Source organism: Streptomyces sp. NPDC001135 (assembly GCF_053598395.1).
Genome location: NZ_JBSFKD010000003.1, coordinates 228242 through 285912, shown reverse-complemented (window position 1 = coordinate 285912; position 57671 = coordinate 228242). Strand labels below are relative to the sequence as shown.

Sequence of the window (57671 nt, the reverse complement as noted above, 5' to 3'; positions counted from 1 at the left end):
TGCCCCATGGGAGTCCTGAAGAAGTTCGAGCAGCGTCTCGAAGGTCTGGTGAACGGCACCTTCGCCAAGGTCTTCAAGTCCGAGGTGCAGCCCGTGGAGATCGCCGGCGCGCTCCAGCGCGAGTGCGACAACAACGCCACGATCTGGAACCGCGACCGGACCGTCGTACCCAACGACTTCATCGTGGAGCTGAGCGCGCCGGACTACGAGCGCCTCAGCCCGTACTCCGGGCAGCTCGGTGACGAGCTGGCCGGCATGGTGCGCGACTACGCCAAGCAGCAGCGTTACACCTTCATGGGCCCCATCAAGGTCAACCTGGAGAAGGCCGACGACCTGGACACCGGCCTGTACCGGGTGCGCTCGCGCACCCTCGCCTCCTCCAGCAGCCAGCAGGCCCCCGCGGCCCCGGCCCCCGGCCGCCCGGCGCAGGGCGGCCCGGCCGGCGGCCAGGGCTACCCGCCGGGTGCGCCCGCCGGCGCGCCCCCGATGCCGTCCGCGCCGCCGCCCGGCGCCCGCCCCGGCGGCTACGGCTACCCCCAGCCCGCCACCCAGCGGCCCGCGGCCGCCCCGATGAGCGGCGGGCACCCCCGCTACTGGATCGAGATCAACGGCACCCGCCACCAGATCTCCCGCGCGACACTGGTGATGGGCCGCAGCACCGACGCCGACGTGCGGATCGACGACCCCGGCGTCTCCCGCCGGCACTGCGAGATCCGGACCGGAACGCCCTCGACGATCCAGGATCTCGGCTCCACCAACGGCATCGTGGTGGACGGGCAGCACACCACCCGCGCTACGCTCCGCGACGGCTCGCGGATCGTCGTGGGCAGCACCACCGTTATCTATAGGCAAGCCGAAGGGTGAAGCGGGGGCAATGTCAGAGCTGACCCTCACGGTCATGCGGCTGGGTTTCCTGGCCGTACTGTGGCTGTTCGTGATCGTGGCCGTGCAGGTCATCCGGAGCGACCTGTTCGGTACGCGCGTCACCCAGCGCGGATCGCGTAGGGAGGCCGGGCGCCAGCAGCAGGCGCCCCGGCAGCAGGCCGCCGCGCCCCCGCAGCAGCGAGGCCAGCAGCGCGGCCAGCAGGGCGGCGGCCGGCGCGGTCGCAACGCCCCCAGCAAGCTGGTCGTGACGGAAGGCACACTGACCGGTACCACGGTCGCGTTGCAGGGCCAGACGATCACCCTGGGCCGGGCACACGACTCCACGATCGTGCTGGACGACGACTACGCCTCCAGCCGCCATGCCAGGATCTATCCGGACCGCGACGGTCAGTGGATCGTCGAGGATCTCGGCTCCACCAACGGCACCTACCTGGACCGGTCCCGGCTGACGACTCCCACGCCGATCCCGCTGGGCGCGCCGATCCGCATCGGCAAGACCGTCATCGAGCTGCGGAAGTAGTACGACAATGAGCGAGCGGAGCGAGCACGCAGCGGCAGGCCGCACCCTGGTCTCCGGCGCGCTCCCGACCGGAGGGTGGGCAGTGTGGCTCGACACGACCGGCTGCATTCGGAGCCGACGGGCGAGGTGCGCATGAGTCTGTCACTGCGCTTTGCCGCCGGATCGCACGAAGGCATGATCCGCGGGCACAACGAGGACTCCGGTTACGCCGGTCCGCGGCTGCTCGCGATCGCCGACGGCATGGGCGGCCAGGCCGCCGGCGAGGTCGCCTCCTCCGAGGTGATCTCCACCCTGGTCACGCTCGACGACGACGTGCCGGGCTCCGACATCCTCACCTCCCTCGGCACGGCCGTGCAGCACGCCAACGACCAGCTGCGCGCCATGGTCGCGGAGGACCCCCAGCTCGAAGGCATGGGGACGACCCTGACCGCGCTGCTGTGGACCGGGCAGCGGCTCGGTCTGGTGCACGTCGGTGACTCGCGGGCCTATCTGCTGCGGGACGGCGTCCTCACCCAGATCACCCAGGACCACACCTGGGTGCAGCGGCTCGTCGACGAGGGCCGGATCACCGAGGAGGAGGCGACCACCCATCCGCAGCGGTCGCTCCTCATGCGTGCCGTCGGCAGCAGCGACCACGTCGAGCCCGACCTGTCGATCCGCGAGGTCCGGGCCGGCGACCGCTATCTGATCTGCTCCGACGGGCTGTCCACCGTCGTCTCCCACCAGACGATCGAGGAGACCCTCGCCAGCTACCAGGGTCCGCAGGAGACCGTGCAGGAGCTGATCCAGCTCGCGCTGCGCGGCGGCGGCCCCGACAACATCACCGTCATCGTCGCCGACGTCCTCGACCTGGACACCGGCGACACCATGGCCGGGCAGCTGTCCGACCAGCCGGTCGTGGTCGGTGCGGTCGCCGAGAACCAGCACCACCTGCACGACAACGGCATCATGCAGACCCCGGCCGGCCGCGCCTCCCACCTGGGCCGGCAGCACCACGGGCACGGCGGCGGCGAGTTCGGCCCGCCCGGCTCCGGCGACACCACCGGGTACGTCCCGGACGGCGGCTTCGGCGACTACGCCGACGGCGACTTCACCAAGCCGCGCGGCGGGCGCAGGTGGCTGAAGAGATCCCTCTACGGCGTCCTGGCCCTCGCCGTCATCGGTGGTGGCCTCTACGGCGGTTACCGCTGGACGCAGACGCAGTACTACGTCGGCGCCAAGGGCGAGCACGTGGCGCTGTACCGGGGGATCAGCCAGGACCTGGCCTGGGTGTCGCTGTCGAAGGTGGAGAAGGACCATCCGGAGATCGAACTCAAGTACCTGCCGCCCTACCAGCAGAAGCAGGTGAAGGCCACGATCACCGCGGGCGGTCTGCAGCAGGCCCAGGCGAAGATCGAGGCACTGTCCGTGCAGGCCTCCGCGTGCAGGAAGCACGCGGAGCGCCAGGCCGCCGAGTCCGAGCGGAACGCGAAGACGGGTCAGGGCGAGGCCGGAGGCACCACGGGAACCACCCGTACCGCCTTCACGTCCAAGGCATCACCGACGCCGCACCCGTCGACGGGTACGGCGTCCAAGACGCCCCAGGCATCGCCGACGAAGCCCCCGTCCACGTCCCCCACTCCGAATCCCGGCCCCAGCCTCTCCGAGGATGAGAAGAAGGTCGTCGATCAGTGCGGCAAGCAGTAGCCGAGCCGCGAGAGGCCCCATCACACGATGAGCAGTACGACTAACTCACCGACGCACCACACGTCCACGATCGGCGCCATCGGTGCGCCGAGCCGCCGCAACACCGAGCTGGCCCTGCTGGTCTTCGCCGTGGCCATCCCGGTGTTCGCCTACGCCAACGTGGGCCTGGCCATCAGCAGCAAGGTGCCCGCCGGGCTGCTGGAGTACGGCCTCGGCCTCGGCCTGCTGGCCGGCGTCGCCCATCTCGCCGTGCGCAAGTTCGCGCCGTACGCCGACCCGCTGCTGCTGCCGCTGGCGACCCTGCTCAACGGGCTCGGGCTCGTCGTGATCTGGCGGCTGGACCAGTCGAAGCTGCTGCAGTCGCTGAAGGGCTACGCCCCGGCGGCGCCCCGCCAGCTGCTGTACAGCGCCCTGGGCATTGCCCTGTTCGCCGCGGTGCTGATCTTCCTGAAGGACCACCGGGTCCTGCAGCGGTACACCTACATCTCGATGTTCTGCGCCCTGGTCCTGCTGATCCTGCCGCTGGTGCCGGGCCTCGGGGCCGACATCTACGGCGCCAAGATCTGGATCCGGGTTCCCGGTCTGGGCTCCCTCCAGCCCGGTGAGTTCGCCAAGATCGTCCTCGCGGTCTTCTTCGCCGGCTACCTGATGGTCAAGCGCGACGCGCTGGCCCTCGCCAGCCGCCGCTTCATGGGCCTGTACCTGCCGCGAGGCCGCGACCTCGGCCCGATCCTGGTCGTCTGGGCGATCTCGATCCTCATCCTGGTCTTCGAGACCGACCTCGGCACCTCGCTGCTGTTCTTCGGCATGTTCGTGATCATGCTGTACGTCGCCACCGAGCGGACCAGCTGGATCGTCTTCGGTCTGCTGATGTCCGCGGTCGGCGCGGTCGGCGTGGCGAGCTTCGAGTCGCACATCAAGACGCGTGTGCAGGCCTGGCTCGACCCGATGCGCGAGTACCAGCTCAGCCGCCAGATCACCCACGACGGCTTCATCCACTCCGACCAGCTGCAGCAGTCCCTGTGGGCGTTCGGCTCCGGCGGCACCCTGGGTACCGGCTGGGGCCAGGGCCACTCGGACCTGATCAAGTTCGCCGCGAACTCCGACTTCGTCTTCGCGACCTTCGGTGAGGAACTGGGCCTGGCGGGCATCATGGCGATGCTGCTGATCTACGGCCTGATCGTGGAGCGCGGTCTGCGCACCGCCCTCGCCGCCCGCGACCCGTTCGGCAAGCTGCTCGCGGTCGGCCTGTCCGGCGCCTTCGCCCTGCAGGTGTTCGTCGTGGCCGGTGGTGTGATGGGCCTCATCCCGCTGACCGGTATGACGATGCCGTTCGTCGCCTACGGCGGTTCCTCCGTGCTGGCCAACTGGGCGCTGATCGGAATCCTGATCCGGATCAGCGACACGGCCCGCCGCCCGGCGCCCACCCCCGCGACGAACCCCGACGCCGAGATGACCCAGGTGGTCCGCCCCGGCGGCGCCGGTCCCGTCGAGTGATCCTGATCACCCCCATCAAGATCGTTGTGCTGCGGGTCACCCACTAGAGTGACGGTCGACCATCCCCGTCCCGTGATCACGGGACGAGACGACCGACACATTGGGGGATCTCATGCTTCGCATGGGTACGCGCGGCAAGCGCGTCGCGGTGGGCGCAGCCGCCGCGCTCGGCGCCGCGCTGTTCACGGTGACCAGCGCCACGAGCGCGCAGGCCGCCGGGGCGTACGGGGGCAGCTGGAACACGGACAACGTCAAGATCCGCAAGGGACCGAGCACGGACATGCCGGTCGTGGACCACGCCTACAAGGGCGACGGCGCCTTCGTGAAGTGCTGGGTCCGCGGTGAGGGCGTCTACGGCGACAACATCTGGTGGTACGTGAAGGACAACAGCTCCAGCGCGAACGTCTGGGGCTACACGTCCGACTACTACTTCAACGTGGCCAGCGGCAACCCGCCGAAGTGCTGAACGGCCCCTCGGCGCGTTCCTGACGGACGGCTTCCGGGACCGGCACCTGCCGGAACCGGAAGCCGTCCGTCGTTTCCGGAACCCGTCACGCCGCCGGTGCGTCTCCTGATCAGTCGATGGGGAAGGGCCGCCCGGGACACACAGCCGCTGCCTCTAAACTGTGGGCGGCCAAGGATGAGCGCCAGGACCATCGGCACCGAGAGACTGAAGCAACAGGCGCACCTGTTAGCTTGTGGAAAGGCCGGATGTGAACAAGCCACTGCGCCGAATCGCGATCTTCTGCGGACTCCTCGTCCTGGCGTTGTTGATCCGCGACAACTGGCTTCAGTACGTCCAGGCCGACAAACTGCGCGCCGACCCGGACAACCGCCGCGTGAACATCGAGCGATACGCCCATCAGCGGGGCGACATCATCGTCGACGGCGACCCCATAACCGGCTCGGTCGAGACCAAGCACGGCGACTTCAAGTACAAGCGCACCTACAAGGACGGGCCCATGTGGGCCCCGGTCACCGGTTACTCCTCGCAGGCCTTCCAAAGCAGCTTCCTCGAGGGCGTCGAGGACGGCATCCTCACCGGCAACGACGACCGGCTCTTCTTCCGCAAGACGCTGGACATGGTCACCGGCAAGCAGCAGCAGGGCGGCAACGTCGTCACCACGCTGAACGCGGCCGCGCAGAAGGCGGCGTTCGACGGGCTGTCCCGGCAGGGCGGCAAGGGCGCGGTCGTCGCCCTGGAGCCCTCCACCGGCAAGATCCTGGCGCTGGCCTCCTACCCGTCGTACGACCCCTCGTCCTTCGCGGGCTACTCGGACAGCGACGCCAAGGCCTGGAACAAGCTCCAGAAGAAGAACAACCCGGCCGACCCGATGCTGAACCGGGCGCTGCGCGAGACCTACCCGCCGGGCTCCACCTTCAAGGTGGTCACCGCGGCGGCGGCGCTGGAGAACGGGCTGTACAAGTCGGACACCGAGCAGACGAACTCGCCGCTGCCGTGGATCATGCCGGGCACCACCACCCCGCTGAAGAACGAGGGCAACATCCCCTGCAGGAACGCCTCGCTGAAGGAGGCGCTGCGCTGGTCCTGCAACTCGGTCTTCGGCAAGATCGGCTCCGACCTCGGCAACGACAAGATGCTGGAGGAGGCGAAGAAGTTCGGCTTCGACTCCGAGCAGTTCATCCCGGTCCGCGCCTACGCGTCGACGTTCTCCGACAACATGAACCAGTCGCAGACCGCGCTGTCCTCCATCGGCCAGTACAACACCGCCGCGACCCCGCTGCAGATGGCCATGGTCGCCTCGGCGGTCGCCAACGACGGCAAGCTGATGAAGCCGTACATGGTCGACTCGCTGCAGTCCAACCTCGAACCGGTCGAGAAGACCGAGCCGAAGGAGATGAGCCGGCCGCTGTCGCCGGCCAACGCGCAGATCCTGCAGGACATGATGGAGACGGTCGTCAAGCAGGGCACCGGTACGAGGGCGCAGATCCCGAACGTCACCGTGGGCGGCAAGACCGGTACCGCGCAGCACGGTGTGGCGAACAGCGCCAACCCGTACGCGTGGTTCATCTCCTACGCCAAGCTGCCCGACGGCAGCTCGCCGGTCGCCGTGGCCGTGGTCGTCGAGGACGAGAGCGCCAACCGCGACGACATCTCCGGTGGCGGTCTGGCGGCCCCGATCGCGAAGAACGTCATGCAGGCGGTCATCAACTCCAAGAAGTGACGCCGCCTGCCCCAGGGAGTGACACCCGTCACGTCTCCTTCACATCGCCGCACGTTGTGATACCGGTCCTGTATCGGGTTGCGGGCTTGGCCAGGTCACACAAAGCGAGCCGGGTACGGTAGGCCCGGACGGCAGCCTCCGGCCGCACACGACACGTGGGCGGCCGAGACCGACGGAGAGGGCTGGTAGGGAACTATGGAAGAGCCGCGTCGCCTCGGCGGCCGGTACGAGCTGGGCCAGGTGCTCGGCCGTGGTGGCATGGCGGAGGTCTACCTCGCGCATGACACCCGGCTCGGCCGCACCGTGGCGGTGAAGACGCTGCGCGCGGACCTCGCGCGTGATCCGTCCTTCCAGGCCCGGTTCCGCCGGGAGGCCCAGTCGGCCGCCTCGCTCAACCATCCCGCGATCGTCGCGGTCTACGACACGGGCGAGGACTACATCGACGGGGTCTCGATCCCGTACATCGTCATGGAGTACGTAGACGGCTCCACGCTCCGCGAGCTGCTCCACTCCGGCCGCAAGCTCCTGCCCGAGCGCGCGATGGAAATGACCATCGGCATCCTCCAGGGCCTGGAGTACGCCCACCGCAACGGCATCGTCCACCGCGACATCAAGCCGGCCAACGTCATGCTGACCCGCAACGGCCAGGTCAAGGTGATGGACTTCGGCATCGCCCGCGCCATGGGCGACGCCGGCATGACCATGACCCAGACGGCGGCGGTCATCGGTACGGCCCAGTACCTGTCGCCGGAGCAGGCGAAGGGCGAGCAGGTCGACGCGAGGTCGGACCTGTACTCGACCGGCTGCCTGCTCTACGAGCTGCTGACGGTACGGCCCCCCTTCGTGGGCGACTCCCCGGTGGCGGTGGCCTACCAGCACGTGCGGGAAGAGCCCCAGCCCCCGTCGGTCTTCGACCCCGAGATCACCCCCGAGATGGACGCCATCGTCCTGAAGGCGCTGGTCAAGGACCCGAACTACCGCTATCAGTCGGCCGACGAGATGCGCGCCGACATCGAGGCCTGCCTGGACGGCCAGCCGGTCGCGGCGACGGCCGCGCTGGGCGCGGTGGGCTACGGCGGCTACCCCGACGACCAGCCGACGACGGCCCTGCGCTCCGACGCCGGCGCGGGCGCCACGAGCATGCTCCCGCCGATGAATCCGGACGACGGCGGCTACGGCTACGACGACGGCTCCGGCCGCCGTGGCCGGCAGCAGAAGAAGTCCCACACCTCCACGGTCCTCCTGGTGGTCGCGGGCATCCTCGTCCTGATCGGCGCGATCCTGATCGGGAAGTGGGTGGCCACCGGCCACAACAACGGGGACGGCAAGGTGCCGGTACCGAACTTCGTCGGTGTGTCCGCGGCCACGGCCGGCAAGATGGCCGAGAACGTCGACCTGAAGGTCGACACGTCCGACAAGAAGCCCTGCAGCAACCAGCCCAAGGGCAACGTCTGCTCGCAGACCCCCGACAAGGGCACCAAGGTCGCCAAGGGCACCACCATCAACCTGGTGATCTCGACGGGCGCCCCCAAGGTCCTCGTGCCGGACGTCCGCGGCGCCTCGTTCTCCGACGCTGAGTCCCAGCTGAAGGAGAAGGGGTTCAACGTCGTGAAGCAGACCCAGGAGTCGGACCGGACGCCCGACGTGGTCATCGAACAGGACCCGAAGGGCGGCACCAGCAAGCAGAAGGGCACCACGATCACCCTCACGGTCGCCAAGCCCGTGGAGAAGGTCACCATCCCCCCCGACCTCGTCGGCAAGTCCTGCGACGACGCGAAGACCGAGCTGCAGAACCTGGGCCTGTCCGCCAACTGCACCGACACCCCCACCCCCAACCAGGGCGACGACGGCAAGGTCCTTTCGACCAGCCCGCAGGCGAACCAGCAGGTGCCCAAGAACTCGGCGGTCACCCTCAACGTCGGCAAGTTCCAGGGCGGCCAGCAGACACAGGGCCAGGTGCCGAACGTCACGGGGAAGACCCTGAAGGAGGCCACGCAGATCCTCCAGCAGAGCGGCTACACGAACATCCAGGTCAACGGACCGAACGACGACAAGGCCCGGGTCCTCCAGCAGAACCCGCCGGCGGGAACCCAGGCCGATCCGAGCAACACCCAGATCGTCCTGAACACCTTCGACTTCGGCGGCGGCGGGAACGACAACGGCGGCATCCTCGGCGGCCCCAACGGCTGACCGGCACCGCGCTCCGCTGTCACGACGGCCCCGGGATTCTTGGGAATCCCGGGGCCGTCGTCGGCTCCGTACCATGCCCGTGCGAAGTCCGGGTCATGGGATCGCCGCACCGCGCTAACGCAGTTCCTTCGGCAACGTCCGCTTGCCGTCCACCTTCTCCACCCGGACCAGCTCCCCCCACACCACGTACCGGTACTCCGAGGTGTACACCGGCGTGCACGTCGTCAGGGTGATGTAGTGGCCCGGTTTCCTCTTGCCGGACTCCTTCGGGACCGGGGAGAGGACCTTGACGTTGTACTTCGAGGTCTCCGACAGGACCGAGTAGACCTTGTAGACGTACCAGTCGTCCCGCGTCTCGAAGACGATCGGGTCGCCCTTCTCGATCTTGTCGATGTTGTGGAACTTCGCGCCGTGGCCGTCGCGGTGGGCGGCGAGGGCGAAGTTGCCGGTCTTGCCGGTCATGGGGAGGGTCGCCTTGACCGGGTCCGTGTAGTAGCCGGCCACGCCGTCGTTGAGGACGTCTGTGCCCGTGCCCTTCTCGACCAGGACCTCGCCGTTGTGCATCGACGGCACGTGCAGGAAGCCGATGCCGTCCTTGGTGTCCAGCGCACCCGGAGTGGAGTCCGTCGCGTGGGCCCAGTGGTCGCGGACCTGGTCGGCCCGCTTGTCCGCCTTGCGATCCGCTATCACGTTCGTCCACCACAGGGAGTAGACGACGAACAGGGCCAGCAACAGGCCTGCTGTGATGAGGAGTTCACCGAGGACGCTGACCGCCGTGGCGAAACGGCCGGGACGCCGGCCGCGCGGGGCGGGATTCGGATCGGACGCGTCCGTGTGTTCTTCGGTGTCGTCGGCGGTCGCTGCCACAGTGTTCTTGCCCTTACTCGCTTCGGCCCTACGATGCCCTGCTCGATGCCCTACTCGATGAGCGCGTCCGGCTTGCCCTTGCTGCGCGGGCGTTCCTCGACCATCTTGCCCCAGACGATCAGCCGGTACTTGCTCGTGAACTCCGGCGTGCAGGTGGTGAGGGTGATGTAGCGGCCCGGTTCGGTGAAACCCGAACCCCTGGGAACGGGGTTCAGCACGCTGGTGTTGGACGGCGCCGTCACCGGCAGCATCGAGGTCACCTTGTACACGAAGTACGTGTCCTGTGTCTCGACCACGACCGCGTCGCCGGCCTGGAGCTTGTTGATGTACCGGAACGGCTCACCGTGCGTGTTGCGGTGGGCCGCGAGTCCGAAGTTGCCGGTCTTGTCACCGGGCATCGCCGTCTTCAGCGGGGGCTCGCCGTAGTGCCCCACCATCCCCTTGTCGAGGACCTTCCGGTTGCTGACGCCCTCGGCTATCGGCGCGACCACGTCCAGCTTGGGGATGTGCAGGATGGCGAATCCCTGCCCGGGCGCGAAGACACCCGGACTGCGCTTGCCGCTGGCCCAGTCGTCCTGGAGCTGGTGCGTCTCGCTGCCCGCCTGCGCGTGGGCGCGGACATTGGTCCACCACAGCTGGTAGGTGACGAACAGCAGCATCAGCACGCCGGTGGTGATGAACACCTCGCCGATCGCCCGGCTCACGACGACGGCCGGGCCCGGCTTGCGCAGCCGTGCCTGCCGCCGCGCCTCCACCCGGGACAGCGGTCTGCCGGACTTCGGGGTCTCGGCGGGCGCGGCCTCCCGGCCGCCGCCATGGCGCCCACCACGCCGCTTGGCGGCCCTTCTGCGGGCCGCTCGCCCGCCCACCGCGGTTCCGGTGGCGGAGGAGCCGGCAAGGGCCGCAGAGGCGCGTATGGACCCGGTCTCCGGAGCCGGCGGCGGATCGGTGATCCGCAGCGCCATCGTCTCGTCGTCCAGGGGCGGCCGGTAAGGCTGCTCCTGCGGCTCCTCCTGCCGTTCCCCGTACGACCCCTGGTACGCCGCGCCCGCCGCGTCCCAGTCCCCAAGCGCACCGGAAGCCTCGTACGACTGATCCCCGTACGAGGCATCGGTCTCCCGCTCCGGGCGCAGTGCGGTCACGCCGTGGCCCTGCCCACCACCGGGGCCAGCCCCGTCGACCTCGCCACGGCACCCTGGTCGCCGCATTCCACCAGCCAGTTGGCCAGCATCCGGTGACCGTGTTCGGTCAGCACCGACTCGGGATGGAACTGCACGCCCTCGACCGGGAGTTCCCGGTGCCGCAGGCCCATGATGATGCCGTCGTGCGTGCGGGCGGTCACCTCCAGCTCGGCCGGGACCGTCGCCGGCTCGGCGGCCAGGGAGTGGTAGCGGGTCGCGGTGAAGGGGGAGGGCAGGCCCGCGAAGACGCCCTTGCCCTCGTGCTCCACCGGCGAGGTCTTGCCGTGCAGCAGCTCGGGCGCCCGGTCCACCACACCGCCGTAGGCCACCTGCATCGACTGCATGCCCAGGCACACCCCGAAGACCGGCACCCCGGTCGAGGCGCAGTGGCGGACCATGTCCACACACACCCCCGCCTCCTCGGGCGTCCCCGGTCCGGGCGAGAGCAGCACCCCGTCGAAGCCGTCCTGGGCGTGCGCCGTCGACACCTCGTCGTTGCGCAGCACCTCGCACTCGGCACCCAGCTGGTACAGGTACTGCACGAGGTTGAAGACGAAGCTGTCGTAGTTGTCGACGACGAGAATCCGCGCGCTCACTGGTTGTCCACCGTCACATCGTTGAAGGGCAGGAGCGGTTCGGCCCACGGGAAGACGTACTGGAAGAGGATGTAGATCACGGCCAGGACCAGTACGAGTGAGATCAGCGCCCTCACCCACACGTTCCCCGGCAGATGCCGCCAGATCCAGCCGTACATGCCGTTCCTTCCATCTCCCCACGGCACCGGACTCACGCCGTACGCCACCAGACTAACGGCGCAGCGCCCTCGGTTCGCCTGCCTCCACGGACTGTGTGGAGTCAAGGTGCGCCCAGACGATCAGCCGGTGACTGTGCCCCCATTCGGGATCGCACGTGGTCAGTGTCAGATAGCGGCCCGGACGCGTGTACCCGGACGTACGTGGCACAGGGTCGATCACCTCAACGTCCGTCGGCACGGTTTTGTAGGGGCCTTTGTCGATCCGATACGTGAACCAGGTCGTCCCGTCCGTGAGGACGACGGCGTCCCCGGGCCGCAGCTTCGGGAAGTCCAGGAACGGGTCGCCGTACGTCCGCCGGTGACCGGCCACCGCGAAGTTGCCCTCCTGGCCGAGCGGCGCGGTGCCCGTGTAGTGGGCGAGGCCCTTCGCCAGCACGTCCCGGCCGGTGCCCTCCAGGACCGGCTTGTTCCACGTGAAACCGAGCCGCGGGATGTACATGATCGCGAAGGGCTTGCCGTAGCGGTACGGCGCCGGCTTCGCCCCGGAGACCGTCCGCCTGCCCGTCCTCCCGCCCGGGGCGGCCGTCGGCACGGTCTCCTTCGACCACTGCCGGTGCAGCTGGTCCACCTGGTCGTTCATGGCGCCCTCGGCCCGCACACCGGTCCAGAACAGCAGGTAGGCGACGAAGAGCACGATCAGGGCGCCGACGGTGATGCACAGCTCGCTGACGGTCCGGACGATCACGCGCACCGGCGGCTCCTGACAGGGGACCTGCTACTCCACTGGCTTCGCGTAGTGCAGATCCACTGTGCCCGAGTACCCCGGAAGAGTCACCGTCCCGTCGTCGGTGACTTTCCAGCCGAGGCCGTAGACGTTGACGTACACCATGTAGGTCTGGATCGCCTTGCTCGCCGCGAGCGCCTGCTGCAGCCTGTCCGGATCCCCGACCGCCGTGATCTTGTACGGCGGGGAGTAGACGCGGCCCTGGAGGATCAGCGTGTTGCCGACGCAGCGCACCGCGCTGGTGGAGATCAGCCGCTGGTCCATGACCTTGATCCCCTGGGCGCCGCCCTGCCAGAGCGCGTTCACCACGGCCTGCAGGTCCTGCTGGTGGATGACCAGGTAGTCGGGCTGCGGCTCGGGATAGCCGGGGAGCTTGGCCGTGGCGTTGGGCGGGGCGTCGTTGAGGGTGACGGTGACGGCCCGGCCGGTGAGTTTCTGGGTGCCGGTGCTCTTCTCCAGCCCGCTGAGCCTGCGGTCCTGCGCCCTGGTGCTGCCGTCGTCGCTCTCGGCGAGGGATTCCACGCTCCCGCGCAGGGCCGCGTTGGACTCGTCCAGGTCCTTGTTCTTACGGCTGCGCTGCTGGATCAGGTCCGACAGCTTCAGCAAGGAGCCGTCCTGCCGGATGTCCGTGCCCTTGGCCGTGTTGAAGCTGGTGAAGAAGATGAGCCCGGCCAGCGCGAACACAGCCGCGGTGAGGACGCGCACCGGCCGTACGCGCAGCCCGCGGCCGGGACCGGGGCCGGAACCCGTTGATCCCGTCCCGGGGGAGTCGGCAGAATTGCTCAACGTACCCTTATCTCTTTCGGCGCCACGGAAGCACTACGCTAACGGACGCGCCCGACCCAGTTCCCTGCGCGGCCACGCAGCGCATCGACAGGAGAGACCCTCGTGCCGAAGTCACGTATCCGCAAGAAGGCCGACTACACGCCGCCGCCGGCGAAGCAGGCGCAGGCGATCAAGCTGAACAGCCACGCCTGGGTCGCCCCTGTCATGCTGGCCATGTTCGTCATCGGCCTGGCCTGGATCGTCGTCTTCTACGTGACCGACGGCTCGTTGCCCATCGACTCGTGGGACAACTGGAACATCGTGGTCGGCTTCGGCTTCATCGCCGCCGGTTTCGGCGTCTCCACGCAGTGGAAGTAGCCGTCGTCAGCACTGCCGTGGCACCTCTGCCCAGGGCTCTCCACTGAGTTATCCACAGGTTTTCCACTTGGGGAAAAAGAAAGACCATCTGTGGATAACCCATCGGGCGTTGACGCCGGTGTGACTGGCCCAGTGTTCCCTATACATCTGTTCGCCCCCTGCCTGACCTGCGGAAACACATCCGAGCGACAGGGGGCGCAGCTGTGTCCGCACTCCGTGCACAAGATTCGCCACGCCCTGTGGACAACGGTTCGGTATCAGGTGAGCTGTGCGGTCCTGACCAGCGCGAGAACCACCACGGCGGCGAGTACGACGGCACAGGTGCCGTACTGGACCAGCGTCCGCCTCTCGCGCGGCGCGTGCACCATGGCGTATCCGGTGACGACACCGGCGACCAGGCCGCCGATGTGAGCCTGCCAGGCGATGTTCGCCCAGGTGAAGGTGATGATCAGGTTGATCACCAGCAGGGCGACGAGCGGGCGCAGGTCGTAGTTGAGCCGGCGCATCAGCACGCCGGTCGCGCCGAACAGGCCGAAGATCGCTCCCGAGGCGCCGAGGGAGGGCTGGTTGGGTGCGGCGATCAGATAGGTGAGGGCGCTGCCGGCGAGGCCCGAGACGAGGTAGAGGGTGAGGTAGCGGGCGCGGCCGAGGGCCGCTTCCAGGGGGCCGCCGATCCACCACAGGCTGAGCATGTTGAAGAGGATGTGGGCGTAGCCGCCGTGCAGGAACATCGCGGTCAGCAGGCGGTAGTACTGGCCCTCGGCGATGCCCTGGACCCCGGGGAGCAGGGGGGTGTAGGCCTGTCCGATCAGTTCGAACCGGTTGGTGAAGCGGTCGCCGAGGGCGATCTGCGCCAGGAAGACCGCGAGGTTGACGCCGATCAGGATCTTGGTGAGCAGTCGCGGGTCGGCCGTGAGCGTGCCGCCGGCGATCGTGCGCGGCTGGGCGGCGGTCGAGGGGTGTCCGGTGCCGCTGCCGCCGCGCACGCACTCGGGGCACTGGAAGCCGACCGAGGCGCTGATCATGCACTCGGGGCAGATGGGGCGCTCGCAGCGGGTGCAGCGCACGCCGGTCTCGCGGTCCGGGTGGCGGTAGCACCCGGGCGCGTGGTGGGCGCTCTGCGCGCGGGCTGCGGCCTCGTCCATCTGTTCCGTTCCCCTTGCTCGTCGTGGGACTGCCCCCGGCAATGCCCCGCCCCGCTCATCCTTGGTACGGACGAGCGGGGCGATTGGTTCCCTGCGGGATGTACCGGCCGGGGTGCGGTGGGGCGCTCAGCCCTCGCGCTTCTCGACGACGACCGACTCGATGACGACGTCGTTGACCGGACGGTCGTTGCGGCCGGTGGGGACGGCGACGATGGCGTCGACGACCTTCTGGCTGGCCGGGTCGGTGACCTCGCCGAAGATGGTGTGCTTGCGGTTCAGCCACGTCGTCGGGGCGACGGTGATGAAGAACTGCGAGCCGTTGGTGCCCGGGCCGGCGTTGGCCATGGCGAGCAGGTACGGCTTGTTGAAGGACAGGTCGGGGTGGAACTCGTCCCCGAACTTGTAGCCGGGGCCGCCGATGCCGGTGCCCAGCGGGTCGCCGCCCTGGATCATGAAGCCGCTGATGACACGGTGGAAGATCGTGCCGTTGTAGAGCGGCGTCTTGCTCTTCTCACCCGTGCCGGGGTGCGTCCACTCGCGCTCGCCCTGAGCCAGCTCGACGAAGTTCTTGACCGTCTCGGGCGCGTGGTTCGGGAAAAGCTGGACCACGATGTCGCCGTGGTTGGTCTTCAGGGTGGCGTAAAGCTGCTCGGCCACGATCTGCCTTCCGTTGTCTTCCTGTGACTCCCCGATCCTCGCACGGCCGGGCCCGTACGTCGTCCTGCGGCCACGGGTTCCGCCCGCAGGGCAGCGCTGGGCGGTGTTTCGTGGCAGGGTCGAGGCAGGCCCGTGTTGCCCGGGTATCGCCCGGATCGAGCCGATGGGAGCGATCGGCACCCATATGCCCGCCCTCGCATGCCGCGCTGACCGCGGACAGGCATGATCCGTAAAAGGGTGGAAAGTCGAAATACCGTACGCCACCGAGGAGGAGGAACCCGTGACCCGCATCGACAGCGTGCGCGCCGCGACCGGCTCGGCAAAGGACAGCGTGCTGCACGCCGCGGAAGTGGTGGCGCCCTACGCCGACACGGCCAAGGAGCGTGCCGCGCTCTACGCGCACGAGGCACGCGTACGGCTGGCGCCCGTGGTATCGCAGGCCGCCGAACAGGCCCGCGAGCAGTACGACGCCCGGCTCGCCCCGCGTCTGGAACAAGCCCGTACACATGTGCCGCCCAAGGTGGACCTGGCGGCGCACGAGGCCGCCGTGCGCGCCCGGAAGGCGGCCCGGCAGGCCGCCGAGTACTCGCGTCCGAGGATCGAGCAGGCCGTGGCCGCGACCGGTCCGGTCCGCGACGAGGCCGCCGCGCGCGGTGCCGCCGCCCTGGCCGCGCTGCGTGGCCAGGTCACGGCGGAGGACATCCACAAGCTGGCCCGCAGGAAAGAGCGCCGGTCCAGGGCCGGCCGGGTGGCGAAGGTGCTGGCGCTGCTGACCGCGGTGGCCGGTGGTGCCTTCGCGGCCTGGAAGTGGTGGGACAGGCAGGCCAACCCCGACTGGCTGGTGGAACCGCCCGCCGCGACCGAGGTGCCCGAGTCGGGCGGCCGGCTCAGCTCGGTGGACGGCAGCGGTGCCTCCGGACTGGATCCCGAGGTGCAGGCGAAGCAGGCGGAGGAGGATGCCGCGGACCGGGACGACCAGTAGCGGTCCGGTCCGCTTCGTACGGGCTGCTCAGCAGCGGTCCTGGGCCCCTCCGGTCACTTCACGGTGACCGGAGGGGCCCCGTGGGGTGTGGGTGCGCCGGTCACGGCGTTCGCCGCCCGGGCGGGCCCGGGGCGAAGACCGGGCGGGGCCCGGGCGTGGGGTTCCCCGCGGGGGTACGGCACCGGTTCGCTGGAGGGGGACGGCGATACGGGGGTGCGGGCGATGGACGTCAATGACGCGGGTGCGCCGCTCGTGGCGGTCGTCGGGGTGGTCGGGACCCTGCTGTCGGCGCTGCTCACCCAGCACGCGGCCGAGCGCAGCCGGCAGCGTGAGCGGGAGCGCAGCGAGCGGGTGCGGGCACGGGCGCGGGAGGCCGAGGAGCGGCGTACCTGTTACGTCGCCCTCAACACCGCCTCCCGGCAGTACCTGGCCGCCCTCACCGACCAGCTGCACGCCCTGAGCCGCACGGAGGATCCGCGCGCGGTACGGCAGCGCCTCACCGAGGCCCGGGATCTGCACCGGGACGTGTACGCGGAGGCCCAGATGCGGCTGCCCGACCCGGTACTCGCCCTGGCCGGCGAGGTCACCCACGCGCTCGGCACCCTCTACGGCCGGCTCCGGCGCCTGGACGACGGTGTTCCCCGCCCGGGGGACTCGCTCGACGCCGCCCAGGAGGAGATCGACGCCCTGTGGGACCGGCTGCGGGCGTTGCGGCGCGGGATGCGTGCGGACCTGGGGGCTTCGGGGGTGTTCCGGCCGAGCCTGTCCGGCCCCGGTCCACGGGGCCACCGGACCGGTCCGGGTGTGTCCCGGGCGGATTCCGGGTGTTGATCGGGCGAGAGCCGGAAAAGCTCGGCGATCGGGCCTCGTTGTGACCCACATCTCGTCATCATGGAGATCGGGACGGACGGTTGATGTTCTCGGGACGTGAGGAGTGCCGGTGGGGGAAGCGGAGGAGAGCGGTGGCGTTCAGGGATTGCGAACCTGGGCCGCTGAGGCCGTCGGGCGGGCGAAGGCGTTGCTGCCGGCGCCGGGCAAGGTCGCCGGAGCCTCGCGGGCCCATGACGACTCGGTCGCCGAACTCACCGCTCTCTCCAGGCTGTTGGACCACGATCCGGAGCTGCTCAGCTCGGTGACGTTATGGCTCGGCGGTGCCCTCACCCTGCGCCACGCCGCCGGAGGCGGGACGCCCGGGGACCGGGAGCGGGCGCACGGTCTGCTGCGGGACGTGCGGGACCCGGCGACAAGGACCGGGGCGGTGGCCGGCGTCGAGGACCGGCGGTGGGCCGCGCTGTTCCTGCTGACGCACGCCATGCCGCTGCAGGAGATGCTGGGCGGGCTCGCACCGGAGCCGGACGCGACCGCCATGTTCGACATGATCATGCGCAAGGGGCCGGGCGGGATGGCCGCCTTCGCAGCCGAACTGCGGGAGCTGGTGACGGACGCGGCCGAACTCCCGTTACCCCCGGAGGACCTGCGGCACCTGCGGCGGCTGCGCGACTTCTATGCCCGTCCGTCGGCCGACGGGATCGCAGGCCTGTTCGACGGCCTCATACCCGACGACGGTCTGCCGGGCACCCGGCAGATGCGGCAGATGATGGGGACCTGGCTGTCGACGATGACCGGGGGCACGGGCCCGAAGAGCGAGGCGAGCCCGAAGGACGACCCGCGTGCGAACGACCCGCGTGCGAAGGACGACTCGGGCACGGCGCCCGGAACCGGCCCGCGCACCCGCGGCACCCACCCCGCCGCCCCGGGCCCCGCCGGCAAGGCCCCCGCCGGCGCCGGCACCCCGGCCGGGCCCCGTACCCCCGAGGACTTCCGTCGGCTCATCGCCGCCTGGCAGGCCGTCCACAGCACGTCCGTGGACTTCCTGAACCACGCCGGCGGCGGGGACCCCGCCGCCCTCAACCAGCAGCTCGGGCGGCTGCGCGACGCGCTGGACGGGCTGCCGGACGGCATGCCGGGCAAGGACGCCCTCGAGGGGCAGATGGCCATGCTGCTCCACTTGAGCGACGGCGCCGGCGGCACCCTCCAGGACCAGGCGCTCGGTTTCGCGCACACCCCGGCGGTCACCGACTACCTGCGGCGCCAGTCGGACCGTGCGATCCCCATGGCGGACGGCTTCGCGATCATGGCGGACGTGCTGGGCCTGATGACCGACGTCCGTACCGCCGGGCAGGCCGAGGACGTGGAGCGGCTGCGCACCCTGCTGCCCCGCGCCGAGGCCCTGGCCGACACCGTCCCCGAGGACCACGACTTCCGCGCCATGGCCCTCGTCACCCGCGCCATGGCCCGCCTCATGCTCGGCCGGTTCACCGGGGACCGGGAGCTGCTCCTGCGCGGCCTCACGGACTTCGAGGACGTCAGGACCGCGGCGGGGAACAGCAGCCTGCCGATCGGGGAGCGGGAGCTGGACGCCATGGTCCCCGACCTCGCGGCCCTGCGTGCCTACCTCACCGACGACGCGGCGTTCATCCCTGACGGGGACGTACCACCACCGAACGCCCCCGCCGACCAGCTGCACTCCGCCGCGAACCGCCTCGGCATGCGCTTCGGCCTCACCGAGGACCCGGCGGACCTCAGCGCCGCCATCACCACCCTGGAGCGGCTGCGCGAGCACGTCCGCCAGGGCAGGGCCCCGCGCATCGCCGCCCAGTCCCTGTGGTCGCTCGCCGAGTCCTACCGGGCCCGATGGCGCCGGGAGGGGAGCGAGTCCGACGCGGACGCCTCCGTCGAGGCGGCCAACGAGGCCCTGGCCACCCTCGCCGCCGACGTCGTCCTCCAGCACGGCGCCGAACACCGCCTGGCGACCGCCCGCAACGGCGCCTCCCTCGGTGTGCGGGCCGCGCTGTGGGCCGCCGCGCGCGACAAGGTGGACGACGCCGTCGCCGCCCTGGAGCTGGGCCGGGCGCTGGTGCTGCAGGCGGCGGCCACCTCCCGGGCCGTACCGGACCTGCTGGAGGAGCGCGGGCATCCCCGGCTCGCCGCCGCCTGGCGGGAGTCGGGTGCCGCGGAGGGCGACGAGCTGCCCGCCGAGCTCCCCAGCACCCTGCGCCGGCAGGCCCTGGAGGCCCTCGGCTACCGGGAGCGGGGAGGCCTGCTCGCCACCCCCACCCTGCGCGAGCTGGCGGACGGCGTCGGCGAGGCCGGCGCGGACGCCCTGATCTACCTGGTCCCCGGCAGCGGCGGCGAGGCCCCGGGGATGGTGCTGGCCGTGGGCCCCGAGATCGGCATCGGTGTGGGCGGCCTGCCCATGCTGGCCGAAACGGAGAGCGGGCCCCTGGAGCGGTACCTGGACGCGGCCTCGGCCCGCTCCCGGGACCACGGCGACGCCCAGGCGGAGGCGGCCTGGGAGGAGGCCCTGTCCGAGCTGTGCGACTGGGCGTACGAGGTGTTCGACCATGTGCTGGCCGGGTTGCGCGCGCACCTGCCGGACGAGCCCGGCCGCCGTACCCCCCGGGTCGTCCTGGTCCCCTGCGGCCGCCTCGGGATCGTCCCCTGGCACGCGGCCCGCTTTCCCGCGGACGCTCCGTACGACTACCTCTGCCAGGCCCTGGTGATCAGTTACGCGGCCTCCGGCGGCCAGTTCCTGCGGACGATCGAGCGCGCGCCGCGCGATCCGGTCTCCGCCCCCGCCCTGGTGGCCGACTGGAGCCTCGACCTGACGTATGCCGAGCTGGAGGTCCTGGAGCTGCGCAACGCCTTCTATCCGGGGGCTCGGCTGTACGGCGGCTTCGTCTCCCTCCCGGAGGGCTCCGTGCCGGACGGGACCCCCGACCAGCTGCTGGCCCTGCTCGCCCAGGACCACTCGATGGTCCACCTGGCCACGCACGGCATGGCGGGGGTACGGCCGACGGAGTCGGCCCTGCACCTCGCCCCCGCCAGCCCGGACGAGGAGTTCGGCCCGCTCACCGTGACCCGGCTCCTCGACCGGCCGCAGCCCGCCGGACCGGCGGCGCCGGACGGCCCGCTGATCGTCCTGAGCGCCTGCGAGACCGACCTGAGCACCCGCGACCACGACGAGGCCCTGACCCTCACCACGGCGTTCGTCTCGGGCGGCGCACGCGATGTCGTGGGATCGCGGTGGACCGTCCGGGACGACGCGTCGGCCCTGCTGATGGCGGTCTTCCACCACCATCTGCGGGCCGGGCTCAGCCCCGTCGACGCACTGCGGGCCGCGCAGCTGTGGATGCTCGACCCCGACCGGAGGGATCCGGGCCGGCTGAGTGACCAGCTGCGGCCGGACATCGGCCGCCCCGACCTCGGGCGGCCCGCGATCTGGGCCGCGTTCATCCATCAGGGCCACCCCGGCCGGGGAGAGGAGACCGTATGACCCCGGGTGAGGACAGTGGGACGAGGGTGCTCGGCGTCATCGACGAACACCACGACAGCATCCGTGCCCAGCTGACCGACGAGCAGTACCAGCTCCTGCTCACCCGTCTGCGCGCGCTCGCCGACACCCCGCCGGACGACTTGAGGGCCGTACGGCGGGCCTTCCAGGCCGTACGCCACTGCCTGGTGCCGCTGCCGTTCGGCCATCCGGCCCGGAAGGCACTGGAGGCGGTGCGGCTCGTCGGTACGGCCCCCGTCGGCCCACCGGCGGTCCTGCGGACGCGGGACCTGCTGGCCCGGCTCGCGGCCGGTCCGCCCCCGCCCCCCGACACCGCGGCCGTCATCGCCGCCGTGGAGCGCAGGCTGCTGCACGCGCCCGCCCTCTCGGCCGACGAGGTGCGCACCCGGTACCGCGGTTCGGCGCCGCCGCCGGAGCTGATCCGGCTCGCCGACCCCGACCTCGGCGACCGCTACCCGGAGTTCCAGTTCAGGCCCGGGGGCGGAGCACCCTACGAGGTCGTCCTGGAGGTCAACCGGGTGCTGCTCGCCGACGCGGATCCGTGGGGAGCCGCCGACTGGTGGCTGAGCGGCAACGCGTGGCTGGGCGGCGGGCCGCCCGCCGCGCTCCTCGGCATCCGGCCGGACCGCGAACTGGTGGGCGCGGCCGTCGCGCTGGTGGAGGGGGACTGATGCACGAGGAAACCGTGTCGCCCTCCGCGTTCCGTTTCCGGCCGCACTGGGAGGTGCTGCCCGCCGGTACGCAGCTGTGGCGGATGCACTCGTCCCGGTACGCGGCCGAGGAGTTCAAGCCGTTCGTCCCGGGCAACCGCACGTACGGCCGCTTCGACGCCACGCCGGAGGATCCGTACCCCTGTCTGTACGCGGCGACGGACCCGGAGACCGCGCTCGCCGAGACCCTGCTGCGCTCGGTCCCCTACGACCCGGAGACCAGTATGCGACTGGTTCTCTGGGCGCAGGTGCGGGGCAACTCGCTGAGCGTGGTGCGGACCCGGTGCGAGCTGAGACTGGTCTCGCTGTGCTCCGGAGCGGCCCTCGCCGCCGTCTGCCAGGACAACCGCCTGCTGGAGAACGAGGGGCCGGACCACTACCGGCGCACGCGGCGGTGGGCACGGGAGATCCGGGCCCAGGCACCCGAGGCCGCGGGGATGGTCTGGGGTTCGAAACGCAACCCGTCACGGCGGGTCCTGGTGCTGTTCGGGGACCGCCTGGCGGAGCGCGCGGACGGACCGCTCGAGGCACTGCCGTACCGCAGCATCCCGGACCTCGGCTCCCCGGACGGCGTCAAGGAGGCCAACCAGCTGCTGGAACCCCTCCGCTCGGCGATCAAGGAGCCGCTGTACCGCTGAGCCCGGCCTTCCGCCCGCCGCCCGCTTGTTCACGTGTCACACGGGGTGCCATCGTGGACGGCATGGCCCCACCGTCCCTTGACCATGCGTCACTTCTCGTGGACTTACAGGCGGTTCGGCGGGCGGGACTGCTGAGGCTGCGCGGCCGTGCACTGCCCGCCCTGGAGTCGGCCGCGGCCTCGCTGGCGCCCGCGCGCACCCGCGAGGGCGCCGTGGAGGCGCTGCTGCGCCGCGCGGTGGAGCGGCTCGACGCGGGCACGCTGCGCACCGCCGCCGAGTACACGCTGGGCCTGGCCCAGGGCACCCGGGACTGGCCGGCGTCCTCCCGCCGGGCCCGCGCGGCCGAGGTGTACCGGGTGAGCGAGGAGCGTTTCCGCAAGCACCACGAGGTGATGGTGCTCGGGCAGGTGGCCGAGCACATCGTGGAACTGGTGGAGGGCGGCGGCGAGCCGGGCGGGGACGACTGGGCGGGTGAGACCCACCGGAGCGTGGACGTCCTGGCGGGCGAGCGGACCGTACGCCTCACCCTGCACATCCACCCCGTCGACCTGCTGCGGGACGTCGACGTGGTGGTCTCCCCGGCCAACACCTACTTCGCGCTGCCCGAGCCGTACAAGTCCTCGGTCTCCGCCTCGCTGCGCCGGGCCGCCTCCGTGCGCGGGGTGACCGGCGACCTGCTGGACGACCCGGTCCACGACGAGCTGCGCACCTGGGCGGCCCGGCACGGCACGTCGGGGCGTCCGGTGGTGCCGGGCACGGTGGCGGCGACCGGTTCGGGAGCCCTGGCCGCGTACGGCGTACGGCGGATCTACCACGCGGCGGTGGCCGTACCCCGGGCCGGCACCAATGACTACGACGTGCTGCCCGCCGACATCACCCGCGCCACCTCGCGCGCGCTCGCGCTGCTGGCCGAGGAGCACGACCGGCACACCCCGCCCCTGCGCTCGGTCTGCTTCCCGCTGCTAGGTTCCGGGCGCGGCGGGCTCGCGTACCCGGTGAGCGCCTCCGCGGTGTGGAGCGCCGTCGAGGCGGAACTCGCGCGCGGGGCGCGCTGGGAGGTGCACTTCGTGGTGCGGGACGCGGAGGCGGCGCGCGTGGTGGAGCGGATCCCGGCCAGGACCCGCCCGGCGCGCGACCAGTCGGCGCCCGGCCGGTCCGTTTGACTTGAGGGGCGGGTCGCTCGGGCGGGGTGCAGTGGGGGAGCCTCCCCCCTGGGCGGCTCGCGTCACCCGCCGGGCCTCCCCCGGTGTTGTCGACAGTGTGTCAATTCACGCAAACGGAAGGCCGGTTGATACCCATGTCCCCTACCGTGGCCGCATGACCAGGGGGATGGTTGAGTGGGCGCACGGCTGCACGGGTCGCACGGTGACCTGGCCCGCCCCGGATACGTACGTACTCGTCGAAGGTGTCCTGCTGCGCATGGTCCCCGAGCCGCCCGGACTGCCTCCGGGTACGGCCGTCACCGTGCGCCACGATCCGGAACGGCAGCGGCTGGTGGCCCGCGCCGACGGCACCGGGGCGGTGGCCGGATGAGCGTGCACGACATCGGGTTCGGGGCCGGCTTCGAGGAGCGGCAGCCCGTCGTCCTCCTCCTCGACACCTCCGCGTCCATGGGCCGCCCCGCGGAACACCCGCGGATCGACGAGCTGAACGACGCCCTGACCCGCTGGTTCGGTGAGGTGCGCACACAGGAGCGGCTGCGCACCCGGGTGGAGGTCTGTCTCGTCACCTTCGACTCGGCCGTACGGGTCCACGACCCCGGCCCGGGCCGCCTGGTACCGGTCGAGGAAGCCGACACCGACCGGCTCTTCGTCCCGGTGGACAGCATGCACCCGCCCACGCTGCGCGCCGAAGGCCTGACCCGGCTGACGGACGCCGTGGACACGGCCCTCGGCCTGGCCCGCGCCCGCTACCGCACCCTGCAGCGGGAGCGGGTGCCGGTCCGGCGCCCCTTCCTGTGGGTCCTGACGGACGGCGCACCGAGCGACGCCCAGGGCCGCCCCCTGGACGCGGCGGCCCTGGCGGGGACGGCGGGACGGGTGCGCCGGGGCGAGGAGCAGGGGGAGTGGGTCTTCCAGGTGATCGGGGTGCGCGGGGCCGACCTGCCGATGCTGCGGGTACTGGCGCCCAAGGCCACGTCCCCGCTGGAGAACCTGGACTTCGGCCGGATCCTCGACCTGCTCTTCCAGAGCACGGACGACAGCAGCCCGGACCAGGACGCGGACCTCATCCACCAGCAGGTGAACGACCGCGCCGCCCGGCTCGCGCGCATGGACAGGCTGGAGAGGGACCTTCGGTGATCATCGCGGGCGCCTCCGTCCAGGGCACCGCCCATCTCGCCACCGGGCAGGGCTGCCAGGACGCGTTCAAGGCGGTGGACCTGGGCGACACGGCGGTCCTGGCGGTGTCCGACGGCGCGAGCAGCCGCGACCGCAGCGCCCTGGGCGCCCACATAGCGGTCGACGCGGCCTGCCGCCTCCTGGCACAGGACATACCGGACGCCGACGCGTCACCGGAGGCGTGGACGGCGTGGGCCGCCGGGCGGGGCAAGCGGGTGGTCGAGGAGTACCTGAGGGCGGTGACAGGGGTGCTGGGCACCTCGGGCACACCGGATCCCGGCACGTTGGCAGCCACCCTCGCCGCGGCGGTCGTACGCCCACCGTGGGTGGCTCTCCTCTCCCTGGGCGACTGCTTCGGCACGCTGGTGACCCGCGACGACCGCTGCCACCTGGTCCTCCCCCCGCCCGCCGTCCCACCCCCCTTCCTCTCCTCCCCCGGCGCGGCACTGCGCTTACGCTCCTTCGCCGTCTGGGAACCGGAACTGAGCGCCGTGGTCCTGGCCACCGACGGCTGCGCCGCCCTCACCCTCGACCATCCCTCCGTCCACCGCCTCCCCCCGGAGGCGGGCCCCTTACCGGCCGGGCGCTTCTTCCTCGGCCTCGCCGCCACGCTCCGCGCGAACCACGGAGACGCCGAGCCCCTTCGACGCCGGCTCTCCGGGCCGGAGGCCGGCCGGACAGGTGACGATCTGACCGTCCTGTGCGCGCTGGTGGAAGGCGGTGGAGCGTGGGACTGACCGTGGTGTCCGGCACCGGACACACCTGGCGGCTCACCGAGCAGATCGGCAGCGGCTCGGAGGGATTCGTGTACGGCGTCGACGACGCCCGCCCCCTCGTCGCGAAGCTCGTCCCCGACCCGCCCGACCCCGAGGCCTACCGGCGCCGTGTGGCCCGCCTGGTGCGCCAGCGCCGCGAACCCCGCACCGTCGGCCTGCTCTCCGGCACACCCGTCCGGCTGGCCTGGCCGCTGGTCCCCGTGCACGCGGCCCACGGCAGCGGGAGCGACCGCGTCGACGGGTACGTGATGACCGACATGCGGCACGCCTACCAGCCGTTCAGCCACCTCCTCACCCCCTCCGCCCGGCGTACCTTCCCGCCCCGGGCGACCTGGGCGACCGCCCTGCGCGCCGCCCTCGCCCTCGCCCGGCTGCTGGGCGAGCTGCACGCCGAGGGCTATGTGGTGGGCGACCTCAAGCCCGACAACCTCTGGGTCGACGACACCGGCCGGATCGGCATGACGGACGTCGACTCCTGGCAGTTCACGGACGGCCGGGAGGTGTTCCCGGGCCGGATGCGCACCCCCGGCTACACGGCCCCCGAGCGGATCGGCGCCCCCGCCGGCACGCCACCGGACCCCGCATCCGACGACTTCGCCCTGGCCGTCCTGGCCCACCAGCTCCTGATGGCCGGCCTGCACCCGTTCGCCGGCCACCCGGCGGACGGCGGCGACTACCTCTCGTACGACGACAACGTGCTGCACGGCCGCTGCCGGATCGTCGACCGTACGTCGGTACTGCTGCCCCGCACCGCGCCGCCCGCCGACCTGCTGCCGAGGCGGCTCGCGGAACTGTTCCGGTCGGCGTTCGGGACCGCGCGCCGCCGGCCGACGGCGGCCGAGTGGGCCGAGGCCCTCGCGGCCGAACTGGCACCGGGCCGGCTGAAGGTGTGCGCGGTGAACACCCGCCACCTCCACACCGTGGAACGGCCGTGGTGCCCGTGGTGCGACCAGGCCGAACGGAACGCCGACAGCTACCCCGGCCCGCCACAGGAGCAGGCATGACGACCCCCCTGTCCACGACCCGTCTCTCCGTCGCCCGGACCCTGGACCGCTGCACGGTCCTCGGCCCCGGCACCCGCGCGGTCCTCTGGGTCCAGGGCTGCCCGCTGCGCTGCCGGGGCTGCGTGGCCGCCGAGACCCTGCCCTTCGAGGGCGGCACCAGCCGGACGGTCGCCGACCTCGCCGACTGGCTGTGCCGGCTGGACGGCATCGAGGGCGTCACGTTCTCCGGCGGTGAGCCGTTCAGCCAGGCCGGGGCGCTGGCCGAGCTGCTCGACACGGTGCGGGAGCGGCGCCCGGACTTCGGCGCGATGGCCTACTCCGGCTTCCGCCACGAGGCGCTGCGGCGCGGCGGCCCGGACCGGCTCGCCCTGCTCCAGCGGCTGGACCTGCTCGTCGACGGGCCCTACCGCGCGGCACGCCACGGCGGCCTGCGCTGGCGCGGCTCGGACAACCAGCGGCTGGTCCCGCTCACCGACCGGTACCTCAGGGCCCTGGCCGAGCCGGACACGACCGCCGGGATCGAAGTGTCGGTGGACGCCGACGGAACCCTCTCCTGGGCCGGGGTGCCGCCCACCCCCGGATTCCGGGAGGGACTCGAGGAACAGCTCGCGGCGCGGGGGTTCGTGCTGCACACCGAGGCACGGAGGGAACGATGAGCGGATCACCGAAGTACAGCAGCGTCCGCGTCGGCGCGCTGTACGCCCAGCGGGAGGCGGCGGAACGCCGGCGCCGGGCCGAGGAGCGCCGGGCCCGGGAGCGCCGACGGGCCGCCGAGCGGGCCCGGCTGGCCCAGGAGGCGGCCGCCCGACGGGACCGCGCCCGCGCCGAGATCGCCCGCAGGGACGCGGAGTTGGCGGCCCGGCGGACGGCCGAGCACAACGCCCGGCTGGCCCGTGCGCGGGCGGAGCAGACCCGGGCCGACGAGCGTGGTCTCGAGGAGGTACGGGAGCTGATCGCCGAGGCCCAGCGGTCCGGGGCCCCGTCCGGTATCGGCGCCCTGGAACGGGAGCTGGCCGGACTGCGGGCGCGGGCCGCCCGCGGGGAGCGGCTCGGGGACGCGGTGGAGGAGCTGCGCGGCCGGGTCGTGAGCCTGCGCCCGGGAGCGTCCGGAGGCCGTACGGACGACCGTGCCGCCGCCCTGGCCGGCCTGGAGCACCGGTTCCGCACCGCCGGCCCCGACGGCGCCGCCCTCGACGCGGACGGCCACCGGCGCTGCGCGGATCTGCTCGGCCGGCTGCGCTCGGCCACCGGACCGGACCAGGAGGTCCGTTTCGAGGCCCTGCTCGGCACGGTCGAACACGCCCTCGCCCGGCATGCGGCGACGGTCGCGGACGCGCGGGAGGCAGCCGAGCGGCAGGCCCTCGCGGAACAGGAGCGCGAGGCGGCCGAGGCGGCCGAGCGCGAGCGCGCCGAGGCGGCCGAGGCGGCCGTGGAGCTGGCCCTCGCGGAGGCCGCCGAACGGCTCGGCGTCGTACGCCCTGCCGCCGAGGGTGTCGTGGACACCGCCGCCGATCTCGGCGACCCGGGCCTCGCCGACGAGATCGGGGACGCCCTGCGCGCCGTCACCGACGCGCTGACCGCCCGCTCGGCGGCCGAGGCCCTGGAGGCGGTCGCCGGTCTGGAGGGCCGGCTCCCCGACGCCGAGCGCCGGCTCGACGAACTGGAGCTGGCCTACCGGCGGCGCCGGGACCTGGTGGAAGCCCTCCGGGACGCGATGACCGGCGAGGGGTTCGCCTTCGAGGGCGGCGAGGACCGGGGCGGCAGCTTCCGGCTGCACTTCACGCGGCCGACCGGGGCGGCGTACGAGACCACGGTCGCCACCGAGGACGACGGCACACCCGTCCTCGTCTACCACGTTCAGGGCGAGCCGGACGTGACGCTGTACGCCCCGCAGGACGAGGCGGTGTGCGACACCACCGAGGCGCTGCTGGAGCGGGTGCACGAGGCGCTGGGCGGCGACGACGGCTTCGTGGCGGGTGAGCTCACCTGGGACGGCAAACCGCCGGGCCGGCGCGCCGAGCCGCTGCCCCGCGACACCTCCTGGCGGTGGACGACCCCATGAGCACGGCCGATCTCACCAAGGGCGAGGACGGTACGGGGCCCGTCACCGCCGACGGCATGATGCCCCTGTGGGCGGTGTCGCTCGGCTGGGAGCTGCGGCGCGGCCGGCAGGTGATCCTCAACGGGCAGATCCGGGACCGCTGGTGGTTCGAGGACCGGCCCGCCTCCTTCCGGGAGCTGGTCGCCGGGGTCCTGGAAGCGCGCGGCGCCGATGTGGTGGGCTGGTGGGACCCGGTGGCCGGGCTCACCTTCCCGCTGCCGGGCCACGCGGAGCGCTTCGCCGAACTGGAGGCGAACCGGCCGCGCACGGCCCCCGGGAACCATGCCGGAAACAGTGACCGAAGAGAGCCCCGCCCCTGGGAGAACCAGGGCGGGGACAGAGGCGGGAACCGGGGCGAGAACCGGGGTGGGAACGGGAGCGGCGACCGGGGGGCAGACCGGTCCCACCCGCGCGCCCAGCGCGCCGCCGAACGCGACCGGGACCGGTCGAGCCTGCTCTCCCCCCGCGCGGCCGGCCCCCCGCGCGCCTTCGACGACGTGGTCGCCACCGCGCACCGGCTCGCCGCCTCGCCCGACGCGGCCACCGCCTTCGTCTTCCAGGACGTCGACCACCACCTCCCACCCGGCCAGCCGGAGTCGAACGCCGGCTATCTGCGCCTTCGCGCCGCGATGACGGACGCCGTGACCCCTCGCTCGGCCCTGTCGGGCAGGCCGCCGCACGCCCGCAACGCCGTCCTGTGCGCGGTGGGCGACGTCGGCCGGCTGCCCGGCTGGTTCCACCTGGAGGACCCCCGGATCGCCACCCTGCACATCGGCCCGCCGGACCCCAGCGAGCGCCGTCTCTGGCTGACCTGGCTGCGCGGCGACTTCAACGGCGCCCCGGACGCCGCACGCCACGACCTGGAGGCCCTGGTCGGCGCGACCGACGGCATGTCCGGCTGGGACATCGACGCGCTCGCCCGGACCTCCTGGCTGCGCGACGCACCCCTGCAGAAACCGGACAAACTCCTGGAACTGCACCGGCTCAACGTGAGCGTCGACCCGTGGACCCAGCTGGACCGGGAGACCGTCGCCCGCGCCGCCGGCGTCCTGGGCGCCCGGGTGGTCGGCCAGTCCAAGGCCGTCGACGCGGTGGCCGCCGCGCTGCAGGCGGCGTTCGTGGGCGTCGACTTCGGCGGCTCCGGCACCGCCCGCCCCCGCGGCGCGTTCTTCTTCGTCGGCCCGACCGGTGTCGGCAAGACCGAACTCGCCAAGGCCGTCGCCGAGTTGATGTTCGGCGACCAGAGCGCGTACGCCCGTTTCGACATGAGCGAGTACCAGCAGGAACACGCGGCCGAGCGGCTCGCGGGCGCGCCGCCCGGCTACATCGGCCACGAACAGGGCGGCGAGCTGACCCGCCGGGTCCAGGAGCGGCCGTTCAGCGTCCTCCTCTTCGACGAGATCGAGAAGGCGCACCCCCGGGTGCTGGACAAGTTCCTCCAGATCCTGGAGGACGGCCGGCTCACCGACGGCCGCGGCCAGACCGCGTACTTCTCCCAGTGCCTGATCATCTTCACCTCCAACACGGGCGCGGAGGCCGTCCAGGGTCTGCTGTCGGAAGGCGGCGAGGACGTGCCGTACTCCGCCCTGGAGGCGCACTTCACCCGGGCCGTGGAGGAGAAGTTCCGGGTGATCGGCCGACCGGAGATCTACGGCCGCCTCAAGCCGGGTGTGGTCGTCTTCGACATGCTGCGCCGCGAGCACATCGTGAAGATCGCCGACCGGCTGCTGGGCCAGCTCGCCGAGTCCGTCCGCGAACGCCACCAGATCGAGCTGGTCCCCGACACGGACACCCTGCACCCCTGGATCACCGCGCGGATGAGCGACCCGGAGCACCAGGCCTACGGCGGCCGTCAGATCCGCAACGAACTGGAACGGCTGCGGGCGGCCGTGGTCGCCCACTTCCTGGCCCGCCGCCCGGCCCCGGGGAGCCGGATCCGGCTCGGCACCGCCGCCGACGGCACACCGTGGGTCAGGACCGAGGAAGGGAACGGCTGAACGCATGCTCGGCATCGCTCTGGGCCACCGCCACGCCCGCCTGGGCCGGTCCGCCCCCGACGGCCACCCGTCCCTCACCCTCACGGACCTCCCCGGGGACACGGACGGGGTCACCGACCCCGCCACCGCCCTGGCCCTCCTCCTGGCCGGAACCACCGGCGAGGAGGCCGTCCTCGGTCTCCCCGCGTCCGCCGACCGGGAGGCCGAGGCCCGCCTCCGCCGCGCCGCCGAGGACGCCGGCCTGCGCGTCCACAGAATCGTCCCGCACCCGGTCGCGGTGGCCCTGCACTACGGCGCGATCGACGAGGGTGTGCACCGCACCGTCCTGGTGGCCGACCAGACCGGGGCGACCGTGGACCTGACGGTCCTGGCCATCACCCCGGACCTGACGGTACGCATCGTCACGACAGGCACCGAGGAACTGGCCGACGACCACGCCCTCGCGGCGATGGCCCGGTACCTGACCGAGGCGGCCCCGGACGCCGTCCTCCTCTCCGGCGACCTGTACGCCACGCCGGCCCACCGCACGGACATCGAAGCCCTCCCCGAGGCCCAGGGCCTGACGGTCCGCTGCACAGACCCCGAACTGGCCGTCGTCCACGGCCTCCTGCTCCTGGAGGACTTCGGCCTCCTGCGCACAGCCACCGGTCCGGCACCGGCGAGGACCGACTTCCCGCCGCCCTTGGAGGACCCGGAACCGCAGCCCTGGCTGCCACCTTTGGAGGACCCCGAACCACAAGGCGGCCCGAAGGAGCGCGAGACCGCGACAACCGCGGTTTTGCCCCCCAGCGAACCACCCACCGCCACCACCCCGAAGAAGCGCGGGGAACCGCGCGAGGAACCCCCGCCGCCCCGCGGCGAACCCACCTCCACCACCCCAAAGGAGCGCGGGGAACTACGCGAGGAACCCCCACCGCCCCCCGGCGAACCACCCACCGCCACCACCCCGCCCGTCCCAGGACCCGCGCCAGAACCGGACGGGGAACCGGAACCGGGGCGGCCCCACACCCTCCGCGCCGTCCCCGTGACCCAACTCCAGTACATCCGCCGGGACGACCACCTCCTCGTCCTGTGGGCCTGGCCCGACTCCGCCCTCACCGCTCGCGTCCGCTGGCGCCGTGAGGACGCGACCGCGGCCGGCGACGGCCCCCGCGACGGAGACCTCCACTGCCGGCGCCGGGTCTACGAACACGACGGCGGCCTGGACCTCCCCGTCGGCCGGGGCGCGATCACCCTCACCGTCGAGGCCCTGGTCCCCGACCGCACCGCCGACACCGAGGGCGCCGCCTGTCTCCGTATCCCGGCCGAACCCCCGATCGTCGAATACGAACCCTCCGTACGCCGCCGCCTCACCGGCGCCCGCGTCGCCACCGTCACCTTCACCGCCCGGACCGGCTGTGACCTCCCCGCCCTCCGGATCGTCCACGGCCTCGGCCGCTACCGCCCCACCAGCACGGCCGACGGCACCGTCCTGCACGAGGTCCCCGCCCAGCGCCTGCCCGCCGGCACCCCCCTCACCGTGGAGTTCCCGCTCCCCGGCACCAAAGGCCCCTCCTGGCTGGTCTGCTTCCCGGCGGACGGCCCCGACTCCGACCAGGACCGCGACATCGACATCCGCCCCACGGCGCTGCACCGGCTGCGAGTGACCTGAATGGCCAGACGACTCACCTGCCCCTACTGCTACGAGACCTTCGCCCCGCGCGAGATCCGGTTCCGCTGCAACAGCCGGCTCAGCCGCACCCGCAAGCAGTGCCCGCGCCGCCGCGACCCCGTCCTCGACGAACGCTTCGGCAGGCGCCCCAGCCACGACGTGGGCCCGGACTTCCCCGCCGACGGCCGCAGGTCGACGGCGGTGTGCCCGGACTGCGACGGCGAGACGACGTACCGCATCTGCCCGGTCTGCCACGTCGAACTGCCGGTGCAGTTCGGGATGGTGGAGAACCGGCTGATCGCGATGGTGGGCGCGCGCTCCTCCGGCAAGACGATCTACATGACGGTGCTGCTGCACGAGATGCGCAACCAGGTCGGCGAGGCCTACGGCGCCTCGCTGATGGGCCTGGACGACACCACCATGCGCCGCTACAGCTCGGAGTACGAGGACCGTCTCTACCGCGACCGGCAGATGTTCCCGCCCACGCAGACCGCGACGACCAACGCCAACCGGGTGGAACCACTGGTGTTCCGGTTCGGGCTGCGCCGCAGGGGGCTGTTCGGGGAACGGCCGCAGCACACGGTGCTGTCCTTCTTCGACACGGCCGGCGAGGACTTCAACAGCCGGGAGAGCGTGGAGCTCAACACCCGCTACCTGACCAACGCCGACGGCATCATCCTGCTGCTCGACCCGCTGCAGATGCCGGGCGCCCGGGACAACGCGGCGCCCGGCACGGCACTGCCCCACGCGGACGGCATCGACCCGCCGATCAACGTGCTGAGCCGGGTGAGCAGCATGCTGCTGGCCGCGCAGGGCGGCAAGGCGGCGAAGGTCCAGACCCCGATCGCGGTGGTCTTCTCCAAGATGGACGCCTTCTGGCATCTGGTGGACAACGGCAGCCCGCTGCGGTCGCACGCACCCGCGCGCGGCCGTTTCGACGTCGGCGACAGCCTCAGCGTGCACGAGGAGGTGCGCCAGCTGCTCAAGGAATGGGACGGCGTGCCGATCGACCAGTCCCTGGAGAACACCTTCGCCCGCTACCGCTACTTCGGGGTCTCCGCGCTGGGCCGCAGCGCCACGCCCGAGGCCCGGGTAGCCGCCACCGGTATCCAGCCCTACCGGGTCGCGGACCCGCTGCTGTGGCTGCTGAGCGAGTTCGGTTCGGTGCCGAGGGCGGGTCGCGGACGATGACCTTCCAGCAGCTCTACTACACCTCCTGCGAGCACGGACTCAGCGGTTCCTCCGGCTTCCAGTTCAACGCGGTCAGCGAGCAGGTCTCGGCCGAGACCCGGCACCGGGTGGAGGGCCTGGCCGGGTACGAACCACCGCGCTCCCTGGCCGAGTCGGACACCCCGGAGCTGCTGGCCCGCTGCCCGGTGAACCTCTGCCACACCCCGGACCCGCAGGGCGGCGCCACCACGCTGTGCGTGCGCTACGTCGGCCGGGACTCGGCGCGCCGCTTCGGCAACTACTTCGCCCACGCCCTGTACACCGGGGGCGAGTTCACGCCGGACAGCGGCGGGCTGCTCGCGATCGAGCTGTGGGACTCCCCGCTGTGGACCACACAGGTCGCCGGCACGACCGAGCTTCCGGAGCTGCCCGCGCCCCTGCCCCGCGGCCCGCTGTCCCCCCGCTCGGCGCGGGCCTTCCTGCGCGCGCACCCGCACGCCGAGCAGCTGCCGGCCCTGCTGGCGGCGGTGTTCGCGGCGCTCGCGGAGGACGGCTCGGTGGTGGTGATCGACGACACGACCGACCGGATCGCCCACTGGTTCGCGACCGTCTCCTACCTCCTGCCACCCCCGCTGGCCCGCACCCTCTCCTTCGCCACCTACCTCTTCCGTCCCACCCGCAGCCGGCTGCACCTGATCGGCACGGTGCCCGGGGCGCACCCCGACTTCGGCCCCGACGACGAGGAGTCGTACACCGTCTTCGACTTCTCCGCCGGCCGCTTCCCCGAGGTGGTGCCCACCCACCACCTGGTACGGCTGCTGACCCGGATCGGCGTCGGGTCCGTCCGCTCGGTGTGGTCCTGGACGGCCGAGTACACGCACGGCCAGGAGCGGGCGCCGGGCGACTGGCACGCCCCGGTGGCGGCGGCCGCGGCGGCGGGCGGCATAGAACTGACCGACGCCGACGTCCGCGCGGTGATCGACTGGCTGCCCGGCGCCGGACATCTCGGACCCCGCCGGGCGGCGGTGGCGGCCGACCTCCACCACAAGCACCGGGGGCTGGACGACGACCAGCTCGCGACGCTGAGCGCGGCCGCCGAGGCGGGCGGTGACACGGCCCTGCACCAGGAGCTGGAGGGCAAGCTCCACCAGTCCCGGATCCGCGCCTACGCGCAGTGCGTGCAGGACGCGCCCGGCCCGGTGCCGATCACGCACCCCGCCGAGCGGGAGCGAGCCACCGTCCTGTGGCAGCGGCTGCTCGGTGAGGCCACCGCCACCCGTCAGCGGGTGCGGCTGCTGCTGTGGGCGGTGGGCGCGCGGCTCGCCCCCTCCCCTCAGGTGGTCGCGGCCCAGAGCCTGGAGGCGGCCCGCGCCCTGCTCGGCCCCTGCGGCGCCGGCCCCGGCCTCCGTGAGGAGGTCGCCCGGCTCCTTCGCACCCTTCCGGAGTTCAGGGCCGCCCTGACGACAGCGGTGCAGGAGGTGCTGGACGAGCGGGGCGGCGGCCAGGAGCAGCTGTTCGCCCAGTTCCCGGCCCGGTTGCTGGACGAGCGGGACCTCGACGGGCGGCCCCGGCTCCTTGAGTACTACTGGCGGGCCCAGGCCGAACGGGAGCCCGCCCGCACGGTCGACCTGCTGTTCAGGATCCTCCGGGTGCGCGGCCAGGCCTCGCCGGACGCGGAGCTGCTGCGGGGACTGTGGCGGCAGCCGTCGCCGGCCTGGACGTACGAGGAGGCGACCGAGATCGCCCGCCGGCTGCCGCCGGAGGGGCCGGTGGACGAGGCGGTCGGCGAGTGGTTCGACCGCGCGGTGAAGCAGGAGGTCCGGGACGAGCAGGGGCTGCGGGCCTGCCTGGTGCTGTGCGACACCCTCACCGCGCCCGGCCGCGACGCCTGGCTGCGGCCGGTCACCCAGGAGTGCGTGCGGACCACCCTCGGGCTGGACGCGGCCCTGCGCGAGGCCACCGAGGCCACCGCGCTCGCCCGCGCGTTCAGGATCCCGCAGGTCGACGCCTGGGCGGCACCCCGCGCCCTGAAGCACCACCGGCTGCTCCCGGCCCTGCTCCGGCTGCCCGCCGACCCGGCCCGGCTGCGCACGGAGATCGGCGCGTTCGGCTTTTCCCTGGCCGACGGCTATCTGCGGGCCGTCCAGCGGGCCGCGGTGACCTCCGGCCGTATCGACGAGGTGCTGTTCAGCCACGTCACCGGGGTGATCGCGGTCAACGGCGAACGCGTCGCCCTGCCGCAGGCACACCTGGAGATCGTCGAAACGCTGCGCCTGCACACCGCCCAGCACTGGCGGCCGGAGGACCTGGACCGTCTGGCCCGCGCGCTCCGCCCCTACGACACGCGGCTCGCCGACGCCTATCAGGAGTACGCCGAGAACCGTCTGGGCCGCATGAAGAAGTGGGGCCGCAAGCTCAGCCAGCGGCGGTCCCCGGACGGCCCCCGACCGGACGGGGGGTGAGCCGGCGATGGACGACATCCTGCTCTTCGTCATCATCCCGGCGGCCTGCCTGGTCCTGCTCCTGCTCTACCTGTTCGTCGCCCCGGCGATCGCGGCCCTGCGCGGGGCCGCGCTGGTCAGCGAACTGCTGTGGCGCTACTGCCGGCTGCTCGACGGCGTACTGCGCCTGCGCACCCCCGAGTTCGTGACCGTCCCGCCGTACCGCCCCGCCGACGAACTGGCCCACCGCAACTACTTCTTCGGTCCCGCCACCCGCGATCTGCGCCAACTCCTCACCCAGGGGCGACGGTTGTACGTCCGTACGGTCACCGACGCCTACCGCCGTGTGACCGCCCGCCAGTTCACCGCCCCCTCCGTGCACCGGGCCGCCTCGGTCCCCTACGGCCTGACCCTCTACGTGGGCCTCGGCATCGGCGCCGGCGCCGCGGTACCGGTGCTGGGGGTGCTCCTCGGCGTGCAGGCGCTCGGTGTGGCCCTGCTGACGGGCGGTGCCCGGCTGACCGCCCTCACCCTGCGGGCCACCGACCGCGCGGTGATGATCCTGCGCGGGCTGCCCCGGGGCATGCTGTGCCCGAGCTGCTTCGAACGCGTCCCCTACCCGGCGTACGACTGCCCCCGCGCGACCTGCCGACGCCGGCACGCCGACATCCGCCCGGGCACCTTCGGCCTCTTCCGGCGCCGGTGCGCCTGCGGCGAGCGGATACCGACCCTGCTGATGCTGATGAGCAGGGACGCCCGGCTGAGCGGCCACTGCGTGCACGAACACTGCGGCAAGCCGATGAACCCGGACGCCGGGCACATGCCCGAGCTGGTCCTGCCGCTGGTCGGCGGCCGGGCCGCGGGCAAGACACAGCTGATGGCGGCGATGGTGAAGTCGCTGGAGAGGACGGCGGAGAACGGCGGGCCGGCGATCCGGCTCGCGGACCCGGAGTCGACCGCCAACCAGCGGGTGCTGAACGAGGTCCTGGAGATCCAGGGCCACACCCGCCCCACCCAGAAGACGCTGCCCCGGGCCCATTCGTTCGTGCTCGGCAGTGGCCGCGCCGAGCGGCTGGTGCATGTTTTCGACACGGCCGGCGAACGGTTCGTCAACCGCGAGGAGACCGACGCGCTGCGCTACATCCGCGAGGCCCGCACCTTCCTCTTCGTCCTCGACCCGATGGCCGTCGACGCCTTCTGGACCCGCCTCGACCCGTCGGTCCCGGCGGTGGACCGCACCCTGGCCTCGACGGTCGACCCGGAGGACGTCTTCTCACGCTCGGTCCAGACCGTACGCACCATGGGCACCCGCCTCGACAAGTCCCGCCTGGCCGTCGCCGTCAGCAAGCGGGACCTGCTGTCCGGCCGGCCCGCCCTGCTGCCCGACCGCCCGGACGACAGCGACACGACCCGGGAGTGGCTGTGCGAGCGACTGGGACTGCGGAACCTGGTGAAGACGATGGAGCTGGAGTTCGGTGAGGTCCGCTTCTTCTGCACGGCGGCGGTCGCGGACGAGGAGGGCCGGGTGGACCCCAGCATCGGGGCTTTCGTCGAGTGGTGCCTGCGCGCATGAGGGACGACGTGAGGAGCCCCTGAAACGCGGCCGGGCGTGCGGCGGGCCGGAAGTCAGTGGCCGAGGCGGGCCATGCCCTGCTCCGGATAGCGCTCGCCGGCCACCGCGCCGTCCGGCACCGCGTTGCGCAGCAGCTCGCACTGCTCCTTCGTCAGGGTCACGTCGGCGGCCGCCGCGTTCTCCTCCAGGTAGCGCCGCTTCTTCGTGCCGGGGATGGGGACGATGTCGTCGCCCTGCGCCAGCAGCCAGGCGAGGGCCGCCTGCGCGGGCGTGCAGCCGATCTGGTCGGCGGCCCGGTGCGCGGCCTCCACCAGCGTCAGGTTGTGCTCCAGGTTCTCCCCGGCGAACCGGGGCCAGCGCCTGCGGTTGTCCCCGCTGCCCAGCTCGTCCACGGACCTGATGCTCCCGGTCAGCATGGCGCGCCCGAGCGGCGCGTACGCCACCACCGAGATGCCGAGCTCCCGGCAGGTGTCCAGCATGCCGCCCTCCACCACGTCCCTGGTGAAGAGCGAGTACTCCAGCTGGACGGCGCTGATGGGATGGACGGCGTGGGCCCGGCGCAGGGTGCCGGCGCCGACCTCGCTCAGGGCGAGGTACCGGATGTCACCCGCTTCCACCAGCTCGGCCATCGCGCCGACCGTCTCCTCGATGGGTGTCGCGGGATCGCGGCGGTGCACACAGTAGAGGTCGATGTGGTCGACGCCCAGCCGCCGCAGCGAGGCGTGGCAGGCGGTCCGCACGTACCCCGCCGACGTGTCCACGCCATCCACACGGCCCGACTCCGGGTCGTGGCGCAGCCCGAACTTCGTGGCCAGCACCACGCGGCTCCGCTCCGAGGCCCGGCGCCGCAGCCAGGCGCCCAGGAGTTCCTCGTTGGCGCCGCGCCCGTACGCGTCCGCCGTGTCGAGGAAGTCGACCCCGAGGTCGAGGGCGCGGTCCAGGGTGCGCTCGGACTCGGCGGTGTCCGGGACCCCGTAGGCGACGGACATTCCCATGCAGCCGAGTCCCACGGCTGACACCCGCGGTCCGTGGGCGCCGAGCGTGCGGTGTCTCACGGAGAACTCCTTCGCAAAAATGCCCCCTGAAACTGCGTTTGGGCAGATCAGGGGGCATTTACCGGGGTGGAGCCTAGGGGAGTCGAACCCCTGACATCCGCCATGCAAAGACGGCGCTCTACCAACTGAGCTAAGGCCCCGGAAAGCGGCGGCCTGCCGGAGGAACTGCGTTCCGGCGGGTGCCGCAGACCAGAGTACCGGGTCACCCCGGGTATCCCGCAAAAAGATTGGGGGTCCCCGCAGATGACCACTCTCCGTAAGATGCTCGACGTGGTTCGCTACAGCGAACCGCGGTTTTTCAGGGGAAGCGATGGGGAGACGCAATGGACGCCGCACAGCAGGAAGCCACCGCGAGAGCGCGGGAGCTGCAGCGGAACTGGTACGGGGAGCCGTTGGGGGCGCTCTTCCGTAAGCTCATCGACGATCTCGGGCTCAATCAGGCCCGTCTCGCCGCGGTCCTGGGGCTGTCCGCCCCGATGCTCTCGCAGCTGATGAGCGGCCAGCGCGCGAAGATCGGCAATCCCGCGGTGGTCCAGCGGGTGCAGCTGCTGCAGGAGCTGGCGGCCCAGGTCGCGGACGGCAGTGTCAGCGCCGCCGAGGCGACCGAGCGCATGGACGAGATCAAGAAGTCGCAGGGGGGCTCCGTGCTCAGCAACACCACCCAGACCACGAGCGGTTCGGGTGCGCCGACCGTCAAGCGCGTGGTCCGTGAGATCCAGTCGCTGCTGCGCTCGGTGGCCGCCGCGGGCGACATCATCGACGCCGCGGACAGCCTCGCCCCGGCCCATCCCGAACTGGCGGAGTTCCTCCGGGTCTATGGCGCCGGACGCACCTCCGACGCCGTCGCGCACTACCAGTCCCACCAGAACTGAGGCACGCGGCCCGGTGCACCGGAGGGGGTCCGGTCCGCACAGGGGGCGCCGGGCCGGGGGACGCCCGTCCGTGAGATCCGGGGACCTGTTCGTGGACTCGGGGGACCCGCGTGACAGGGGGGAAACGCGGGGTAGGGGGAGTACGGGGCAGGGGACGATCCGCGGGTTCAGGGGGAGGAGCGATGGGCTGCCATGGGTGAGGTGTTCGCCGGACGCTACGAGCTGGCCGATCCGATCGGACGCGGGGGCGTGGGCGCCGTATGGCGGGCCTGGGACCACCGCCGACGGCGCTATGTGGCGGCCAAGGTGCTCCAGCAGCGCGACGCCCACTCCCTGCTCCGCTTCGTACGGGAGCAGGCCCTGCGGATCGATCACCCCCATGTCCTCGCCCCGGCCAGCTGGGCCGCCGACGACGACCAGGTCCTGTTCACCATGGACCTGGTCGCCGGCGGTTCGCTGGTCCACCTCGTGGGCGACTACGGCCCGCTGCCGCCGGCGTTCGTGTGCACCCTGCTCGATCAGCTCCTGTCCGGTCTCGCCGCCGTCCACGCCGAAGGCGTCATCCACCGGGACGTCAAGCCCGCCAACGTCCTGCTCGAAGCCACCGGAACCGGCAGGCCGCGGCTGCGGCTGTCCGACTTCGGGATCGCCATGCGGCTCGGGGAACCCCGCCTGACGGAGACCAACCTCGTCGTGGGCACACCCGGTTACCTGGCGCCCGAGCAGATGCTCGGCGCGGAACCCGACTTCCCCGCGGACCTGTTCGCCGTGGGTCTGGTGGCGCTGTATCTGCTCGAAGGCGCCAAGCCCGACGCCAAGGCGCTCCTGCAGTACTTCGCGGAGCAGGGGACGCCCGGCCCGCCCAAGGGTGTACCGGAACCGCTCTGGCAGGTCGTCGCCACACTGCTCCAGCCCGACCCGTCCGCGCGTTTCCGCACCGCCACGGGGGCGCGCAAGGCCCTCGCCTGTGCCGCGGAGCTCCTGCCGGAGCCGGAGCCCGACGACGAGTCGATCGAGATCTTCGACCAACTCCCGCCCCTTCCGCCCGGGTTCGCCCCGGAGGGACCGCTCAAGAAGGCGTCCGGAGTGGCCTTGGGACGGGCCGGGGACGGGGATCCGGACGCCGGCACGGATGCCGGTTCAGGTGCTGCGGCCGACGGGTGGGGAGACACCGGCACCCCGAGCACCGCCGGTACCCCGAGCACCACCGGTACCTCTGACACCACCGGCTCCCTCTCGGACACCGGCAGCTTCCGGCTGCCGCCGCCCCGGGAACCCTCGGTCCCGGAGCCGTACCCCCCGCGGGCACACGCGTACCCGCCGTACGTCCAGCAGCCCCCCTTCCCCCCGCAACGCCCGCTCCACCAGCCGTACTTCTCCCCCCACGCTCCCTCCCCGGCCCCGGTGCAGACACAACGTGCCGACGCCTCCACCGCTTCGTACACCGCTCAGGACGTGCGGGTCCCCTCTCCGGCCCAGCCGGTCCACGGCGTACCCGCATCGCCCCCGGGGCACAGGGCGCGCCGTGCGCGCCGGAGCCGGCGGCCCGGACCGCCGGCCAAGGCCGCCATCCCGATCCTGCTGCTGGCGCTGGCGTGCTACGCGGTGGGTTTCTGGGCGCTGACCCGCGTCTGAGCCCGCCGGGCCGCCACCGTCCAGCCGGCCAGCACCGCCAGCAGCACCGTCCCCAGACCGATCCCGCCGACCGCGACCAGTTTCATCACCCGGCCGCCGCCCCCGTGCCCGGGGCTCCCGGTGAGCGCCGCCTCCCGGTCCCGCCGCGTGACCGTGAACACGTCACCCGGCACGGTCCGCCCGGCGTACCGCGGCCCCGCGTGCGCCTGCCCGGCCACCCGGACCCGCAGCGTCACCCCGAACGGCCCCTGCCCGAACAGACCGGTCATCTGCTCGCTGAGGTGCAGGACCAGGTAGTAGTCGCCGGCGAAACGGACGGAGGTCACGGCGGCGGGCGCGGCGTAGCGGTTGGCGTACTCCACCGGCGGCAGCGGGGCGAGCACGGCGGGTTTCCGGGTGCCGGTGTAGCCGACGGCGGTGTCCTCGACGTAGCCGCGGACGGGGTTGTGGACGGACAGGTTCAGGGCGCCGCCGACATAGCCGTGGCCCTGGGCCGCGTCCAGTTCGACGGAGGCGTGCAGTTGGCGGCCCCAGTCGACCGGCACCTTGTAGAACCGCGTCTCGCCGGGCACCAGCGCGGTCCGCCAGACCCCTTGGTCCAGCGGGCGGGCCGAGGCGAAACCGGTGCCGCCGGAACGCTCCCGGGGCTCACCGGTGGGCGGCTCGGGCGTGGCGGAGTCCCAGTTCCGCGGCGCGGAGGTGGCCCCGGCCCGCGCCGGGCGCGGTTCCGTGACGGGCGCGATCTCCAGGTCCCAGCGCTGCGCCGGGGCCGCCGTACCGGGGCCCTCGGTGTCCAGGCGCTGGACGAGCACGTAGTACGTCCCCCCGCCCCGGCACACCGTCCTGTCCGCCTCCCGCTGCCCCAGTGCGGTGACCGGGCGCGCGCTGAGCCCGGCGCCGAAGCGGGCGGAGGCGAAGGAGCAGGGCGTGCCGTGCGCGTCCCGGAGGGACACCTTGATGCCGTCGGTGGCGGAAACGGCGGTGTCCGGTGGGGGTACGGCGGTCACGGGGACGTACGCCGTGTCGGCGGCCGTGAGGTCGATGCGGTAGTAGAGCCTGCCGTTCCTCGGCAGGGAGCTGCGGTAGGTACGGCCGGGGTCCAGCCGTTCGGCCGTGCCGGTGCTCGCCGCGCCCGCGACGGTCCGGGCGCCGGGCGCGAAGGCGTACGGCTGCGTGGGGTCGGCGGCGGTCGCGGTGCCGGCCGGCAGGAAGAGCAGCGCGCACAGCACCGGAACCAGGGCCGTCCGCACCGTGCGGGGGACCGCCCGGCGGCCGTACCGCCACCACCACGCCGTACGCCGCCCTCGCCCCCGCACCTGCCGCCCTCCCCTGTCGTCGCCGTGCGGCCGGCGCGCTCGCCGTACCGGACCGCGTCCCATCCTGCCCCGAGGACCCTTGCCCCATCCGGGCAACGCGTACGGCCGTCCGAAACGCCCGGCAACGCCCCGCACGGGATCCACGCGACGGCCGGGCGCTCCCCGAACGCCTACCGCACCCGGCGAACCCCCGCAACACGGGGAGGCCGCGGCGCGCGGGGCCGCGGGGCAACACAAAACCCCGACCGCTCAGGGGCGGTCGGGGTCTGTTCAGACTCTGATATCGGCACTCAGGAACCCGTGGGCACGGAGTCAGTCGCCTCCGTCCACAGATCCTGCTCGGCGCGATCCGCCTGGATCTGGCGGTACACGAGGAGCCCGCCGATGGCGGCCAGTGCGACCAGGAGCAGCTTCTTCACCGCGCGACCTCGTCTTTCCTTGACGTAGGGGACCTCTGGCGCCCGACTATACACACCGACCGATATCGATCGGTGACCTGCGTCGGGCCCCAACTCCCGCCCCCGGCAGAGCAATAGGCCAGGTCCGGCGCCGTTGCGATCGGAGGGTGATCACACCTCCACGGACGGTTACTTTGCTCCCTTTTCGCTCGTCCTCACGAGGTTTTGGGGGTTTTCCGGTCCCCTTGCGTCCATCCGGGTGGTGTTCATCGGAACATCAACGCGCCACGGGCGTCGGTCCACCACTTCGAGACCCACATACACATCATGAGGAAAGTACGCAAATCGCCCAACCCGAAAGTGAGGGGCCATGACCGAGAACAAGGTCATGAAGCTGTGGACCGCCATCGTCGCCGCCTTCTTCGCGCTCTGCACGGCGCTCGGACTCGTCGCCGCCTCGTCCGCCGCCACCGCGGCGGCCGCACCGCGCAGCGAGAACCCCCGTACCGGCACCGCGCACCGCACCATCCCCGCGGTCCCGACGATCCCGGCGACACATCAATGGGCCTGGTCCCACGGCAGGGCCCTGCCCCCCACGATGAAGCAGCGCATCCGGGCCGAGGCCCACGGAAAGTCCCCGAGGTGCCGGCACCGGCCCCTCGCCGACGGCCAGGCGGAGACCGTGACCATCCCCGAACAGGCCTCGGCGGCCAGACTCGACTGCTGACCCTCCCGCCCCTCGCGGTACCGCAACGTCTCGACACCACGGCGACTTGCGTACGCACCAGTCGAAACGGAAAGACCCCCGGCCCCCTGGGCCGGGGGTCTCGCGCTGTTCCCGCCCATGAGCGAGCTGTTGTTACCTGGGACCATGAGCGAGCAGTTGTTACCTGGGACCATGAGCGGCACACCGACCACGCCCGCGCCCCAGTCGGTGCGTGCTGCCGTGACCCGGCGCGTCACCGTCGTCACCCCTGTCCACGGCCCCTCCGCGCGGTTCCTGCCGGAGGCCTACGCCTCCCTGTGCCGGCAGCGGCTTCCCGATGACTGGACGTGGGAGTGGGTGATCCAGGAGGACGGCACGACGGACCAGGTCCGCCCCCATGTCCCGGACGACGCGCGCGTGAGCTTCGGCCAGGGACGGCGGGGCGGGCCCGGAGTCGCCCGTACGATCGCGCTGGCGCGCGCGGCGGGCGCGTATGTGAAGGTCCTGGACGCCGACGACCAGCTCACACCGGGCGCGCTGGCCCGCGATCTGGCGGTGCTGGAGACGGATCCCAGCGTCGGCTGGACGACGTCCCGGGCCCTGGACCTGCTGCCCGACGGCACGACGGCGGGATTTCCCGGCGACCCGGAGGACGGCCCGATCGAACGCGGTGCCGTCCTCGGCCACTGGAAGCGGAACGGCTTCCGTGCGCCGGTCCATCCGGCGAGCCTGTGCGTCCGGCGGGAGCTGCTCCTCGCGCTCGGCGGCTGGATGGCCCTGCCGGCGTCCGAGGACACGGGCCTGCTGCTGGCGCTGGACGCGGTGAGCCGCGGCTGGTTCTCGGCGGAGGCCGGCCTGCTGTACCGCAAGTGGGAGGGGCAGGTCACGGGGCAGGCGTCGCATGTCGACCCGGTCGAGCGCGAGGCCCGCATGGCGGTCGCGGAGGCCCGGGCCCGCGCGCTGGCCGACCTCACCTGGGCCTACCCGGCCGGCCCTCCGTCCGCCGGATGAGCCAGGTGGCCGCCCGCCGCGTCACTCACCGAGCAGAATCGCCTGCGAGGGGCACTTCTCGGCTGCTTCCCTCACCCGCGGGTCGTCGGCGGACTCCGCCCGGCCCGGCCGTACGACCCCGTATCCGTCCTCGAACGCGAACACGTCCGGCGCCCGGTGCGCGCACTCGGCCGAGCCGTAGCACAGGGCGCGGTCGACGGAGACCTTCATGCGTCCTCCAGTCGTCGACGACCCCGGCCGACGGGTCCGGCCGCGGGTCGACTCGGTGACCTCCAGGACGTCCCTGCCCGCCGACACCCGGCCCGAACCGATCACCGCCCACCCGTCTTGCCCACAGCCGCACCGCCCACCCGCCGCCGCCCCGCCCGCGGCCGGCCGGCCCTGCCGCCCCTACCTCCCCCCTACCGCTCCCCGCCCGCCAGCGAGAGCCAGTGGGCCACCCGGCGGACCGTGGGTTCGTCGAGCAGGTCGGTCATGGCCCGGACCGCCTCACCGTCCTCGGCGCTCAGGTCGTACAGGCCCGCCTTGCTCAGACCGGCCATGAGCACCTGGTGCCGGCGGTCGGTCATGCGTTCCGCGAGTTTGGCCGGTCCGCCGGGGCCGGGCGCGGGCCGGCCGGCCGTGGCGGCGGGGACGGGTTCCCTGGCCGCGGCCGGGGTGTCGTAGAGGCGCCAGGCACCGTCCCCGGGCCCCCACAGCGCGACCGTCGCCTCCTCACCACGCGCCCGCACGGTCTGGGTCATGTCCGCGACGGCGTACAGCACGGGATCCCGGTCGGGCGACTCGGCGGCCACCGTCCAGGAGTCCCGCGCGGGCTGGTGGAACATCGCGACCCAGCGCGGAGCACCGGGCGGTCGCGGGCACGGGGGACGCTTGTGCATGTCACTCACCCCTTCGGGAACAGCCGGAACCAGCCCCTGGGGAACCACGGGCGGGACGACCATAACTGACGCCCCGTCAGATAACCAGTCCACCGGGCCACCGCGGCCGGCCCCGTGCTTCTGGCCTCTTCGCGGCCGACGTGGCACCCTGCCCGCACCCCGGAGCGGGGGTGCGGTGTCGTCCCGGACGAGGGAGGCCGAGGATGAGCGGACGGGAAGAGGCGGCGGCCGGACCGGTCACCGGCGCCGAGGCGTTACGGGGGCTCCACGCGACCCGCGCGCACAGCGCCCACGGCCGCGCGGTCGCCGCGTGCCGGTACGCCGGTGTCGGCGAGGACGCGGCCGAGGCCGTACCGAGGGACCCCGTCGGCCGGGCCGCGAGCGCGCTGCGCCTGTCGGCCGAGTCGCTCGCCGCACTGACCGCGAGCGCCCCGGACCCGGCGGCGGACGCCCGCTGCGCCCGCAACACCGCCGCGACGGCGGCGCTGGCCTCCCAGGTGGCCTCCCAGCTGGCCTCGACTCGGGGCAGCGCCCACAGCACTGACAGAGCTGACGGCACCGGCAGCGCCGCGGTGTCCGCCCCGGCCTCCGCCACGGCCCTGCGCGCGGCGCTCGCGGCGTCCCGGGCCGCCGCGGTCGCCGCGGTCGCCGCCAGCGGCAGTGCGCGGGGGCGGGACGCGACCTGAACGCCTTGGCCGAGGAGGCCGAGCGGCACGCCGTGGCCACGGCCCGAGCGGCCGGCTGGCTCGGCGCCCACACGGCGGAAAGCCGCGGAAAAGGCTGAGAAACCGGAGAAGTCCGAAAAAGCCACACCCCCCGCCCGCCGGCACCGGTCCCTCCCCTCGTGGGGACCGGTGCCGGGCGGGGCGAGGTGCCGGCCCGTGCCGCGTCGGCTCGGCGCGGGTCGAAGTTGGCCGAGATGAGCCGGTGCCAGGAGCTGTCTCTCCGAGCACAGGTCCGTGGCCTGTCCGGACGGTGTACCAGGGGTCCGCTGACGGGTCCGGATCCTGCCATCTGTTGCCCGCACCGAGGAGGCCTCAGCACCCCTGCCCCGTGCTTATCCGCAGGTCAGACGTATAAGGTGGGTTTTCCGGTCCGGACGTCCAGACGCGGGGGGAAAGTAAAGGGGTGGGACCTTGAGTTCCGACTCAGGGACACGCACAGCTTTCGCCGAGCGGCTCGCGCTGCTGTACAAGGAGGCTGGAAATCCTCCCCTGAAGAGCGTCGCCGAGGCGGTCGTACGGCTGCAGCGGGTCGACGAGCGCGGGCGGCCGGTGCGGGTGTCCGCCCAGCGGATCAGCGACTGGCGCCGGGCCAGGAACGTACCGGCCCAGTTCACCGCCCTCGCGGCGGTCCTGCACATCCTGATCCCGGAGGCACGGCGGCTGCGGCCCGCGCCGGTGTCCACGGGCCTGTACGACCTCGCGCACTGGCAGCGGTTGTGGGAGCGCGCGCTGGCCGACCCGGTCGGCGACCGGCCCGCACCGCCCGCCGAGGAGAACCGGCCGCCGCCCGCCCAGGCCCCGCCCGTCGCCGGCGGCGTGTGCCCCTACCGCGGCCTGGCGCCGTACCGGCAGGAGGACGCCCGCTGGTTCTTCGGCCGGGAACGCAGCACGAGCGCGCTCGTCGCCCAGCTGCGCGCCGCGGAGCGGACCGGCGGCCTGGTGATGCTGGTGGGCGCCTCGGGAGCGGGGAAGTCGTCCCTGCTCAACGCCGGCCTGGTCCCCGCAGTCCGCGGAGGCGCCCTGCGCGACGGCCAGGGCACGGGCGCAGCGCTCCCCGCCCCCGGGGACGGCACCGCCGACTGCGTGCTGCACCTCGTCCCCGGTGCCGATCCCCTGGGTGAGCTGGTTCGCCGTGTCCCCGACCTCGGTGCCGTCGCCGCCGACGCCCGCCGCGCCGAGCGGGAGGCCATGGAGAACCCGGCGGTTCCCGGCTCCGACTCCCCACGCGTGGCAAAGGCGGCGCGCGAGGCCGTGGCGCAGTGGGCGCGCCGCGAGGGGAGCGGCGTGTGCCGGCCGGTCGTGATCGTGGACCAGTTCGAGGAGACGTTCACCCTCTGCCCCGACGAGGCGGACCGGCGTACGTTCCTGCAGCTCCTGCACGCCGCCTGCACCCCGCCCGCCGGCCCGGACGGGCCCGCCCCGGTGCTGGTCGTCCTCGGCGTCCGCGCCGACTTCTACGAGCAGTGCCTCGGCTACCCGGAACTCGCCGACGCGCTTCAGCACCGGCACATGGTGCTCGGCCCGCTGACCAGCGCCGAACTGCGCGAGGCGGTGACCGGACCGGCCAAGGCGGTGGGGCTGGAGCTGGAACCGGGGCTCGCCGAGCTGATCGTCCGCGAGGTGAGCGCGGACGGACCGCGCGGCGCGCACGACGCGGGCGTGCTGCCGCTGCTGTCGCACGCCCTGCTCGCCACCTGGCAGCGCCGCAAGGCCGGACGGCTGACACTGGCCGGCTACCGGGCGGCGGGCGGGATCCAGGGAGCCGTCGCGGCGACCGCCGAGCGTGCCTGGTCGGGACTGGACCCCGCGGCCCGTACGGCCGCCCGGCTGCTCCTGCTGAGGCTGGTCAGGCTGGGCGAGGACACCCAGGCCACCCGGCGGCGGGGCACCCGGCGGCAGCTGGCGCAGGAGTCGGCGGACCCCGGCAAGACGGAGGAGTCCCTGGAGGCCCTCGTACGGGCCCGGCTGGTGACGCTGGACGCGGACACCGTGGAGATCACCCATGAGGCGCTGCTGCACGCCTGGCCCCGGCTGCGGCACTGGATCGACGACGACCGGGGCGATCAGCTGCTGCGCCAGCGGCTGGAGGAGGACGGCCGGGCCTGGGAGGACTCCGGCCGGGACAGCTCGCTGCTCTACCGGGGGTCCCGGCTGGAGCAGGCCCGCAGCTGGGCGAGGTCGGCCGGGGACACGTATCTGACCCGCAGCGCGGTGGAGTTCCTGGCCGCGGCGGTCCGGCTGCGCAAGCGCTCGGTGTGGGTCAGCCGGGCCGCGGTGGCGGCGCTGGTCGTGCTGGCCCTGGTCGCGGGCGGTACGGCGGTGATCGCCTGGAAGCAGCGCGACGACGCCGTGTTCGAGCAGGTGGTCGCCGAGGCCGACCGGGTCGAACACACGGATCCGTCCCTGGCCGCCCAGCTCGACCTGGTCGCCCATCGGCTGCGCCCGGACGACAAGGGGACGTACAGCAGGCTGATCTCGATCGGGAACGCGCCGCTGGCCACTCCGCTGTCCGGTCACACCGGTGCCGTCTACCTCACCTCGTTCAGCCCCGACGGCAAGACCCTGGCCACGGCCAGCTACGACCGGACCGTCCGGCTGTGGAACGTGGCCGACCCGCACCGCCCCCAGCCCCTCGGCAAGCCGCTGACCGGCCACACCAGCTGGGTGAGCAGCGCCGTCTTCAGCCCGGACGGGCACACGCTCGCGAGCGCCGGCGACGACGGCACGATCCGGCTGTGGGACGTGACCGACCCCGCCCGCCCGGCGCCGATCGGCAAGCCGCTCACCGGCCACCGCGGCACGATCTACCTGATCGCCTTCAGCCCGGACGGACACACCCTGGCCTCGGCCGGCGAGGACCACACGGTACGGCTGTGGAACACGGCCGACCCGCACCGGGCGCGGCAGCTCCAGGTCCTGCGCGGGCACACCGCCGCGGCGCGCAGCCTGGCGTTCAGCCCCGACGGCCGCACTCTCGCGGCGGGCGGCGACGACGACACGATCCTGCTGTGGAACACGGCCGACCCGCACCGGCCGACGCCGTACCGCACGGCGCTGAAGGGGCACACGGACATCGTGCACTCGGTGGCGTTCAGCCCGGACGGACATACCCTGGCCAGCGGCAGCGCGGACGACACCATCCGGCTGTGGAACGTCACCGACCCCGCCCGGCCGACCGCGCTCGGCTCCCCGCTGACCGGCCACGCCGCACCGATCTGGTCGGTGGCCTTCAGCCCGGACGGCAGCAGGCTGGCCGCCGCGAGCGCGGACAGCACGGCGAGCCTGTGGAACGTCAGCGACCCCTCGTCCCCGTCGCAGGTCGGAGAGCCGCTCGCGGGCAGCAGCGGGGAGATGTACGCCCTGGGGTTCAGCCCGGACGGGCGGACCCTGGCCACCGGCAGCGGCGACAGCAAGGTGCGTCTGTGGTCGCTGCCGACCTCGGACATCATCGGCCGCACCGGCGCGTTCCGGCCGGACGGACGGGTCCTGGGCACGGCGGCACGGGACGGCAGGCTCCGGCTGTGGAACGTGACGCGGCCCGACCGGCCGGTGCCGCTGAGCAGGCCGTTCATGCGGGGCGACGCCGGCCATCGTGCGCTGCGGTTCTCCCCCGACGGCCGCGTCCTCGCCGTCCTCACCTACGACCATGCGGTGTACCTGTGGAACGTCAGTGATCCGTCCCACCCGGTCGCCACCGGATCGCCCATCGCCCTGCGCACGCGCTTCGCGGGACCGGCCACGATCGCCTTCAGCCCGGACGGCCGCACCCTGGCCACCGCCTACGACGACACCACCGTCCGGCTGTGGGACATCACCGACCCCGCGCACCCCGCCGCGCTCGGCAAGCCGCTGACGGGCCACCGGGGCTACGTCAACGCGATCCTCTTCAGCCCCGACGGCCGGACCCTCGCCTCCGGCAGCGCGGACAGTACGGTCCGCCTGTGGAACGTCACCGACCCGGCGCGGCCGACCGCGCTCGGCCGGCTCACGGACCACTCAGGACCGGTCAACGCGATCGCCTTCAGCCCGGACGGGCATGTTCTGGCCAGCGGCAGCGACGACGACACGGTCCGGCTGTGGAACGTCGCCGACCCCGCCTCGGCGACCGCCCTGGGCGCGCCGCTCACCGGCCACACCGAGGCGGTCAAGCTGCTGACGTTCGGACCGGACGGGCATGTTCTGGCCAGTGGTGGCAACGACAACACGGTCCGGCTGTGGGACGTCACCGACCCCGCCTCGGCGACCCCCATCGGCCAGTCGATGAGCCCCAACGCCAGGTCCGGCACCTTCCTGACGTTCAGCGGCAGGAGCAATGTCCTCGGGCTCTCCAGCGGCACCGACACGGTCCGCCTGTGGAGCCTGGACGCCGACGCGGCGATCGAGCACATCTGCGCGGCCACGCGGGGCGTACTGACCCCGCGGAAGTGGCACGAGTACCTGCCCCGCCTCTCCTACGACCCGCCGTGCGGTCCCTGATCGGCCAACCTGACTTATTCCTGTCCGACTTCCCCCGCCAGGCGCTCAGGCTTGTTACCCTTGGCCACAGCCCGATCGCTGGTGCATCCCCCGTCGCCAGCGGTCGGGCCTTTTCTGTTCTCGTTCCGCTCCCGGCCGGGGCCCTCGAACGCCGAAGACCCCCAGCCGATACCGGCTGGGGGTCTTCGAACTGGTGGGGCTAACAGGATTTGAACCTGTGGCCTCATCCTTATCAGGGATGCGCTCTAACCAACTGAGCTATAGCCCCGCCGCGCTGTGCGGTGTGTGTCCCGCGCGCTGACTCCTGAAGATTAGCGCACGACCACGTCAGTCCCAAAATCGGTTGTCGGGGGACCGTCAGGTCAGGGGCCCGCGGGGCGTGGGAAGGGGGTCACTCGTCCTCCGCCAGGGTCAGTTCGATGCCGCCCACGAAACCCGCGGAGAGGTTGTAGATGAACGCGCCGAGCGTCGCGAGCGCCGTGGCCAGGACCACGTCGATGACCGCGATGATCGTCGTGAACGTCAGGACGTGGGGGAGCGACAGGAACGCCTGGAGGTCGAATCCGTTCGCCTCGTTCGAGCCGGTCGCCTCCGAGATCGTGCCGCCCACCGTCGAGAACACGCCCATCGCGTCCATGACCATCCACAGCACCGCCGAGGCGACGACCGTGCAGATGCCGAGCGCGATGGAGAGCAGGAAGCTGACCTTCATCACCGACCACGGGTCGGCCTTGGCCACGCGCAGCCGCGCCTTACGGGTACGCGGGGCCGTGCGCGCGCCGGTACGGGGCCGGCGTACGGCGCCGGCCGGGGCCTGCGCCGGATAGGCCTGCGGCGGGTGGTACGGCCCGGCGGGCTGCTCCGGGCGCCGCTCACCGGGGAGCGGGGACGACGGCTGCTTGGCCTCGCCGGCCGCGGCCGGGCCTCGGGTGTCCGTCACAGTGCCCCCCTGGGGTCCAGACGTGCCGGAGGAGTCCGTTCCGGACGCCTGCACCGGCTTGAGGTTGGTCGTGTGCGGGTCGGTCACGCTCCCCGCACCCGTGCCGTTCGTGGCGGAGCCACGGCCGCCGCCGTCCGTTTCCGTACCCGTGGAGGTACCGGCCGATCCGGCGCCCGTGGCTCCGCTCACGATGACTCACTCCTCGTGCTACTCGGCCGAGGGTGCCTCACCCTCGTCCGTGCCGGTGGTCGCGGCACCTTCGGCGGTCTCGTCCACGGCCACGTCGCCGTCGACTTCCTCCGCCTCGCGCCCCGCCTCGGCGTTACGTGCGATACCGACCACGGCATCGCGCTTGCCCAGGTTGATCAGTTGGACGCCCATGGTGTCACGGCCCGTCTCCCTGACCCCGCTGACTCGCGTGCGAATCACACCGCCGGAGAGGGTGATCGCGAGGATCTCGTCACTCTCCTCGACGATCAGCGCGCCGACGAGCGAACCGCGGTCCTCCACGATCTTGGCGGCCTTGATGCCGAGGCCGCCGCGGCCCTGGACGCGGTACTCGTCGACGGCGGTCCGCTTCGCGTACCCACCGTCGGTGGCAGTGAACACGAACGTACCGGGTCGAACAACATTCATCGACAGAAGTTCATCGCCTTCGCGGAAACTCATTCCCTTGACGCCGGACGTGGCGCGGCCCATCGGGCGCAGGGTGTCGTCCGAGGCGGTGAACCTGATCGACTGTGCCTTCTTGCTGATCAGAAGCAGATCGTCGTCCGCGGAGACGAGTTCGGCACCGATCAGTTCGTCGTCCGTTCCGTCCTCGCGCTCACGCAGATTGATCGCGATCACACCGCCGGAGCGAGGCGAATCGTAATCCTTCAGAGGCGTCTTCTTGACCAGACCGGACTTGGTGGCCAGCACCAGGTACGGCGTCGCGTCGTAGTCACGGATCGCCAGGATCTCGGCGATCGCCTCGTCCGGCTGGAAGGCGAGCAGGTTCGCCACGTGCTGCCCGCGCGCGTCCCGGCCGGCCTCGGGCAGCTCGTACGCCTTCGCCCGGTACACCCGGCCCTTGTTGGTGAAGAACAGCAGCCAGTGGTGGGTCGTGGAGACGAAGAAGTGGTCGACGATGTCGTCTTCCTTCAGCTTCGTGCCGCGTACGCCCTTGCCGCCGCGCTTCTGCGCCCGGTAGTCGTCCGTCTTGGTCCGCTTGACGTAGCCGCCGCGCGTGACCGTGACGACGATGTCCTCCTCGGCGATCAGGTCCTCGATGGACATGTCGCCCTCGTACGGGATCAGCTTCGTCTGACGGTCGTCGCCGTACTTCTCGACGATCGCGGCCAGTTCCTCGCTGACGATCCCGCGCTGGCGGACCGGCGAGGCGAGGATCTCGTTGTACTCGTTGATCTTCGCCTGGAGTTCGTCGTGCTCCTGGACGATCTTCTGCCGCTCCAGGGCCGCCAGACGCCGCAGCTGCATCTCGAGGATCGCGTTGGCCTGGATCTCGTCGATCTCCAGCAGGCCCATCAGGCCCGTGCGCGCGACCTCGACGGTGTCGCTGCGCCGGATCAGCGCGATGACCTCGTCGATGGCGTCCAGGGCCTTGAGGAGGCCGCGCAGGATGTGGGCGCGCTCCTCCGCCTTGCGCAGCCGGAAGCGCGTACGGCGGACGATGACCTCGATCTGGTGCGTCACCCAGTGGCGGATGAACGCGTCCAGGGACAGCGTGCGCGGCACACCGTCGACCAGCGCCAGCATGTTGGCGCCGAAGTTCGTCTGCAGGTCGGTGTGCTTGTACAGGTTGTTCAGCACGACCTTGGCGACCGCGTCCCGCTTCAGGACGATCACCAGGCGCTGACCGGTACGGGACGAGGTCTCGTCGCGGACGTCCGCGATGCCGCCGATCTTGCCGTCCTTCACCAGGTCGGCGATCTTCTGCGCCAGGTTGTCCGGGTTGACCTGGTACGGCAGCTCGGTCACCACCAGGCACTGGCGGCCCTGGATCTCCTCGACCTCGACCACCGCGCGCATCGTGATGGAGCCGCGCCCGGTGCGGTACGCCTCCTCGATGCCCTTGCGGCCGACGACGAGCGCGCCGGTCGGGAAGTCGGGGCCCTTGATGCGCTCCATGAGCGCGTCGAGCAGCTCCTCGTGCGAGACCTCGGGGTTCTCCAGGTACCACTGGGCACCGGCCGCGACCTCGCGCAGGTTGTGCGGCGGGATGTTGGTCGCCATGCCGACCGCGATACCGGCCGAGCCGTTGATCAGCAGGTTCGGGAAGCGGGCCGGAAGAACGGTCGGCTCCTGGGAGCGGCCGTCGTAGTTGTCCGTGAAGTCGACGGTCTCCTCGTCGATGTCCCGGACCATCTCCATCGACAGCGGCGCCATCTTGCACTCGGTGTAGCGCATCGCCGCCGCCGGGTCGTTGCCCGGCGAGCCGAAGTTGCCGTTGGAGTCCACCAGCGGCATCCGCATCGACCACGGCTGCGCGAGGCGCACCAGCGCGTCGTAGATCGAGGAGTCGCCGTGCGGGTGGTAGTTGCCCATGACGTCGCCGACGACACGGGCGCACTTGTAGAAGCCGCGGTCGGGGCGGTAGCCGCCGTCGTACATCGCGTACAGCACGCGCCGGTGGACGGGCTTGAGGCCGTCCCGGACGTCGGGCAGCGCACGGGACACGATGACGGACATCGCGTAGTCCAGGTACGAGCGCTGCATCTCCGTCTCGAGCCCGACGGGCTCGACACGCAGGACGGTCTCGCCGCCCTCGGTCTCAGGGTTTTCCGGAGTGTTCTCGTCGGCCATTGCTGGTGAAGATCCTTCCTGGTGCGGTCAGCTGAGACCGACTCAGATGTCGAGGAAGCGGACGTCCTTGGCGTTGCGCTGGATGAACTGGCGGCGCGCCTCGACGTCCTCGCCCATCAGGACCGAGAACAGGTCGTCGGCCTGGGCGGCGTCGTCCAGGGTGACCTGGCCGAGGACCCGGTGCTCCTGGTCCATCGTCGTCACGCGCAGCTCCTCGGCGTTCATCTCGCCGAGGCCCTTGAAGCGCTGGATCGAGTCCTCACGGACGCGCTTGCCGCGCTGGCGGCCCATCTCGATCAGTGCGTCGCGCTCGCGGTCCGAGTAGGCGTACTCCACGTCGTCCCGGCCCCACTTGATCTTGTACAGCGGGGGACGGGAGAGGTACACGTGCCCGGCCTCGACCAGCGGCCGCATGAAGCGGAACAGGAAGGTCAGCAGCAGGGTGCTGATGTGCTGGCCGTCGACGTCGGCGTCCGCCATCAGGATGATCTTGTGATAGCGGAGCTTCTCGATGTCGAAGTCCTCGTGCACACCCGTGCCGAAGGCCGAGATCAGCGCCTGGATCTCCTGGTTCTGCAGGATCTTGTCGATCCTGGCCTTCTCCACGTTCAGGATCTTGCCGCGGATCGGGAGGATCGCCTGGTACTGCGGGTTCCGGCCGGACTTGGCCGAGCCGCCGGCGGAGTCACCCTCGACGATGAAGATCTCGCACTTGGTGGGGTCGTTCGACTGGCAGTCGGAGAGCTTGCCCGGCAGGGACGCCGACTCCAGCAGGCCCTTGCGGCGGGTCAGGTCGCGCGCCTTGCGGGCCGCCACGCGCGCGGTGGCCGCCTGGATGCCCTTGCGGATGATGTCGGCGGCCTCGACCGGGTTGCGGTCCAGCCAGTCGTTGAGGTGCTCGTAGACCGCCTTCTGCACGAAGGTCTTGGCCTCCGTGTTGCCCAGCTTGGTCTTCGTCTGGCCCTCGAACTGCGGCTCGCTCAGCTTGACCGAGATGATCGCGGTCAGACCCTCACGGATGTCGTCACCGGTGAGGTTGTCGTCCTTCTCGCGCAGCAGCTTCTTGTCGCGCGCGTACTTGTTGATCAGGCTGGTGAGGGCCGCGCGGAAGCCCTCCTCGTGCGTACCGCCCTCATGCGTGTGGATGATGTTCGCGAAGGAGTACACGCCCTCGCTGTAACCGCTGTTCCACTGCATGGCGACCTCGAGGGACAGGCTCTTGTCCCTGTCCTCGGCCTCCAGGTCGATCACCGTCGGGTGGACGACCTCCCCCTTGCGGGAGTTGAGGTACTTCACGAAGTCGACGATGCCGCCCTCGTAGTGGTACGTGACCGACTTGACCTCGGCCTTCTCGTCCGCGCCCGCCTCGTCCGCACCGCTGGTGGCCTTCGCCGACTCGCGCTCGTCGGTGAGCCGGAGCGTCAGGCCCTTGTTGAGGAAGGCCATCTCCTGGAAGCGCCGCGACAGCGTCTCGAAGGAGTACTCGGTGGTCTCGAAGATGTCGGGGTCGGCCCAGAAGGTGACCGAGGTACCGGTCTCGTCCGTCGCCTCGTGCTGGGCGAGCGGGGCCGTCGGGACGCCGAGCTTGTAGTCCTGCGTCCAGCGGTGGCCGTCGGTCCTGATCTCGACGGCGACCTTCGTGGACAGCGCGTTCACGACGGACACACCCACACCGTGCAGACCGCCGGAGACGGCGTAACCGCCGCCGCCGAACTTGCCGCCCGCGTGCAGCACGGTCAGCACGACCTCGACGGCCGGCTTGCCCTCGGAGGGCACGATGCCCACCGGGATGCCACGGCCGTTGTCGACGACCCGGACACCCCCGTCGGCGAGGATCGTGACGTCGATCGTGTCCGCGTACCCGGCCAGCGCCTCGTCGACCGAGTTGTCGACGACCTCGTACACCAGGTGGTGCAGACCGCGCTCGCCCGTGGAACCGATGTACATGCCGGGCCGCTTGCGGACCGCGTCCAGCCCTTCGAGCACGGTGATGGCGCTGGCGTCGTACGAAGCCGAGGCGGTGGCCTCGGCGTTCACGCCGGCGTCGGTGGACGGGATGTTCTCGTTGGGGTTGCCGGAATCGGCCACGAAGCGCCCTTTCTGGCACAGCACGAGCCGGGCTCGGCGGCAGGTTGCCGGAGCGGCTGCGGCATGTTGCGTTGGTAAGCCTTGATCAGCGTTGCTCAGCTTTTCCCGGGCGGTCCCCACAATGGGGCGGGATTGTCTTCCAGTCTACCGGTAGCTCTGACATCGATGGGGGTTTGCCGGTACCTGAGTCCCCATGTGCCGCCCTGAACCGACCTCGACCGGGTCCCGATATGCGGATGGGGGCTCCGAGGGGCTCACAGCGGCACTCAGCGCTTCGGGCCGTCAACCCTTGGCTACCGGGGGGTCGGATGGCGATCCGCCCGTGCCGCGACGGCTCCGCCCACCTGTGATACGGCGCCGCGCCGACGGCACTGCCTCCCCCTCGGACGTGATGTACGTCACCCGTACGTATCGCCGGGCCCGGAGCTCCCCGGAGCCCGCAGCGGGCCGTAGCGGCGGGCCGGTCCGCCCGGATTGAGCACCTTGATCATCCGCACGGTGCCGTGCCCCAGGTCCTCGTTGAGGCGGGCCACCAGCGCGGGCGCGAGGTGGCGCAGCTGGGTCGCCCAGGCCGTCGAGTCGCAACTCACGACCAGCACGCGCTCGTCCTCGTCGTACCGCTGCGGCACGCAGTGCTTGGCCAGGTCCTCGCCGACGATCTGCGGCCAGCGGCCCATCACACCACCCACCGCCGCGGGGGCCTCCCAGCCGCGCTCGGTCAGCAGCCGGTTGATCGCGGCACCCAGCGCCATGGGATCGCGCCCGTCGGCGCGCGCGCCGGAGCGCAGGCCACCGCCCCGCCGCGCCTGCCTCTTCTGCCGCGCCGCGTCACCACGCGCGCGTGCCTGTTCCTTCGCCGCGCGCAACGCCACGCGCGCGAGGTCGACACCGGACGGTTCCGGAGCCTTCTTGGCGGTGGGTCCGGGGGCGTTCTCCGCAGCGGGTCCGTCGGTGCTCATACGCGCTCCACCGTCCCGCCGGCCACGGCGTACCGCGCCCCGGCCAGCACATGCGGTACGTCGTCGTCCACGGCCGCGGTGACCAGCACCTGCTCGCCGGGCGCGACCAGCTCGGCCAGCCGCTCGCGGCGGCGCGTGTCCAGCTCGGCGAAGACGTCGTCCAGGACCAGCACCGGCTCGTTGCCCTCGGCCCGCAGCAGGTCGTAGGAGGCCAGCCGCAGGGCGAGCGCGTAGGACCAGGACTCGCCGTGCGAGGCGTACCCCTTGGCCGGCAGCTGACCGAGTTTGAGAACCAGATCGTCCCGATGGGGCCCCACGAGGGTGACCCCGCGCTCGATCTCCTGCTTGCGCGCCTCCGCCAGAGCCGCCATCAGCTGCGCGTAGAGATCCTCGCGCGCGTGGGCCTCACCGGGCGCGGACGGCTTGTACTCCAGCGCCAGCGGCCCACCGCCGGGCGCCAGCTGCTCGTACGCCTTGTCGGCCAGCGGCTGCAGCGCGGCGATCAGGTCCAGCCGCTGCGCGAGCAGCTCGGCGCCCGCGCGTGCGAGGTGCTGGTCCCACACGTCGAGGGTG

49 protein-coding genes and 2 tRNA genes (1 of these 51 cut by a window edge) are annotated in these 57671 nt (G+C 72.1%); 31 read left to right on the top strand and 20 right to left on the bottom strand.

Annotated features, from left to right (window positions below):
* The first annotated feature begins 6 nt into the window (after positions 1–6).
* The 7 genes from ACWC94_RS06570 to pknB all read left to right on the top strand — a co-directional run bounded on the left by ACWC94_RS06570 (position 7) and on the right by pknB (position 8964).
* Positions 7–864, top strand: coding sequence for an FhaA domain-containing protein (locus ACWC94_RS06570; RefSeq protein WP_450795259.1), 858 nt, complete (start codon positions 7–9; stop codon positions 862–864).
* Between the two features lie 10 nt (positions 865–874).
* On the top strand, positions 875–1405 hold the full coding sequence (locus ACWC94_RS06565; protein ID WP_450795258.1) for an FHA domain-containing protein FhaB/FipA: 531 nt from the start codon (positions 875–877) through the stop codon (positions 1403–1405).
* A gap of 132 nt (positions 1406–1537) precedes the next feature.
* Positions 1538–3091 carry a Stp1/IreP family PP2C-type Ser/Thr phosphatase gene (locus tag ACWC94_RS06560; protein ID WP_450795257.1) on the top strand — a complete coding sequence of 518 codons (1554 nt, stop codon included), beginning with the start codon at positions 1538–1540 and terminating at the stop codon, positions 3089–3091.
* Positions 3092–3118: 27 nt separating this feature from the next.
* Entirely contained in the window at positions 3119–4588 is a 1470-nt protein-coding gene (locus tag ACWC94_RS06555; protein WP_450795256.1) for an FtsW/RodA/SpoVE family cell cycle protein, read from the top strand.
* A 121-nt stretch (positions 4589–4709) separates the two neighbouring features.
* A complete protein-coding gene (locus ACWC94_RS06550; RefSeq protein ID WP_450795255.1) occupies positions 4710–5054 on the top strand; it encodes a hypothetical protein in 345 nt (114 codons plus the stop codon).
* Between the two features lie 247 nt (positions 5055–5301).
* The gene (locus ACWC94_RS06545) at positions 5302–6774 is read left to right on the top strand and encodes a peptidoglycan D,D-transpeptidase FtsI family protein (protein ID WP_450795254.1); all 1473 of its coding nucleotides are present in this window, start codon (positions 5302–5304) and stop codon (positions 6772–6774) included.
* 195 nt (positions 6775–6969) lie between these two features.
* Complete coding sequence (gene pknB / locus ACWC94_RS06540; protein WP_450795253.1) at positions 6970–8964, top strand: Stk1 family PASTA domain-containing Ser/Thr kinase; 1995 nt, start codon at positions 6970–6972, stop codon at positions 8962–8964.
* 114 nt (positions 8965–9078) lie between these two features.
* Here pknB and ACWC94_RS06535 read toward each other — a convergent pair whose 3' ends face one another.
* The 6 genes from ACWC94_RS06535 to ACWC94_RS06510 are packed head-to-tail and all read right to left on the bottom strand — an operon-like array spanning position 9079 to position 13336.
* The gene (locus tag ACWC94_RS06535; RefSeq protein WP_450795252.1) at positions 9079–9831 is read right to left on the bottom strand and encodes a class E sortase; all 753 of its coding nucleotides are present in this window, start codon (positions 9829–9831) and stop codon (positions 9079–9081) included.
* A 50-nt stretch (positions 9832–9881) separates the two neighbouring features.
* The gene (locus tag ACWC94_RS06530; protein ID WP_450795251.1) at positions 9882–10973 is read right to left on the bottom strand and encodes a class E sortase; all 1092 of its coding nucleotides are present in this window, start codon (positions 10971–10973) and stop codon (positions 9882–9884) included.
* Entirely contained in the window at positions 10970–11608 is a 639-nt protein-coding gene (locus ACWC94_RS06525) for an aminodeoxychorismate/anthranilate synthase component II (RefSeq protein WP_450795250.1), read from the bottom strand. Before ACWC94_RS06525 ends, ACWC94_RS06530 begins: the two co-directional genes overlap by 4 nt.
* A complete protein-coding gene (locus ACWC94_RS06520) occupies positions 11605–11766 on the bottom strand; it encodes a hypothetical protein (RefSeq protein WP_208614037.1) in 162 nt (53 codons plus the stop codon). The genes ACWC94_RS06525 and ACWC94_RS06520 overlap by 4 nt, the downstream gene beginning before the upstream one ends.
* Before the next feature lie 52 nt (positions 11767–11818).
* Positions 11819–12517, bottom strand: coding sequence for a class E sortase (locus ACWC94_RS06515; RefSeq protein ID WP_450795249.1), 699 nt, complete (start codon positions 12515–12517; stop codon positions 11819–11821).
* A gap of 24 nt (positions 12518–12541) precedes the next feature.
* The gene (locus ACWC94_RS06510) at positions 12542–13336 is read right to left on the bottom strand and encodes a DUF881 domain-containing protein (RefSeq protein ID WP_450795248.1); all 795 of its coding nucleotides are present in this window, start codon (positions 13334–13336) and stop codon (positions 12542–12544) included.
* A gap of 102 nt (positions 13337–13438) precedes the next feature.
* Between ACWC94_RS06510 and crgA the strand changes: the two genes are divergently transcribed.
* Positions 13439–13693: a cell division protein CrgA gene (gene crgA / locus ACWC94_RS06505; protein ID WP_450795247.1), complete on the top strand. Its 255-nt coding sequence runs from the start codon at positions 13439–13441 to the stop codon at positions 13691–13693.
* 257 nt (positions 13694–13950) lie between these two features.
* Here crgA and ACWC94_RS06500 read toward each other — a convergent pair whose 3' ends face one another.
* Entirely contained in the window at positions 13951–14838 is an 888-nt protein-coding gene (locus ACWC94_RS06500; protein WP_450795246.1) for a rhomboid family intramembrane serine protease, read from the bottom strand.
* Positions 14839–14964: 126 nt separating this feature from the next.
* Positions 14965–15495, bottom strand: coding sequence for a peptidylprolyl isomerase (locus ACWC94_RS06495; protein WP_450795245.1), 531 nt, complete (start codon positions 15493–15495; stop codon positions 14965–14967).
* 280 nt (positions 15496–15775) lie between these two features.
* On the opposite strand from ACWC94_RS06495, the gene ACWC94_RS06490 reads away from it, so the two are divergent.
* The 17 genes from ACWC94_RS06490 (at position 15776) to ACWC94_RS06410 (ending at position 37231) form a co-directional block, all read left to right on the top strand.
* Positions 15776–16477, top strand: a complete 702-nt coding sequence (locus ACWC94_RS06490) for a DUF5324 family protein (protein WP_450795244.1) — start codon at positions 15776–15778, stop codon at positions 16475–16477.
* Positions 16478–16699: 222 nt separating this feature from the next.
* Positions 16700–17308 (top strand): hypothetical protein, encoded by a 609-nt coding sequence (locus ACWC94_RS06485; protein ID WP_450795243.1) that lies wholly within the window; start codon positions 16700–16702, stop codon positions 17306–17308.
* A gap of 109 nt (positions 17309–17417) precedes the next feature.
* On the top strand, positions 17418–20813 hold the full coding sequence (locus ACWC94_RS06480; protein ID WP_450795242.1) for a CHAT domain-containing protein: 3396 nt from the start codon (positions 17418–17420) through the stop codon (positions 20811–20813).
* The gene (locus ACWC94_RS06475) at positions 20810–21502 is read left to right on the top strand and encodes a hypothetical protein (protein ID WP_450795241.1); all 693 of its coding nucleotides are present in this window, start codon (positions 20810–20812) and stop codon (positions 21500–21502) included. Before ACWC94_RS06480 ends, ACWC94_RS06475 begins: the two co-directional genes overlap by 4 nt.
* Complete coding sequence (locus tag ACWC94_RS06470) at positions 21502–22179, top strand: RES family NAD+ phosphorylase (protein ID WP_450795240.1); 678 nt, start codon at positions 21502–21504, stop codon at positions 22177–22179. The genes ACWC94_RS06475 and ACWC94_RS06470 overlap by 1 nt, the downstream gene beginning before the upstream one ends.
* 62 nt (positions 22180–22241) lie before the next feature.
* On the top strand, positions 22242–23342 hold the full coding sequence (locus ACWC94_RS06465; protein WP_450795239.1) for a macro domain-containing protein: 1101 nt from the start codon (positions 22242–22244) through the stop codon (positions 23340–23342).
* Positions 23343–23496: 154 nt separating this feature from the next.
* Positions 23497–23712 (top strand): hypothetical protein, encoded by a 216-nt coding sequence (locus ACWC94_RS06460; RefSeq protein WP_450795238.1) that lies wholly within the window; start codon positions 23497–23499, stop codon positions 23710–23712.
* Positions 23709–24479, top strand: a complete 771-nt coding sequence (locus ACWC94_RS06455; protein ID WP_450795237.1) for a vWA domain-containing protein — start codon at positions 23709–23711, stop codon at positions 24477–24479. Before ACWC94_RS06460 ends, ACWC94_RS06455 begins: the two co-directional genes overlap by 4 nt.
* Positions 24476–25255, top strand: a complete 780-nt coding sequence (locus ACWC94_RS06450) for a protein phosphatase 2C domain-containing protein (protein WP_450795236.1) — start codon at positions 24476–24478, stop codon at positions 25253–25255. Before ACWC94_RS06455 ends, ACWC94_RS06450 begins: the two co-directional genes overlap by 4 nt.
* The gene (locus tag ACWC94_RS06445) at positions 25246–26298 is read left to right on the top strand and encodes a protein kinase domain-containing protein (RefSeq protein ID WP_450795235.1); all 1053 of its coding nucleotides are present in this window, start codon (positions 25246–25248) and stop codon (positions 26296–26298) included. Before ACWC94_RS06450 ends, ACWC94_RS06445 begins: the two co-directional genes overlap by 10 nt.
* Positions 26295–26954: a 4Fe-4S single cluster domain-containing protein gene (locus tag ACWC94_RS06440; RefSeq protein ID WP_450795234.1), complete on the top strand. Its 660-nt coding sequence runs from the start codon at positions 26295–26297 to the stop codon at positions 26952–26954. The genes ACWC94_RS06445 and ACWC94_RS06440 overlap by 4 nt, the downstream gene beginning before the upstream one ends.
* Positions 26951–28360: a hypothetical protein gene (locus ACWC94_RS06435; protein ID WP_450795232.1), complete on the top strand. Its 1410-nt coding sequence runs from the start codon at positions 26951–26953 to the stop codon at positions 28358–28360. The genes ACWC94_RS06440 and ACWC94_RS06435 overlap by 4 nt, the downstream gene beginning before the upstream one ends.
* The gene (locus ACWC94_RS06430) at positions 28357–30396 is read left to right on the top strand and encodes an AAA family ATPase (protein WP_450795231.1); all 2040 of its coding nucleotides are present in this window, start codon (positions 28357–28359) and stop codon (positions 30394–30396) included. The genes ACWC94_RS06435 and ACWC94_RS06430 overlap by 4 nt, the downstream gene beginning before the upstream one ends.
* Before the next feature lie 4 nt (positions 30397–30400).
* Positions 30401–32047: an Hsp70 family protein gene (locus ACWC94_RS06425; protein WP_450795230.1), complete on the top strand. Its 1647-nt coding sequence runs from the start codon at positions 30401–30403 to the stop codon at positions 32045–32047.
* Complete coding sequence (locus ACWC94_RS06420; RefSeq protein ID WP_450795229.1) at positions 32048–33238, top strand: TRAFAC clade GTPase domain-containing protein; 1191 nt, start codon at positions 32048–32050, stop codon at positions 33236–33238.
* On the top strand, positions 33235–35679 hold the full coding sequence (locus ACWC94_RS06415) for a GTPase-associated protein 1-related protein (protein ID WP_450795228.1): 2445 nt from the start codon (positions 33235–33237) through the stop codon (positions 35677–35679). The genes ACWC94_RS06420 and ACWC94_RS06415 overlap by 4 nt, the downstream gene beginning before the upstream one ends.
* 7 nt (positions 35680–35686) lie before the next feature.
* Complete coding sequence (locus ACWC94_RS06410; protein WP_450795227.1) at positions 35687–37231, top strand: TRAFAC clade GTPase domain-containing protein; 1545 nt, start codon at positions 35687–35689, stop codon at positions 37229–37231.
* A gap of 53 nt (positions 37232–37284) precedes the next feature.
* Here the strand turns inward: ACWC94_RS06410 and ACWC94_RS06405 are convergent, their stop codons facing one another.
* The gene (locus ACWC94_RS06405) at positions 37285–38286 is read right to left on the bottom strand and encodes an aldo/keto reductase (RefSeq protein ID WP_450795226.1); all 1002 of its coding nucleotides are present in this window, start codon (positions 38284–38286) and stop codon (positions 37285–37287) included.
* A gap of 67 nt (positions 38287–38353) precedes the next feature.
* A tRNA-Ala gene (locus ACWC94_RS06400) sits at positions 38354–38426 on the bottom strand.
* A 183-nt stretch (positions 38427–38609) separates the two neighbouring features.
* On the opposite strand from ACWC94_RS06400, the gene ACWC94_RS06395 reads away from it, so the two are divergent.
* Positions 38610–39158: a helix-turn-helix domain-containing protein gene (locus ACWC94_RS06395; protein WP_360084580.1), complete on the top strand. Its 549-nt coding sequence runs from the start codon at positions 38610–38612 to the stop codon at positions 39156–39158.
* Between the two features lie 192 nt (positions 39159–39350).
* The gene (locus ACWC94_RS06390) at positions 39351–40793 is read left to right on the top strand and encodes a serine/threonine-protein kinase (protein ID WP_450795225.1); all 1443 of its coding nucleotides are present in this window, start codon (positions 39351–39353) and stop codon (positions 40791–40793) included.
* Here the strand turns inward: ACWC94_RS06390 and ACWC94_RS06385 are convergent.
* Both ACWC94_RS06385 and ACWC94_RS06380 read right to left on the bottom strand, forming a co-directional pair.
* On the bottom strand, positions 40757–42109 hold the full coding sequence (locus tag ACWC94_RS06385) for a hypothetical protein (RefSeq protein ID WP_450795224.1): 1353 nt from the start codon (positions 42107–42109) through the stop codon (positions 40757–40759). The genes ACWC94_RS06390 and ACWC94_RS06385 overlap by 37 nt on opposite strands.
* 290 nt (positions 42110–42399) lie before the next feature.
* Positions 42400–42528, bottom strand: a complete 129-nt coding sequence (locus tag ACWC94_RS06380; protein ID WP_003999697.1) for a DLW-39 family protein — start codon at positions 42526–42528, stop codon at positions 42400–42402.
* A gap of 349 nt (positions 42529–42877) precedes the next feature.
* Here ACWC94_RS06380 and ACWC94_RS06375 point away from each other — a divergent pair, with 349 nt between their 5' ends.
* Entirely contained in the window at positions 42878–43234 is a 357-nt protein-coding gene (locus ACWC94_RS06375; protein ID WP_450795223.1) for a DUF6344 domain-containing protein, read from the top strand.
* 171 nt (positions 43235–43405) lie between these two features.
* The gene (locus ACWC94_RS06370) at positions 43406–44224 is read left to right on the top strand and encodes a glycosyltransferase family 2 protein (protein WP_450795222.1); all 819 of its coding nucleotides are present in this window, start codon (positions 43406–43408) and stop codon (positions 44222–44224) included.
* A 21-nt stretch (positions 44225–44245) separates the two neighbouring features.
* Here ACWC94_RS06370 and ACWC94_RS06365 read toward each other — a convergent pair whose 3' ends face one another.
* Together ACWC94_RS06365 and ACWC94_RS06360 are read right to left on the bottom strand one after the other, a co-directional pair.
* Complete coding sequence (locus tag ACWC94_RS06365) at positions 44246–44434, bottom strand: ferredoxin (protein ID WP_450795221.1); 189 nt, start codon at positions 44432–44434, stop codon at positions 44246–44248.
* Between the two features lie 191 nt (positions 44435–44625).
* Positions 44626–45105, bottom strand: a complete 480-nt coding sequence (locus tag ACWC94_RS06360) for a hypothetical protein (RefSeq protein ID WP_450795220.1) — start codon at positions 45103–45105, stop codon at positions 44626–44628.
* 203 nt (positions 45106–45308) lie between these two features.
* On the opposite strand from ACWC94_RS06360, the gene ACWC94_RS06355 reads away from it, so the two are divergent.
* Positions 45309–45791, top strand: coding sequence for a hypothetical protein (locus ACWC94_RS06355; protein ID WP_450795219.1), 483 nt, complete (start codon positions 45309–45311; stop codon positions 45789–45791).
* A gap of 450 nt (positions 45792–46241) precedes the next feature.
* Positions 46242–50306, top strand: coding sequence for an nSTAND1 domain-containing NTPase (locus ACWC94_RS06350; protein ID WP_450795218.1), 4065 nt, complete (start codon positions 46242–46244; stop codon positions 50304–50306).
* Between the two features lie 191 nt (positions 50307–50497).
* Here ACWC94_RS06350 and ACWC94_RS06345 read toward each other — a convergent pair.
* The 6 genes from ACWC94_RS06345 to recF all read right to left on the bottom strand — a co-directional run.
* Positions 50498–50574: transfer RNA gene (locus ACWC94_RS06345), tRNA-Ile, on the bottom strand.
* A gap of 123 nt (positions 50575–50697) precedes the next feature.
* Positions 50698–51435, bottom strand: a complete 738-nt coding sequence (locus tag ACWC94_RS06340; protein ID WP_450795217.1) for a DUF3566 domain-containing protein — start codon at positions 51433–51435, stop codon at positions 50698–50700.
* Positions 51436–51453: 18 nt separating this feature from the next.
* The gene (gene gyrA, locus ACWC94_RS06335; RefSeq protein ID WP_450795216.1) at positions 51454–54051 is read right to left on the bottom strand and encodes a DNA gyrase subunit A; all 2598 of its coding nucleotides are present in this window, start codon (positions 54049–54051) and stop codon (positions 51454–51456) included.
* A gap of 42 nt (positions 54052–54093) precedes the next feature.
* Complete coding sequence (gene gyrB / locus ACWC94_RS06330; protein WP_450795215.1) at positions 54094–56163, bottom strand: DNA topoisomerase (ATP-hydrolyzing) subunit B; 2070 nt, start codon at positions 56161–56163, stop codon at positions 54094–54096.
* Between the two features lie 374 nt (positions 56164–56537).
* Positions 56538–57098 carry a DUF721 domain-containing protein gene (locus ACWC94_RS06325; RefSeq protein ID WP_450795214.1) on the bottom strand — a complete coding sequence of 187 codons (561 nt, stop codon included), beginning with the start codon at positions 57096–57098 and terminating at the stop codon, positions 56538–56540.
* Positions 57095–57671: the 3' portion of a DNA replication/repair protein RecF gene (recF, locus tag ACWC94_RS06320; RefSeq protein WP_450795213.1), read on the bottom strand. The gene runs 545 nt beyond the window's last position; 577 of the gene's 1122 nt are visible here — the last part of the coding sequence; its start codon lies beyond the right edge, outside the window; the stop codon is at positions 57095–57097. The genes ACWC94_RS06325 and recF overlap by 4 nt, the downstream gene beginning before the upstream one ends.

Excerpts from the sequence above, each read along its gene's own strand:
- ACWC94_RS06325 (WP_450795214.1), bottom strand. The coding sequence starts at position 57,098 with ATGAGCACCGACGGACCCGCTGCGGAGAACGCCCCCGGACCCACCGCC.
- ACWC94_RS06395 (WP_360084580.1), top strand. The coding sequence starts at position 38,610 with ATGGACGCCGCACAGCAGGAAGCCACCGCGAGAGCGCGGGAGCTGCAG.
- ACWC94_RS06500 (WP_450795246.1), bottom strand. The coding sequence starts at position 14,838 with ATGGACGAGGCCGCAGCCCGCGCGCAGAGCGCCCACCACGCGCCCGGG.
- ACWC94_RS06375 (WP_450795223.1), top strand. The coding sequence starts at position 42,878 with ATGACCGAGAACAAGGTCATGAAGCTGTGGACCGCCATCGTCGCCGCC.
- ACWC94_RS06440 (WP_450795234.1), top strand. The coding sequence starts at position 26,295 with ATGACGACCCCCCTGTCCACGACCCGTCTCTCCGTCGCCCGGACCCTG.
- ACWC94_RS06475 (WP_450795241.1), top strand. The coding sequence starts at position 20,810 with ATGACCCCGGGTGAGGACAGTGGGACGAGGGTGCTCGGCGTCATCGAC.
- ACWC94_RS06365 (WP_450795221.1), bottom strand. The coding sequence starts at position 44,434 with ATGAAGGTCTCCGTCGACCGCGCCCTGTGCTACGGCTCGGCCGAGTGC.
- ACWC94_RS06520 (WP_208614037.1), bottom strand. The coding sequence starts at position 11,766 with ATGTACGGCTGGATCTGGCGGCATCTGCCGGGGAACGTGTGGGTGAGG.
- ACWC94_RS06465 (WP_450795239.1), top strand. The coding sequence starts at position 22,242 with ATGGCCCCACCGTCCCTTGACCATGCGTCACTTCTCGTGGACTTACAG.
- ACWC94_RS06435 (WP_450795232.1), top strand. The coding sequence starts at position 26,951 with ATGAGCGGATCACCGAAGTACAGCAGCGTCCGCGTCGGCGCGCTGTAC.
- ACWC94_RS06455 (WP_450795237.1), top strand. The coding sequence starts at position 23,709 with ATGAGCGTGCACGACATCGGGTTCGGGGCCGGCTTCGAGGAGCGGCAG.
- pknB (WP_450795253.1), top strand. The coding sequence starts at position 6,970 with ATGGAAGAGCCGCGTCGCCTCGGCGGCCGGTACGAGCTGGGCCAGGTG.
- ACWC94_RS06570 (WP_450795259.1), top strand. The coding sequence starts at position 7 with ATGGGAGTCCTGAAGAAGTTCGAGCAGCGTCTCGAAGGTCTGGTGAAC.
- ACWC94_RS06415 (WP_450795228.1), top strand. The coding sequence starts at position 33,235 with ATGACCTTCCAGCAGCTCTACTACACCTCCTGCGAGCACGGACTCAGC.
- ACWC94_RS06555 (WP_450795256.1), top strand. The coding sequence starts at position 3,119 with ATGAGCAGTACGACTAACTCACCGACGCACCACACGTCCACGATCGGC.
- ACWC94_RS06430 (WP_450795231.1), top strand. The coding sequence starts at position 28,357 with ATGAGCACGGCCGATCTCACCAAGGGCGAGGACGGTACGGGGCCCGTC.
- ACWC94_RS06470 (WP_450795240.1), top strand. The coding sequence starts at position 21,502 with ATGCACGAGGAAACCGTGTCGCCCTCCGCGTTCCGTTTCCGGCCGCAC.
- ACWC94_RS06425 (WP_450795230.1), top strand. The coding sequence starts at position 30,401 with ATGCTCGGCATCGCTCTGGGCCACCGCCACGCCCGCCTGGGCCGGTCC.
- gyrA (WP_450795216.1), bottom strand. The coding sequence starts at position 54,051 with ATGGCCGACGAGAACACTCCGGAAAACCCTGAGACCGAGGGCGGCGAG.
- ACWC94_RS06355 (WP_450795219.1), top strand. The coding sequence starts at position 45,309 with ATGAGCGGACGGGAAGAGGCGGCGGCCGGACCGGTCACCGGCGCCGAG.
- ACWC94_RS06390 (WP_450795225.1), top strand. The coding sequence starts at position 39,351 with ATGGGTGAGGTGTTCGCCGGACGCTACGAGCTGGCCGATCCGATCGGA.
- ACWC94_RS06460 (WP_450795238.1), top strand. The coding sequence starts at position 23,497 with ATGACCAGGGGGATGGTTGAGTGGGCGCACGGCTGCACGGGTCGCACG.
- ACWC94_RS06565 (WP_450795258.1), top strand. The coding sequence starts at position 875 with ATGTCAGAGCTGACCCTCACGGTCATGCGGCTGGGTTTCCTGGCCGTA.
- ACWC94_RS06360 (WP_450795220.1), bottom strand. The coding sequence starts at position 45,105 with ATGCACAAGCGTCCCCCGTGCCCGCGACCGCCCGGTGCTCCGCGCTGG.
- ACWC94_RS06560 (WP_450795257.1), top strand. The coding sequence starts at position 1,538 with ATGAGTCTGTCACTGCGCTTTGCCGCCGGATCGCACGAAGGCATGATC.
- ACWC94_RS06370 (WP_450795222.1), top strand. The coding sequence starts at position 43,406 with ATGAGCGGCACACCGACCACGCCCGCGCCCCAGTCGGTGCGTGCTGCC.
- ACWC94_RS06485 (WP_450795243.1), top strand. The coding sequence starts at position 16,700 with ATGGACGTCAATGACGCGGGTGCGCCGCTCGTGGCGGTCGTCGGGGTG.
- ACWC94_RS06410 (WP_450795227.1), top strand. The coding sequence starts at position 35,687 with ATGGACGACATCCTGCTCTTCGTCATCATCCCGGCGGCCTGCCTGGTC.
- ACWC94_RS06420 (WP_450795229.1), top strand. The coding sequence starts at position 32,048 with ATGGCCAGACGACTCACCTGCCCCTACTGCTACGAGACCTTCGCCCCG.
- ACWC94_RS06550 (WP_450795255.1), top strand. The coding sequence starts at position 4,710 with ATGGGTACGCGCGGCAAGCGCGTCGCGGTGGGCGCAGCCGCCGCGCTC.